This is a genomic window from Barnesiella propionica (assembly GCF_025567045.1).
Taxonomy (GTDB): Bacteria; Bacteroidota; Bacteroidia; order Bacteroidales; family Barnesiellaceae; genus Barnesiella_B; species Barnesiella_B propionica.
This window is the reverse complement of record NZ_JAOQJK010000006.1, coordinates 57,672-115,342: the sequence shown is the minus strand read 5'-3', so window position 1 is coordinate 115,342 and position 57,671 is coordinate 57,672. Positions and strand designations below refer to the sequence as shown.

At 40.6% G+C, this 57,671-nt stretch carries 46 protein-coding genes, 1 tRNA gene and 3 riboswitches (2 of these 50 cut by a window edge); of the genes, 24 read left to right on the top strand and 23 right to left on the bottom strand.

Features of this window, described 5'->3' with window-relative positions:
• Positions 1-1,877, top strand: the 3' portion of a protein-coding gene (locus OCV73_RS09630; protein WP_147551682.1) for a RecQ family ATP-dependent DNA helicase. It extends 3,001 nt beyond the left edge of the window; the window shows 1,877 of its 4,878 coding nt (coding positions 3,002-4,878); its start codon lies beyond the left edge, outside the window; its stop codon occupies positions 1,875-1,877.
• Positions 1,878-2,186: 309 nt separating this feature from the next.
• Here OCV73_RS09630 and dnaK read toward each other — a convergent pair whose 3' ends face one another.
• A complete protein-coding gene (gene dnaK, locus OCV73_RS09625; protein ID WP_147551680.1) occupies positions 2,187-4,097 on the bottom strand; it encodes a molecular chaperone DnaK in 1,911 nt (636 codons plus the stop codon).
• Positions 4,098-4,120: 23 nt separating this feature from the next.
• Entirely contained in the window at positions 4,121-4,276 is a 156-nt protein-coding gene (locus tag OCV73_RS09620; protein WP_167551245.1) for a hypothetical protein, read from the bottom strand.
• Positions 4,277-4,525: 249 nt separating this feature from the next.
• Between OCV73_RS09620 and mce the strand changes: the two genes are divergently transcribed.
• From mce to OCV73_RS09590, 6 genes are all read left to right on the top strand, one after another.
• On the top strand, positions 4,526-4,939 hold the full coding sequence (gene mce / locus OCV73_RS09615; protein ID WP_147551678.1) for a methylmalonyl-CoA epimerase: 414 nt from the start codon (positions 4,526-4,528) through the stop codon (positions 4,937-4,939).
• A 5-nt stretch (positions 4,940-4,944) separates the two neighbouring features.
• On the top strand, positions 4,945-6,498 hold the full coding sequence (locus tag OCV73_RS09610; protein ID WP_147551676.1) for an acyl-CoA carboxylase subunit beta: 1,554 nt from the start codon (positions 4,945-4,947) through the stop codon (positions 6,496-6,498).
• 19 nt (positions 6,499-6,517) lie between these two features.
• Positions 6,518-7,432 (top strand): OadG family transporter subunit, encoded by a 915-nt coding sequence (locus OCV73_RS09605; RefSeq protein ID WP_147551863.1) that lies wholly within the window; start codon positions 6,518-6,520, stop codon positions 7,430-7,432.
• 23 nt (positions 7,433-7,455) lie between these two features.
• The gene (locus tag OCV73_RS09600) at positions 7,456-7,893 is read left to right on the top strand and encodes a biotin/lipoyl-containing protein (RefSeq protein WP_147551674.1); all 438 of its coding nucleotides are present in this window, start codon (positions 7,456-7,458) and stop codon (positions 7,891-7,893) included.
• A 4-nt stretch (positions 7,894-7,897) separates the two neighbouring features.
• The gene (locus OCV73_RS09595) at positions 7,898-9,055 is read left to right on the top strand and encodes a sodium ion-translocating decarboxylase subunit beta (RefSeq protein ID WP_147551672.1); all 1,158 of its coding nucleotides are present in this window, start codon (positions 7,898-7,900) and stop codon (positions 9,053-9,055) included.
• 307 nt (positions 9,056-9,362) lie between these two features.
• The gene (locus tag OCV73_RS09590; RefSeq protein ID WP_147551670.1) at positions 9,363-9,728 is read left to right on the top strand and encodes a hypothetical protein; all 366 of its coding nucleotides are present in this window, start codon (positions 9,363-9,365) and stop codon (positions 9,726-9,728) included.
• A 54-nt stretch (positions 9,729-9,782) separates the two neighbouring features.
• On the opposite strand, the gene OCV73_RS09585 is transcribed toward OCV73_RS09590, so the two are convergent.
• The 3 genes from OCV73_RS09585 to OCV73_RS09575 all read right to left on the bottom strand — a co-directional run bounded on the left by OCV73_RS09585 (position 9,783) and on the right by OCV73_RS09575 (position 13,735).
• On the bottom strand, positions 9,783-11,456 hold the full coding sequence (locus OCV73_RS09585; protein ID WP_147551668.1) for a bifunctional aspartate transaminase/aspartate 4-decarboxylase: 1,674 nt from the start codon (positions 11,454-11,456) through the stop codon (positions 9,783-9,785).
• Between the two features lie 41 nt (positions 11,457-11,497).
• Positions 11,498-13,195, bottom strand: coding sequence for an aspartate-alanine antiporter (aspT, locus tag OCV73_RS09580; protein WP_147551666.1), 1,698 nt, complete (start codon positions 13,193-13,195; stop codon positions 11,498-11,500).
• Between the two features lie 267 nt (positions 13,196-13,462).
• Positions 13,463-13,735: a tetratricopeptide repeat protein gene (locus OCV73_RS09575; protein ID WP_147551664.1), complete on the bottom strand. Its 273-nt coding sequence runs from the start codon at positions 13,733-13,735 to the stop codon at positions 13,463-13,465.
• 980 nt (positions 13,736-14,715) lie between these two features.
• Between OCV73_RS09575 and corA the strand changes: the two genes are divergently transcribed.
• Positions 14,716-15,798, top strand: a complete 1,083-nt coding sequence (gene corA, locus OCV73_RS09570; protein WP_147551661.1) for a magnesium/cobalt transporter CorA — start codon at positions 14,716-14,718, stop codon at positions 15,796-15,798.
• Between the two features lie 78 nt (positions 15,799-15,876).
• Here corA and OCV73_RS09565 read toward each other — a convergent pair whose 3' ends face one another.
• Both OCV73_RS09565 and OCV73_RS09560 read right to left on the bottom strand, forming a co-directional pair.
• Positions 15,877-16,380 (bottom strand): YfbM family protein, encoded by a 504-nt coding sequence (locus OCV73_RS09565; RefSeq protein ID WP_147551659.1) that lies wholly within the window; start codon positions 16,378-16,380, stop codon positions 15,877-15,879.
• A gap of 54 nt (positions 16,381-16,434) precedes the next feature.
• Positions 16,435-16,507 (bottom strand) — tRNA-Gly (locus tag OCV73_RS09560).
• A 108-nt stretch (positions 16,508-16,615) separates the two neighbouring features.
• Between OCV73_RS09560 and OCV73_RS09555 the strand changes: the two genes are divergently transcribed.
• Positions 16,616-17,110 carry a metallophosphoesterase family protein gene (locus OCV73_RS09555; RefSeq protein ID WP_147551657.1) on the top strand — a complete coding sequence of 165 codons (495 nt, stop codon included), beginning with the start codon at positions 16,616-16,618 and terminating at the stop codon, positions 17,108-17,110.
• Between the two features lie 51 nt (positions 17,111-17,161).
• Here the strand turns inward: OCV73_RS09555 and OCV73_RS09550 are convergent, their stop codons facing one another.
• Positions 17,162-18,130 (bottom strand): diacylglycerol/lipid kinase family protein, encoded by a 969-nt coding sequence (locus OCV73_RS09550; protein WP_176896540.1) that lies wholly within the window; start codon positions 18,128-18,130, stop codon positions 17,162-17,164.
• 193 nt (positions 18,131-18,323) lie between these two features.
• Between OCV73_RS09550 and OCV73_RS09545 the strand changes: the two genes are divergently transcribed.
• A complete protein-coding gene (locus tag OCV73_RS09545; protein WP_167551244.1) occupies positions 18,324-18,854 on the top strand; it encodes an HdeD family acid-resistance protein in 531 nt (176 codons plus the stop codon).
• A gap of 6 nt (positions 18,855-18,860) precedes the next feature.
• Here OCV73_RS09545 and OCV73_RS09540 read toward each other — a convergent pair whose 3' ends face one another.
• Positions 18,861-21,269, bottom strand: coding sequence for a TonB-dependent receptor (locus tag OCV73_RS09540; protein ID WP_147551653.1), 2,409 nt, complete (start codon positions 21,267-21,269; stop codon positions 18,861-18,863).
• A gap of 165 nt (positions 21,270-21,434) precedes the next feature.
• On the opposite strand from OCV73_RS09540, the gene OCV73_RS09535 reads away from it, so the two are divergent.
• The 5 genes from OCV73_RS09535 to OCV73_RS09515 all read left to right on the top strand — a co-directional run bounded on the left by OCV73_RS09535 (position 21,435) and on the right by OCV73_RS09515 (position 24,713).
• Entirely contained in the window at positions 21,435-21,962 is a 528-nt protein-coding gene (locus OCV73_RS09535; RefSeq protein WP_147551651.1) for a nitroreductase family protein, read from the top strand.
• A gap of 14 nt (positions 21,963-21,976) precedes the next feature.
• Positions 21,977-22,747, top strand: a complete 771-nt coding sequence (locus tag OCV73_RS09530; protein WP_147551649.1) for a Rossmann-like and DUF2520 domain-containing protein — start codon at positions 21,977-21,979, stop codon at positions 22,745-22,747.
• Positions 22,748-22,752: 5 nt separating this feature from the next.
• Positions 22,753-23,277, top strand: coding sequence for a KdsC family phosphatase (locus OCV73_RS09525; RefSeq protein WP_147551647.1), 525 nt, complete (start codon positions 22,753-22,755; stop codon positions 23,275-23,277).
• A gap of 15 nt (positions 23,278-23,292) precedes the next feature.
• Positions 23,293-23,874, top strand: a complete 582-nt coding sequence (locus OCV73_RS09520) for a Maf-like protein (RefSeq protein ID WP_147551645.1) — start codon at positions 23,293-23,295, stop codon at positions 23,872-23,874.
• 299 nt (positions 23,875-24,173) lie between these two features.
• A complete protein-coding gene (locus OCV73_RS09515) occupies positions 24,174-24,713 on the top strand; it encodes a GDSL-type esterase/lipase family protein (RefSeq protein ID WP_147551643.1) in 540 nt (179 codons plus the stop codon).
• A gap of 195 nt (positions 24,714-24,908) precedes the next feature.
• Here the strand turns inward: OCV73_RS09515 and OCV73_RS09510 are convergent, their stop codons facing one another.
• The 6 genes from OCV73_RS09510 to OCV73_RS09480 form a co-directional block, all read right to left on the bottom strand.
• On the bottom strand, positions 24,909-26,108 hold the full coding sequence (locus tag OCV73_RS09510) for a hypothetical protein (protein WP_147551642.1): 1,200 nt from the start codon (positions 26,106-26,108) through the stop codon (positions 24,909-24,911).
• 298 nt (positions 26,109-26,406) lie between these two features.
• Positions 26,407-26,610, bottom strand: a riboswitch (cobalamin riboswitch).
• Positions 26,611-26,892: 282 nt separating this feature from the next.
• Entirely contained in the window at positions 26,893-29,088 is a 2,196-nt protein-coding gene (locus OCV73_RS09505; protein WP_147551640.1) for a DUF5074 domain-containing protein, read from the bottom strand.
• A gap of 95 nt (positions 29,089-29,183) precedes the next feature.
• On the bottom strand, positions 29,184-33,455 hold the full coding sequence (locus OCV73_RS09500; protein WP_147551638.1) for a leucine-rich repeat protein: 4,272 nt from the start codon (positions 33,453-33,455) through the stop codon (positions 29,184-29,186).
• 162 nt (positions 33,456-33,617) lie between these two features.
• Positions 33,618-33,803: riboswitch (cobalamin riboswitch) on the bottom strand.
• Positions 33,804-33,822: 19 nt separating this feature from the next.
• Positions 33,823-35,016 (bottom strand): T9SS type A sorting domain-containing protein, encoded by a 1,194-nt coding sequence (locus OCV73_RS09490; protein WP_394802956.1) that lies wholly within the window; start codon positions 35,014-35,016, stop codon positions 33,823-33,825.
• A gap of 7 nt (positions 35,017-35,023) precedes the next feature.
• A complete protein-coding gene (locus OCV73_RS09485) occupies positions 35,024-36,178 on the bottom strand; it encodes a YncE family protein (RefSeq protein WP_147551636.1) in 1,155 nt (384 codons plus the stop codon).
• The gene (locus OCV73_RS09480) at positions 36,175-38,205 is read right to left on the bottom strand and encodes a TonB-dependent receptor (RefSeq protein ID WP_147551634.1); all 2,031 of its coding nucleotides are present in this window, start codon (positions 38,203-38,205) and stop codon (positions 36,175-36,177) included. Before OCV73_RS09480 ends, OCV73_RS09485 begins: the two co-directional genes overlap by 4 nt.
• Positions 38,206-38,316: 111 nt before the next feature.
• A riboswitch (cobalamin riboswitch) is annotated at positions 38,317-38,516 on the bottom strand.
• 387 nt (positions 38,517-38,903) lie between these two features.
• Here OCV73_RS09480 and OCV73_RS09475 point away from each other — a divergent pair.
• Positions 38,904-39,008, top strand: a complete 105-nt coding sequence (locus OCV73_RS09475) for a DUF2023 family protein (protein ID WP_147551632.1) — start codon at positions 38,904-38,906, stop codon at positions 39,006-39,008.
• A gap of 82 nt (positions 39,009-39,090) precedes the next feature.
• On the opposite strand, the gene OCV73_RS09470 is transcribed toward OCV73_RS09475, so the two are convergent.
• Together OCV73_RS09470 and OCV73_RS09465 are read right to left on the bottom strand one after the other, a co-directional pair.
• The gene (locus OCV73_RS09470; protein ID WP_167551242.1) at positions 39,091-40,242 is read right to left on the bottom strand and encodes a T9SS type A sorting domain-containing protein; all 1,152 of its coding nucleotides are present in this window, start codon (positions 40,240-40,242) and stop codon (positions 39,091-39,093) included.
• A gap of 115 nt (positions 40,243-40,357) precedes the next feature.
• Positions 40,358-41,269 (bottom strand): hypothetical protein, encoded by a 912-nt coding sequence (locus tag OCV73_RS09465; RefSeq protein WP_147551628.1) that lies wholly within the window; start codon positions 41,267-41,269, stop codon positions 40,358-40,360.
• Positions 41,270-41,874: 605 nt separating this feature from the next.
• On the opposite strand from OCV73_RS09465, the gene OCV73_RS09460 reads away from it, so the two are divergent.
• From OCV73_RS09460 to OCV73_RS09440, 5 genes are all read left to right on the top strand, one after another.
• The gene (locus tag OCV73_RS09460) at positions 41,875-42,633 is read left to right on the top strand and encodes a sulfite exporter TauE/SafE family protein (protein WP_147551627.1); all 759 of its coding nucleotides are present in this window, start codon (positions 41,875-41,877) and stop codon (positions 42,631-42,633) included.
• Positions 42,634-42,699: 66 nt separating this feature from the next.
• Positions 42,700-42,966, top strand: coding sequence for a DUF4492 domain-containing protein (locus OCV73_RS09455; RefSeq protein WP_394802955.1), 267 nt, complete (start codon positions 42,700-42,702; stop codon positions 42,964-42,966).
• A gap of 23 nt (positions 42,967-42,989) precedes the next feature.
• A complete protein-coding gene (locus tag OCV73_RS09450) occupies positions 42,990-44,543 on the top strand; it encodes a cytochrome ubiquinol oxidase subunit I (protein WP_147551625.1) in 1,554 nt (517 codons plus the stop codon).
• A gap of 6 nt (positions 44,544-44,549) precedes the next feature.
• Positions 44,550-45,701 (top strand): cytochrome d ubiquinol oxidase subunit II, encoded by a 1,152-nt coding sequence (locus tag OCV73_RS09445; RefSeq protein WP_147551623.1) that lies wholly within the window; start codon positions 44,550-44,552, stop codon positions 45,699-45,701.
• Between the two features lie 74 nt (positions 45,702-45,775).
• A complete protein-coding gene (locus OCV73_RS09440) occupies positions 45,776-46,390 on the top strand; it encodes an IMPACT family protein (RefSeq protein ID WP_147551622.1) in 615 nt (204 codons plus the stop codon).
• Positions 46,391-46,476: 86 nt separating this feature from the next.
• On the opposite strand, the gene OCV73_RS09435 is transcribed toward OCV73_RS09440, so the two are convergent.
• Positions 46,477-47,037: a plasmid pRiA4b ORF-3 family protein gene (locus tag OCV73_RS09435; protein ID WP_147551620.1), complete on the bottom strand. Its 561-nt coding sequence runs from the start codon at positions 47,035-47,037 to the stop codon at positions 46,477-46,479.
• Between the two features lie 431 nt (positions 47,038-47,468).
• Here OCV73_RS09435 and OCV73_RS09430 point away from each other — a divergent pair, with 431 nt between their 5' ends.
• Positions 47,469-48,203 carry a class I SAM-dependent methyltransferase gene (locus OCV73_RS09430; RefSeq protein ID WP_147551618.1) on the top strand — a complete coding sequence of 245 codons (735 nt, stop codon included), beginning with the start codon at positions 47,469-47,471 and terminating at the stop codon, positions 48,201-48,203.
• Between the two features lie 79 nt (positions 48,204-48,282).
• Here OCV73_RS09430 and lpxA read toward each other — a convergent pair whose 3' ends face one another.
• From lpxA to lpxD, 3 genes are read right to left on the bottom strand one after another with little or no spacing between them, the layout of a single operon-like run.
• Positions 48,283-49,059, bottom strand: a complete 777-nt coding sequence (gene lpxA / locus OCV73_RS09425) for an acyl-ACP--UDP-N-acetylglucosamine O-acyltransferase (RefSeq protein WP_147551616.1) — start codon at positions 49,057-49,059, stop codon at positions 48,283-48,285.
• 51 nt (positions 49,060-49,110) lie between these two features.
• Entirely contained in the window at positions 49,111-50,496 is a 1,386-nt protein-coding gene (locus OCV73_RS09420) for a bifunctional UDP-3-O-[3-hydroxymyristoyl] N-acetylglucosamine deacetylase/3-hydroxyacyl-ACP dehydratase (RefSeq protein WP_147551614.1), read from the bottom strand.
• 37 nt (positions 50,497-50,533) lie between these two features.
• The gene (lpxD, locus tag OCV73_RS09415; RefSeq protein ID WP_147551612.1) at positions 50,534-51,577 is read right to left on the bottom strand and encodes a UDP-3-O-(3-hydroxymyristoyl)glucosamine N-acyltransferase; all 1,044 of its coding nucleotides are present in this window, start codon (positions 51,575-51,577) and stop codon (positions 50,534-50,536) included.
• Positions 51,578-52,029: 452 nt separating this feature from the next.
• On the opposite strand from lpxD, the gene spt reads away from it, so the two are divergent.
• The gene (gene spt / locus OCV73_RS09410; RefSeq protein ID WP_147551610.1) at positions 52,030-53,214 is read left to right on the top strand and encodes a serine palmitoyltransferase; all 1,185 of its coding nucleotides are present in this window, start codon (positions 52,030-52,032) and stop codon (positions 53,212-53,214) included.
• 99 nt (positions 53,215-53,313) lie between these two features.
• Positions 53,314-54,669 carry an MFS transporter gene (locus tag OCV73_RS09405; protein ID WP_147551609.1) on the top strand — a complete coding sequence of 452 codons (1,356 nt, stop codon included), beginning with the start codon at positions 53,314-53,316 and terminating at the stop codon, positions 54,667-54,669.
• Between the two features lie 163 nt (positions 54,670-54,832).
• Here the strand turns inward: OCV73_RS09405 and OCV73_RS09400 are convergent, their stop codons facing one another.
• Positions 54,833-56,722, bottom strand: coding sequence for a sensor histidine kinase (locus tag OCV73_RS09400; RefSeq protein WP_147551607.1), 1,890 nt, complete (start codon positions 56,720-56,722; stop codon positions 54,833-54,835).
• Positions 56,723-56,980: 258 nt separating this feature from the next.
• On the bottom strand, positions 56,981-57,671 hold the final stretch of the coding sequence (locus OCV73_RS09395; RefSeq protein WP_147551605.1) for a helix-turn-helix domain-containing protein. It continues 1,043 nt past the right edge of the window; only the last 691 of its 1,734 coding nucleotides appear in the window; the start codon falls outside the window, past its right edge; the stop codon is at positions 56,981-56,983.

Here is a 57,671-nt window from a genome sequence, read left to right as displayed (position 1 = left end):
TTAATGAATTTTACAAGCAGAAGATTCAGCAAGTTCATATTGTAGGCGAATATGCCAATTTGATGGTAAAGGATTATAACGCAGCATTACAATATGTCCAAGACTATTTCCAAATGGACTACAAGAAGTTTGTCACAAAATACTTCAAAGGGGAAAGAGTAAGCGAGATACAGCGCAACTTGACACCAAAGAAATATAAGCAATTGTTTGGTCAGTTGTCCAAATGTCAGATGGAGATTATTTCCGACAAGGATTCACGTTGCATCGTTGTCGCAGCAGGTCCTGGCAGTGGAAAAACACGTGTGCTGGTTCACAAACTCGCATCACTTTTATTACTCGAAGATGTAAAACATGAGCAACTTCTGATGTTAACTTTTTCAAGAGCTGCCGCTACAGAGTTCAAACAGAGACTTATGGAGTTGATCGGTAACGCTGCTCATTTTGTTGAAATAAAAACATTTCACTCTTATTGCTTTGATCTTATGGGGCGGATAGGTAATCTCGAAGATGCCAAGAATGTAGTTGCAAAGGCGGCCGAGATGATTAACCAGGGGGAAGTGGAACCAAACAAAATCGGTAAGGCGGTTCTGGTCATAGACGAAGCTCAGGACATGGGCGTTGAAGAACATGCGCTTGTAAAGGCTCTAATGACTGGCAACGAGGAAATGCGTGTGATAGCAGTAGGCGACGATGACCAAAACATCTATGAATTCCGGGGATCTGATTCCGGGTATATGTATCAGTTGGCACAGGAATCCGGAAGTAAATTTATCGAGATGACTGAAAATTATCGCAGTGCGCACCATGTGGTGAATTTCGCCAACGGATTTCTGAAGGGTATCGATAAAAGGATGAAAAGTACGCCAATTATTTCGATGAGAAAAGAGAATGGCTGGGTCGGAGTGGTACGCCATCGATCAAAGTATATGTATCAGCCACTCGTCGAGGATTTGATTCTTCATCATAAAGATGGAGGCTCCTCGTGTGTACTTACTCAAACGAACGAAGAGGCTGTTATCGTGATGGCTCTTTTGCGGAGATATGGCATAAACAGCAAGCTGGTACAGTCTATGGACGGTTTTCTTTTTTGGAACATGGCTGAAATGAGGTATTTCCTGAGGTACATAGACAAACGGGTGAAGACGCCTCTGATCTCGGAAGAATTATGGGAAGATGCAAAACATGCTACTATTTCCGCTTATGATAGAAGTCAAAGCTTGATATATGTGAAGCGTTGTGTGGAATTGTTTGAACAAACCAATAAAGTAAAATACTTTAGTGATTTCAAAGAGTTTGTATTTGAGTCATCGGTGGAAGATTTCTGTGATGTTTCGGGAGCCGATGTTGTGGTATCGACCATTCATAAATCCAAGGGCAGAGAGTTTGATAATGTGTACATGCTCATATCTGACAATTATTCGAAAGATGCCCATCTGATGCGTCGGTACTATGTAGGAATGACCCGTGCAAAAAATCGGCTGTTTGTGCATACGAATGGCGATTGCTTTAATCGTTTAAGTGCCGATCAGTATTTTATCGACCAAAGTGAGTATGCGATACCCGAAGAAATTGTTCTACAACTCTCCCATAAAGATGTTTATCTTGGATTCTTCAAAGAACTCAAGCGAGAGGTTTTGTCATTAAGGGGGGGAGATTCTTTGAATTACAATGATTCTATTTTATATGAAACCTTGACAAATAAACCGGTAGCAAAGTTGTCGTTAAGCATGCAGGAGACGTTGTCGGAGTGGAAGGAACGAGGCTATAAGGTGAAGTATGCATCCGTTCGGTTCGTTGTGGCGTGGAAGCCCAAAGACGCACCGAAAGATGCACCGGAAACAGCTGTCCTGCTGGCTGATTTAGTCCTTTCCTTATAATTCAAAATACATGAAAGTCTTTTTATTACAATAAATAGAGCGTTTTGCTGCAAATACCTTGCTGCATACTTTACACTTCCTTTTGATTTCAAATCCGATTGTTGATATATTATCTACTTTAAAATATGTATTGGTATGGATAAATAGAATTTTGTTCTACATTGCCTATCTTTTATTTGTCGCTGATAAGAGATAAAAAAGCCCATAGAAAACACATATCAACCATGAACCCCATAAACGCAAAAAGCTTGCAGTTCATTGAGCTGCAAGCTTTTTCTTATTGTTTATTATCTGTTTTCCTTATCGGAATCACTTGACTTCCTCAAAATCCACATCTGTTACATGTCCTTCCTGATTATCATTCGGAGCCTGTTCTTGTGCAGCATGAGGTTGTTCTTGTGCTCCACCTTGAGCATTAGCCTGAGCATTGTACAAGTCTTGTGCTGCAGCTTGCAATGCATTGTTCAGTTCCGTTGTTGCGGCATCGATACCAGCTATATCCTGGGCTTTATGAGTTTCTTTCAGTTTAGCCAGGGCCGTTTCGATAGTGCTCTTTTTGTCTGCAGGAAGTTTATCTCCCGTATCTTTCAGTTGTTTCTCGGTTTGGAAGATCAGAGCATCAGCATGGTTCAGTTTATCTATCCGCTCTTTTTCTTTAGCGTCGCTTTCAGCGTTAGCGGCAGCTTCTTCTTTCATTCGTTTGATTTCATCTTCTGTCAAACCGCTGGAAGCTTCGATACGGATGCTTTGTTCTTTACCCGTTCCTTTGTCTTTAGCAGATACATTCAATATACCGTTAGCGTCGATGTCAAAGGTTACTTCAATCTGGGGAACTCCACGCATAGCGGCAGGAATACCATCCAGGTGGAATTTACCGATAGTTTTGTTATCTTTAGCCATAGGACGTTCGCCCTGTAATACATGGATTTCTACCGACGGCTGGTTATCTACAGCTGTAGAGAAAGTTTCCGATTTACGGGTAGGGATAGTCGTGTTGGCATCGATCAATTTGGTCATCACACCTCCCAGTGTTTCTATACCCAGTGACAGTGGCGTAACGTCAAGTAACAATACGTCTTTTACATCTCCGCTCAGAACGGCGCCTTGTATAGCAGCACCTACTGCAACGACTTCATCCGGGTTAACACCTTTGGAAGGAGCTTTACCGAAGAATTTTTCAACGACCTGCTGGATAGCCGGAATACGTGTTGAACCTCCTACCAGAATTACTTCGCTGATATCCGAAGTGCTTAATCCTGCATCTTTCAATGCCTGGCGGCAGGGTTCTATCGTTGCCTGGATAAGACGGTCGGCTAATTGTTCGAATTTGGCACGAGTCAATGTTTTAACCAGGTGCTTGGGTATACCGTTTACAGGCATAATGTAAGGCAGGTTTATTTCGGTAGAAGTTGCACTGGACAATTCTATTTTTGCTTTTTCTGCTGCCTCTTTCAAACGTTGCAGAGCCATCGGGTCCTGACGAAGGTCTACGCCCTCTTCTTTTTTGAATTCGTCGGCCAGCCAGTCTATAATAACGTGGTCGAAATCATCACCACCCAGGTGAGTATCACCGTTGGTCGATTTAACTTCAAATACACCGTCGCCCAATTCCAGGATAGAAATATCGAATGTTCCTCCACCCAAGTCGAATACGGCGATTTTCATATCTTTATTGGTCTTGTCAAGACCGTAGGCCAACGCGGCAGCCGTAGGTTCGTTTACAATACGTCTTACATTAAGACCTGCGATTTCTCCGGCTTCTTTTGTTGCCTGACGTTGAGAGTCATTGAAGTATGCAGGTACTGTAATAACCGCATCGGTAACTTCCTGTCCCAGATAATCTTCTGCGGTTTTTTTCATTTTTTGCAGGATCATAGCGGAAATTTCCTGCGGAGAATACAGACGGCCGTCTATGTCCACACGCGGAGTATTGTTTTCGCTACGTACTACTTTATAAGGAACCCTGTCTATCTCTTTCGCAACTTGGTCGAAATTTTCGCCCATGAAACGTTTGATAGAAAAAATTGTGCGGGTAGGATTCGTGATGGCTTGACGTTTTGCAGGGTCGCCGACCTTACGTTCGCCACCGTCAACAAATGCTACGATCGAAGGAGTCGTTCGACGACCTTCGCTGTTTGCTATCACAACCGGTTCCGTGCCTTCCATAACAGCTACGCAAGAGTTGGTTGTTCCTAAGTCAATACCAATAATTTTTCCCATTGTCGTATATTTTTAATTTGTTATTAATTCGTTGTTTTATGCCGTAAAGGGGAGAGGTCGTAAGATCCTTTTCCTATTTCGGACACAAACAAAGTATCAAATCCTGTGCCAATTATTTTTACCTGATAAAACATGTTTTTTGTCAGTTTTGTTTTGCGGTTGCTATTCTCTTTTGTCATATTTTCTGTCGATTTGGCAGAATGAACGTTGCTCCTGCAGTCCGGTTTCTCCTTGCATTTTTCCCTTATAAAATGTATGGGTAAGACATTAGAAAGGAGTATTTCCGTAAACGCTTTTTTACGGAAAAATTTCTTTATTAGAACGAAAAGAACTATTTTTGCCGAGATACTTTTATCCGCTGTAAAAGGATATTTTGCGAACCAATTAATGAACTAATTAATTAACCATATAATTTAAATTATATTATTATGAACATTTCTCACATTGAACATCTGGGTATCGCAGTAAAGAGCCTGGAAGAAGCCATTCCCTATTATGAACAAGTATTGGGACTTAAGTGCTATTCTGTAGAAGAAGTCGCTGACCAAAAAGTAAAAACTGCTTTTTTTAAAGTAGGACAAACAAAGATAGAATTACTGGAACCTACCAGCGAAGACAGTACGATCGCTAAATATATCGAGAAACGCGGAGAAGGAATCCATCATCTTGCATTTGCAGTGGACGGTGTGGCTGACGCATTGGCCGAAGTGGAAGCTAAAGGAGTTAAGCTGATAGACAAAGAACCTCGTAAAGGTGCCGAAGGTCTTAATATCGCATTTTTGCATCCGAAGTCCACTTGCAGCGTATTAACCGAACTTTGTGAAGATCCAAATAAAAAATAATAAATATGAGCAATCAACTTGAAAAAGTAAAAGAACTGATCGCCTTGCGCGCCGAGGCTCGTTTAGGTGGTGGTGAAAAAGCTATCCAGAAACAACACGATAAAGGAAAATATACCGCACGTGAGCGTATATCGCAATTACTTGACGAAGGTAGTTTCGAAGAAATGGATATGTTTGTGAAACACAGATGTACCAATTTCGGGCAAGAGAAAAAATCATTTTTGGGAGACGGCGTTGTAACCGGTTACGGAACAATTGAAGGCCGTCTTGTTTATGTTTTCGCACAAGACTTTACGGTATTCGGAGGATCTTTGTCCGAGACTATGGCTATGAAGATATGTAAAGTCATGGATATGGCTATGAAAATGGGTGCTCCGGTTATCGGTTTGAACGACTCGGGAGGTGCCCGTATTCAGGAAGGAATCAATGCTTTGGCTGGTTATTCCGAAATTTTCCAGCGTAATATCATGGCCTCGGGTGTAATTCCCCAGATATCCGGTATCTTCGGTCCTTGTGCAGGTGGTGCTGTATATTCACCCGCCCTTACCGACTTTACCATTATGACGAAAGGAATTTCTTATATGTTCCTTACCGGGCCTAAAGTGGTAAAAACCGTTACTCATGAAGATGTGACGGAAGAAGCCCTGGGAGGCGCCGAAGTACATTCTACCCGTTCAGGTGTAGCACATTTTGCTGCCGAAGACGGAGAAGAAGGTTTGGCTATTATCCGTAAATTATTCAGTTATATTCCCCAGAATAATCTGGAAGAACCCCCATTGGTTCCATGCAGCGATCCTATCGACCGTCTGGAAGATTCGCTGAATGAAATTATTCCCGATAATCCTAATAAGGCGTACGATATGTACGAAGTCATAGGTGCAATCGTAGATAACGGGGAGTTCCTGGAAATACAACGTGATTATGCCAAAAACATCATTATCGGATTTGCACGTTTTAACGGTCAGTCTGTCGGTATTGTCGCCAATCAGCCTAAGAACCTTGCCGGAGTGTTAGACAGCAATGCTTCACGTAAAGCTGCCCGTTTCGTTCGTTTCTGCGATGCGTTCAATATACCATTGGTTACATTGGTTGATGTACCGGGATTCTTGCCGGGTACGGGACAGGAATACAATGGCGTTATCTTGCATGGTGCTAAGTTATTGTATGCTTATGGCGAAGCTACCGTTCCTAAAGTAACGATAACATTGCGTAAGTCTTACGGAGGTTCTCACATCGTAATGAGCTGTAAACAACTTCGCGGTGATATGAACTATGCATGGCCTACTGCCGAAATCGCTGTAATGGGTGCTGCCGGTGCGGTTGCCGTTCTTTATGCAAAAGAAGCAAAAAACGCAGAAGATCCTGTTGCTTTCATTGCCGAAAAAGAAGCAGAATACACCAAATTGTTTGCTAACCCTTATAATGCCGCTAAATATGGTTATATCGACGATGTTATCGAGCCGAGAAATACCCGTTTCCGCATTATCCGTGCATTACAGCAACTGCAGACTAAGAAATTAACGAATCCTGCTAAGAAGCATGGTAATATTCCTTTGTAATCATTAAATACATATTATGATGAATAAAAAAAGCTTAGGGATATTTCTTGTTTTTGTGGCTCTGGCCTGTGCCTCTTTTGCACAAGGACGCAAGGGTATTCGTATTAACGAAGTGCTGGTGAATAATGAAGCCAATTATCAGGATGACTATGGTATGCAAAGCGCTTGGATAGAATTGTTCAATACCAATTTTTCCAGTGTGGACGTTAGAAGCTGTTACCTGACAAATGACAAGAACAATCCTAAAAAATATCCTATACCCAAGGGAGATGTGCTTACTGAGATGCCTCCCCGGCAACATCTTTTGTTTTGGGCGGACGGACAACCGAACCGGGGAACGTTTCATGTGAACTTTACCCTCGATCCTACAAAAGAGAACTGGATTGGTCTGTATGATTCTAATGGAATCACATTGATCGATTCTGTCACCGTTCCGGCTAATATTGCAGCCGATCATTCCTGGGCACGCAGAGTAGACGGGGAAGACGGCTGGGTACTTAAAGGCGGGAACGATCCTCATAATTATGTTACTCCCAGTACGAATAACATCACTCTGGATAGTAATGAAAAGATCGAAATGTTTAAGAAACATGACGCTGCCGGTGTAGGTATGGCTGTCATAGCTATGGGAGTGGTCTTTAGTGCGTTACTTTTATTATTTATTTCGTTCCGTCTGATCGGACGTATATCTGTGCTGATAAGCAAGCGTCGAGCCATGGTCGCACATGGAATTACCGATAGGGCCGAGGCCAAGGAAAAACAACTGGGCCGTGAAGCCGGTGAAGTGTATGCAGCTATCGCTATGGCATTGGAACAACATTTAAATGCCCATGATATAGAGGATACGGTACTTACGATAAATAAAGTGCGCCGTGCATATTCTCCTTGGAATTCCAAGATATATACATTGCGTGAAACGCCGCATAAAAAATAAATACTCCTTAAAATTAAATTTAAATGAAAGAATATAAATATAAGATAAACGGTAATGTATATAAGGTTGCCGTTGGTGATATTGAGAACAATATTGCTCAGGTTGAAGTGAACGGAACAACATATAAAGTTGAACTTGAAAATGAAGCTCCTAAGGCCATCGTTCCTAAGGTATCTACCCGTCCGGCATCGGCTCCCCGTACCGAAACAGGTGCTCCTGTTGTAGCAAAAGTCGCTTCATCATCGGGTGTAGCTGCCGTGAAATCTCCTCTGCCGGGCGTTATCAATGACATTCTTGTAAAAGTAGGCGATGATGTTAAAGTAGGACAGACGATCCTCATTCTGGAAGCTATGAAGATGGAGAATAACATCAATGCTACGAAAGCAGGAAAAGTGACCGAAATAAAAATCAATAAAGGAGACTCGGTGCTCGAAGGTACTGATCTTATCGTAATAGAATAAAACTATGAGCTTTACACAATTTATTGGAGATAATTTAATGCGTTTCTGGGAGTATACGGGATTTGCCAATGCTACTCCCCAGCATTTTATCATGTTAGGTATAGGGCTTTTCTTTATCTATTTGGCGATTAAGAAGAATTTTGAGCCTATGTTGTTGGTACCCATTGGGTTCGGTATGCTTATCGGAAATATACCGTTCAATATGGGGGCAGGTCTTGAAGTGGGTATTTATGAAGAAGGTTCGGTCCTTAACATTCTTTATCAAGGCGTTAGTGCGGGATGGTATCCTCCGCTAATATTCTTGGGCATCGGAGCCATGACCGATTTCTCTTCACTTATAGCCAATCCTAAACTTATGTTGGTGGGAGCTGCTGCGCAGTTCGGTATTTTCGGGGCTTATATGGTAGCTTTGGCTCTCGGTTTTGAGCCCGACCAGGCAGGTGCTATTGCCATAATCGGCGGTGCCGATGGTCCTACTGCCATTTTCCTTTCTTCGAAACTGGCTCCTAACTTGATGGGAGCGATTGCCGTATCGGCCTATTCATATATGGCTCTCGTGCCTTTGATCCAGCCGCCTATTATGAGGCTGTTCACGACCAAGAAAGAACGTCTTATACGTATGAAACCGGCTCGTATAGTTTCCCAGAATGAGAAAATACTTTTCCCGATCGTAGGATTATTGCTTACCTGTTTTGTAGTTCCTACGGGACTTCCTTTGTTGGGAATGTTATTCTTCGGGAATTTGCTGCGTGAAAGCGGAGTAACTACCCGTTTGGCAAAAACCGCGAGCGGTTCCATGTGCGATATCGTTACCATTTTGCTGGGTATGACTGTAGGCGCGTCTACACAGGCATCGGAATTCCTTACAGGAAATACGATTTTGATTTTCGCACTGGGTTTTATGGCTTTTATCATCGCTACGACTTCGGGTGTACTGTTTGTGAAAATATTCAATCTGGTATTGCCCAAACATAAAAAAATCAATCCGCTTATCGGTAATGCCGGTGTTTCGGCGGTACCCATGTCAGCACGTATCTCTAATAATATAGGTCTTGAATATGACTCGACCAATTATCTGATGATGCATGCTATGGGGCCGAATGTTGCCGGTGTGATAGGTTCTGCCGTAGCGGCAGGTGTCTTGCTGGGATTCCTTGCATAGTATTTGTACATATATCAAGAAAGTGTTCCTGTACAGGAACACTTTCTTATTGGCTTTGATATCAGGTGATTAAGTTTGTGGGTGAAATTTTTTGGGAGATAGGTAGAATTATTTTATATACTTGTACGTTATAATATATATGATTCACTATTTTTATTTTCCTAAAATAATAATCAATGAAAGGTGGAGATTATTATAAGTGATAGTGAGTTAAAAACTATTTATTTATGCCGAAATGGAATAATATGCGTAAATTTGCATATTGGATATAAAACCATTGAGTGTTGATTTTTATAGCATCACTACTATGCAGCAACTAACGAAACGTTTAATCAATAGTTTATACAAGCGATATAGAAAGCCTCCCGGAAATTATCAAGAGCTGGGTGCTGAAATTATTTTTTTGCCATACGTTGATTTATATAAGATTTCTTTTTCCGGCGATATTATGACATTGGCATGCCTTAACTGCGAGAATCCGTTTTATAGGGTGCGTTTAAAAAATATTTGTGGAATTGAAATTCTGGAAAAACATATCGCACTGGTCATGTCTTCCAGTATATTATTCCTTAATCGTGAAAACAACGGTATAAGCGTACATATCAAAGAGGAATCATTTCCGTTTTATAAACGAATAATCTGGACGATTCAATCCTGGTTCCATAGAATGTAAAAAACGAGTGAAAAATTTTTTTCTTCACTCGTTTTCTTTATATATTACAAATCCTTAATGGACTTCTGCCTTTTCTTTTACTTTCCATGCTGCCGCATATTCTTCCAGCATTTTTCCTAAAATAGTACCAATTTGTTTATAAGCTTTCTCATCGAGGTTAGCTAAAGATGCGCGTACCGACCAGTTCGGTCCGTCGAATCCGTCGCCGTTTAATAGTACTACGCCGGTCTCTTTGGCCAGTCTGAGAACAAAGTCCAGAGGTTCGTAGTTCTTTTCCAGGAATTTAGCGAATTCTTCTCCGTATATCTTTTTAGCCCATACCATGATGTCTATTTCGGAATAATATCCTGCCCGCAGGGGGTCGGGCAATAATTTGAATCCGCTGTTTTCCCACATGGCTTCCAGTCTTCCTTTTATCACCTTTTGCAATTTGTTCTTATATCGGTCTTTCTTATCCATCAACGCATACAGGGCGAACAGGCTCATCTGTATCTGTTGCGGAGTAGATAGTCCCGCCGTATGGTTGAGTGCCACTAAACGGCTGTCGGCCACCAGACGGTCTATGAACTTCAGTTTGTCGGGGGTCATGGATATGCTTTCATACCGGCGGTGAAGTTCATGTTTTTTGCTTTCGGGCAGTTCGCTGATAAGCGTATCGAAAATATTGTTACGGGCTATTGCTATAACGGCCAGCCGCCAGCCGGTAGCTCCGAAGTATTTCGAGAATGAATAGACGCATGCCGTGTTGTAAGGCAGTTCATACATCAGGGAGCGGAAATGAGGTACGAATGTCCCGTAAACATCGTCAGTTATGATCATCAGCTTGGGATTGTCTTTTTTGACAATATCTATAAGTTGCTGATAGGCTTCTTTATCTAATGCATAAGAAGGCGGATTGCTCGGGTTTACCAGACATAAAACCTTAATAGAGGGATCTCTCAGTTTATCCAGCTCTTCTTTGGGGTATTGCCATGTATGATAACCTTCTTCTGTCCGTTTGGACGCATTGATATTTACGACATCGAAATGGAACTCGTCCAGGGCTGGGATCTCTATATAAGGAGTGAATATGGGAACCATCAGGGCGATGCGATCACCCCGGTTCACAATTTTATTTGCTTTCAGTGAATTAAAGAGGTAACACATCGCTGCAGTTCCTCCCTCGGTTGCGAATAGTTCGTAATAATCCGGTGGTGTTTGCCGGTCACACATTTCCTGAATAAGATACTCTTCGATGATTTGCTCGGTGTACTTCAGTATACGGTCGGGATCCGGATATTGGTCCCCTGCCGTGCCTTCGGCCCATTCATGTACAAGAGCGTCGGCATCTGCACCTTTTTCATGTACCAGGTAATGATAGCTTTCTTTCAGTAAAGCGGCTGCCTTATTATTAACGATATTCCGTTCCAGGAATTCTTCGAAACGTTTGGAAATTCCTTCTTTGTCGGGGATGCCGGCTATATCCTCTTCTTTCATGAAGAAAGTGCGTTTACATTCTTCAATGCCGAAAGCACTTACCAGCAGGAATGCTTCACGGGCTACAGTATTGATCCAGTTTGGATTCCCGCGTCCGGCGTTCAGGAACTGGCATACGGCACGCTGGTCGCATTCTTTAGCATATTTGATAAGTTCGTTCTTGATTTCGAAAGGGCTCATTTGTTCCAGCCCTTTTTCCATCTTCTTCCCGTAATCCTTCATCATGAAGGGCTTTTTCTCTTTGCTGTTCATACATTTATAATTTTGATAGTTAATAATGTCTTATATCCGGTTTACATTAGTAATACCAGGGCGACGCTGCCCAGGATCAATAAAGTGTTCCCTACGGCATAGGTTACAGTATATCCCATGGCCGGTAAAGTACTGTCTATAGACTCTTGTATGGCTCCCAGGGCGGCGGTTGTCGTACGGGCTCCTGCACAGCACCCCAGGTTAATGGCCGGATGAAATTTGAATATTTTGTCCCCCATCCATAAGCCGAGAAGCAAAGGTATGGTCGTTGCAGCGACACCGGCGAGGAACAGCATGAAACCTACTTCTTTGATCCCTGTCATGAAAGTGGGTCCCGAAGTAATACCGATAACTGCAATGAACATGTTCAATCCGAGATTGTTGAGCAGCCAGACTGCTGGTTCGGGAACGCGGCCGAAAGTCGGATGTTTGGTTCGTAACCATCCGAAGAACAAACCGGCCAGAAGCGCACCTCCGCTGGTGCTGAGGCTGATGGGCACTCCCCCCGCATGAATGGTCAGTGCGCCTACGATTCCTCCTATAAGAACACCGAGACCTACGAATATCAGGTCTGTTTTGTTGGTTGGACGGTCTATATAACCCAGGCTGGGGGCTGCTTCTTTTATTTCTCTTTCCAGGCCGACAAGCTCCATCGTATCGCCTTTATAGATTTTAGTCCCCGGATATATGGGTATAGGCGTTCCGCTTCGTTTTATTTCTTTAATAAGGATTCCATGCATACATTTCTGTTGACGCAGGTAGCCGATTGTTTTTCCGTGTATGCTTTTGTCTGTAAGCAGAACGAATATATCTTCTACCGGGAATGTCAGCAATTCGGGATCGTAAACTTCTTCGCCTATCCAGCTTTCGTCTTCGATAATAGTTTCCCTTCTTCCGCTTAATACCAGCTCATCTCCTTTCTTGAGAGATAGAGTAGGAGTTATTTCCGTTAACTTATTATCAATGCGGGCTCGTTCCACAAAAATCCGTTTACCATTTTGTTGCAGATAATTTTCAATTTCCTCTACCGTTTTAGGAGTATTGAACCAGTCAGTGTCTATTTTATAAGCGCGGAAAACGATGGGACGGTTGGCATCGATAAAGGCGGGGTCGTCGCTTTCGGTATTTTTGCGGAGTTCGGCTTCTAACTCTTTAGTTGCATTCTTTACTTTCTCTATACCACCTAACAGTCGGGGACCTAAAGTTCCCAATATATATGCCGAGCCGATGGTCCCGTAAATATAAGTTACGGCATAACATACCGGAATGATGTTGATCCAGGCTGTTTTGTCTGCCTGGGATGCATTCAGGGTAGAAATAGTGTCTCCTCCTACACCGATGACTGCCGAGATAGTTTGTGCTCCGGCAAAAAGGCCGATAGCTTCCCCCGGGGAATATCCCATTAACTTAGCGATAAGGAAGGTGGTTCCGATACATAGGAAACACAGAATACAGGCAAATATGACCTGATGTATCCCGTCGCTTCTTAATGACTGAAAAAACTGGGGACCTACACTGTAGCCAATTGCGAAAAGGAACAAGAGAAAGAAAACGGATTTGATAGGACCTGGGATGGAGATATCCATTTGTCCTACCAGGACTCCGACGAGAAGCACGGAAGTCACCGTACCCAGGCTGAATGTTTTATATTTGAGAGTTCCCACCCAAAAACCGACACCAATAGTCAGAAAAATAGCCATTTCGGGATACGTGCGAAAGAAATTCAGTATAATATCCATTGTATATAAATTTTGGTAATTAATAACCGGTCTTTGATCCTGCCGTATCTAAAACAGTTCTTTCTGTTTGTTTGTTTTTAGGAGAATGCTAAAACTACTATATAGGTGTTTATAATTTATTGCCGGAGAGTGAGGAAGGAAAAAGAAACGAGTAAGAGGAATCTAAAAAGCATAACGATATTTGCAGCGGAAAGTAAATAACACTTCCGTTACAGTATGAATCTAAGAATAATAAATAATAGTTATACGGCCGGCGTAATTGTAGAATTAAGGATTATAAAGGTCAGGGTTATTGAAACTAAGGATTTCCATAACCATTTCATGTGCCTGTCGGGCGGGACTGTTCGGATTTATATCGAGGGCTGTCAGATAACATTCGATAGCGGGTTTCCAGTTACTTTGTTTACGATATATATTACCCAGAAGAAAAAAAGCCTCGTCGTCCTTAGGATTAACTAAAACACGTTCTTTTAACAGGCCGGTCGCTTTTTCCAGCTCGTTATCATTTATATATTTTTTTATTTGTTGTATCGATTCCATATCCTGCTTGTTATTTTTGCAAATATATGGCTAAGATAAGAAATTAACTATCCTGATTATTAAAAAAAATAATTTCTTTGCATTTTGAATTCGCGTAGGAATTCATAAATCTTTGCTTTAATTTCGTTTTTCGGTAATCCGGTTTCATCTGAAATTTCATTGTATTTATAACCTTGTATGAACATCATAAATATTTTCTGATTTCTTTCTTCCAGAGTCAACAGGTAAATTATGATAGAACTGTTGTTATATATAGAAGGATGTGCCAATAGAGTACCGTAATTTCTATCGTGCAGGAAAATGTATATTAAGTGTAGATAAAATGACTTAAAAGTTTTATCTTTAACAAACTTTTGTGAATATTTATCCGTTCTATGAATATAAGAAATCAGATTTTTAATTCCTGATAATGAGATGATTTGTTGCTTTATAGCAGTAAAGAAATGGTATAGTAAATTTGGTTTTAATTTAGGACCCATAGCTTTTAAGGTTTATTCATGTATTATAAAAGCCTCCGCCCAAGAGATGGTTTTAACAAAATTATTTCCACGTAATTACTATACATGGCGATTTTCTCTTGAGACGGAGGCGTTATTATCCTCACGTACTTCTTAGCACATGTAATAGTAATTAAAAAGTATATGGAAATAATTTTGTTTGTCGTAAATGTAAAAAGAATTTTGCTATAAACAAGTCATTTTATAGAAAATAATTTAATATAGTTGATTTTTTAATTTATGGAAAAAATACTGTTCTGCATACCTGAGGAAGGGTATTGAGTACTTTTCATAAACAAAGAAAGAGAATGCTTAGGCGTTATAGGATTTAAAGTATATAATGTATATAAATAAATGATATTTTGTTTTAAATTTATTTTATAGTTCTATAATCTAAAAAGGATCTTTAATTGTTTATAAATAATTACAGAAATAGATAATTCGTCGAAGAATGAAAAGTGTATATTTGTAATATTATCGAATATGAGTATGCATAAACAAGCGTCACTTTTATATAAAAAGCGTAAACGGCGTAAAAATAATTTGTTGTTGAACGAGCTGGTCTATACCGGAGAACGAAAAGGGCGAACCACAGCTACGCTCGTTCAATATAATCCGGACAAAATGAATATCAAGAATATTGATTCTCCTGAGACGCTGCATTCCCTGTTAAATGAAAATCAGGTAAATTGGCTGAATATCGTAGGGATTTCCGATGCGGAATATATTGCCCGTTTGGGGGTATCGCTTCGAATACACCAGTTGGATATCCAGGATATTCTTTTGACACAACACATTGCCAAGATTGAAGTGTATGCAGACAGGGTAGTGTTCCTGGTGAATTCTTATTCGGTTTCGGGAAATAACGAATTACAACAAGAGCATATAGGCCTGGTATTAGGAAATAATTTCGTCGCTTCTTTTCAGGAATCCGAGAGCCCTTTGTTTGAGAATATTAAGCAGGCTGTCAAGTTGAATACGGCTATGATCCGTAATAAAGGTAATGATTACCTGTTTATAACACTCATCAATAGTATATTGAATGCAAACATAGAAACACTGGCTTATTTGGAAGACCGTGTAAGTGAACTGGAAGATGAGTTATCCGAAGGCAGCCCTGCTGATAATTTTGTAAAACGTCTGCAGGAAAATCGCCATTGGTGCATACTGTTAAAAAAATCATTATTCCCGTTGAAAGATGATTTTAAGACTCTTATTATAAATGAGAATCAATTAATCAGGCCGGAGAATATTATCTATCTGAATGATTTGCAGGATCGCCTCACATTTATTTTACAAACGGCCGACTCTTTTCATGAGTCATGTGCTGCTGTTATGGAATGGTACTTGTCCAATAACGATTTAAGGATGAATGAAATAATGAAACGACTGACCGTAGTTACCACTATTTTTATTCCATTGACATTTATGGTAGGAGTATGGGGAATGAATTTTAAAATAATGCCTGAGCTCGAATGGCAATACGGTTATCTTATGGCATGGGCTTCGTTCATAATAATTACATTAGCTGTCTGGTGGTATATACGCAAAAAAAAATGGAATTAATAAAGTGAGATACAGAAAAGCAATCTCTTTATTTAATTCCATGTTTCTTTATTACCGATGAATGCGAATCTGGAGTTTTTATTGATCTACCGTGAAAAGAACATATCTTTTTTCTAAAGCTGCATTTTTCCAGAATTCTTTTGTGGATTCGAACCAAGACCATGTATATTCAAAGTCTTCTTCATTGACGGAGAAACCGTAGTCATCTTCGTTAATTTTGAAATACATTTCTCTAAACTTTTCTTTGTCAATTGGTTGTATGGCTTCAGAAATTAATTTAACGTCTTTGGGAGCCTTTAATGACATGATATAGTCATCTTCAGAATATAATAACTCGCCGCCTAATATGACATGATTCAGGGGGTAACTGCCGTTATCCCATTCCAGTTTTCCATCGGTCAGGGCTCTGTGTAATGCATCCCATGACTTATCAAGTTCTGCTGCCTTATCCCGGAATTTGCCTAAATAAGTTTCTTCTATTTCTGTTTCCAGGTAATCAAGCCGGTCTTCGTCATCTTTAAATGATTTCAATTTTGCTATTTCTTTTTCCGATAAAGAAAATAATACGCCTAAACAACTCATAGAATTAAGGTTTTAAAATTAAAGCCTCTTGTAATTACAAGAGACCGGAATCAGAGCGGTAAGCGAGACTCGAACTCGTGACCCTCAGCTTGGGAAGCTGATGCTCTACCAACTGAGCTACTACCGCAAATGTTTTATAAAGCGAAACAAAGGTAGCTTTTTTTTCTGAAAGTCCAAATAATTATGCTAATTTTGCTTATACCTAAAAGAGCTTTATCTCATTTAAAATGACATTATGGTAAGAATAGGATTACTTTCCGATACTCATGCCTGGTGGGACGACCGTTATGAAAAATATTTTGCCGGTTGTGATGAAATATGGCATGCCGGAGATATAGGTTCTCTGGATATAGCTGAAAGATTGGACGTTATAAAACCGTTGCGTGCGGTATATGGGAATATAGACGGGCAAGAAATCCGGATCCGTTATCCCAAGCATTTGCGTTTTACGATAGAAGGAGCCGATGTATGGATGACGCATATAGGGGGATATCCAGGACGATATGCGCAGGAAGTTATACCTGAGATTTACCATCATCCGCCTACCTTATTTATAACAGGACATTCGCATATACTTAAGGTCTTGTATGACAAAACGCTCCGTTGTCTGCATATCAATCCGGGAGCTGCCGGGAAATATGGATTTCATAAGCAACGTACGTTGGTACGCTTTACAATAGACAAAGGTGAGTTCAAAGACCTGGAAGTAATAGAGTTGAATGATAAATAAAAAGTAAAAAGCCGGAATGATTATTCCGGCTTTTTACTTCGGTATCTGTTTTTAAATATTCAGTTCGTTCTTTACGGTATCTACCAATTCCCAGAAAACTGATTCAAAAGGTTCTATGAGCGATGGTTTACGTTCTTCGAGAGGAGCTATGGCGCGTAGTCCGGCATGAATGCAGTGGATGTCTACGCGTTCAGCCATTTCGATAGGTTCTCCGTCTATATGCATGACACCCGGTTTTTCCCGCACGATAGACAAATAATCGGTAGTAAAACTTCTGATATTGGTATTATGGTCTATTTGTTTCGTGAAAAGCTGTAATCCCAGTAACGCTGTGTCGAAAGGAGTGAACGGCCGTATGATGGTAACGTCTATTTTTCCGTCCTGCATACTGGCATGGGGGGCTATATATGCATTGTTTCCGTATTGGGAAGCATTTCCGCAAGCTATGAGAAACGCTTTTTCTTTTATAATTCCGTCGGGAGTTTCTATACAATAAGTTTCCGGACGGTATTTCAGATATTCCGTTAAAGCCTTTACCACATAAGTGGAGCCGCCCCTGCGCTTTCCCTCTGCAAATTTCAGGCTGATAAGTGCATCGAATCCCATGCCGCAAGTACAGAAGAAAGGTTTATCGTTCGCCGTACAATAATCCAGTTCTATCACCCGGTTATCGTTTACGATTTGCAGGGCTTTGCGCACGTTGAGAGGAATGCCCAGATGACGGGCCAGTCCGTTTCCCGAACCCACCGGAATGATTCCCAGTGCTGTCGAGGAGTTGATAAGACCTCTGGATACTTCGTTGCATGTTCCGTCGCCGCCTACGGCCAATACATAATCGATACCGTCATCCACGGCTTTGCGAGTGAGTTCTTCAGCATGTCCGGCATATTGGGTCATTATTATTTCTGTAGAGAATGCGTTGCTATCCAGTTCTTCCCGGATTACGGTTGGCAAATCTTCTTTATGACGAGTACCCGATATCGGATTGATGATAGCTATCAGACGTTTCCTTATATCCATAATAGTTCGTTTCCTTCAAACGGAAGGCAAAGTTAGAAAAAAAAAGCGACCTTCAAAGTTTCTTTTTAATTATAATGCTCTAAAATATCCCTGCAGATATTTGTGTATAGGAGGACTATTTATCGGGAAAAGTGATTAATTTTGTTGTACCATATTGTTTATGATTTGTTGTATACAAGAAATACGTAATGTTATGAATAAATTACAAAATCCCGTTTTCCGTAGTGTTTTAGCCATATTGACTGGTTGTCTGCTGGTATTCTGGCCTCATTTGGCATTGGATTATATCATACTTATTCTGGGAGTGGCTTTTGTTGTTCCCGCCGCATTCTCTTTGGTAATGTATCTGGCTCAGAATCCCGGAAAAAATTCCGGCCGTGGAAAATCTTCGGGACGGATGTTTCCGATCGAGAGCATCGGAGCCTTGCTGTTCGGTCTTTGTCTTATCCTTATCCCGCAAGTATTCAGTGCTTTTCTTATTTATTTGTTAGGTATTTTACTGGTAGTAGTGGGAGTGTTCCAATTACTTAACCTGCTTATGATACATCAAAGGCGTTCCGTTCCTTTTATTTTTTATATATTTCCGGTTCTGGTTTTGGTCACCGGATTACTTATTCTGTTCAATCCGTTCTCTGCCACCGAAAAAGTACTGATGCTTGTTTTCGGCAGTGCGACTATCTTTTACGGTCTGGTAGATTTGATTAATTATATCAAATTTAAATAGTTCCGGTCAGAACTCTATCGAAAGGCGTACATTAAACTGTCTTCGGGTCAGGTAGTTAGGTACTGCGTACTGGGCATTGTGAATGTCCGTAACCCAGTAATAAGAATTCACATTACTGATATCGAACAGGTTGAATACGTCGATTCCTATCCATACGCTTTTCAAGTAACGGAACACACCTCTTTGCATCAATTTGTCTTCTCCACCCACTAATATACGGGAAGCACCTATATCTACACGTTTGTAAGAAGGCGCACGAAAATAGCCCGATTCCCTGCCGTGACGGGGTGAACTGGTAGGCAAACCGTCTGCGAAAATCGCTTTCAGGCTGATTTTATATTTAGGAAATTTAGGTACGTAATCCTGGAAGAAAAGAGCAAAGCTGTATCGTTGGTCGGTAGGACGGGGCACTTTTATTCCGCTCAGGTTCTCCTGTGTTTTCATCAGGGAAAAACTTATCCATGAATCGGTACCGGGAACAAATTGCCCGAACAGTTTCATGTCGAGTCCCATCGCATAACCTTTACTGCTGTTGTGTCCGCTGTACCATACCCTTACGTTGTCTACTTCATAAGGAATAAGATTATCCAGTTTTTTATAATAAAGTTCGGCGGTAAACTTGAAAGGACGGTTAATCGCACGGAACGAGTAGTCCGAACCTAATACGAAATGAATAGAACGCTGTGATTTTATATTTTTATTGAGCTGTACAATATAATTATTGTTTTCGTCCGGTATCGTATCTCTGAATTCTTTATAGAACGGAGCCTGATAGTAAAGTCCCGTTGCAAAACGGAATGTTAGTTGTTCCGAGAATGTAGGGATCAATCCTACCGATACGCGGGGGCTCACTATAGTTTCTTTATTAAAATCCCAGAAAGAGGCACGCAGACCCGCGGTGAAGGTAAAACGTCCCAGCCGGGTACGTAACCGGTAAGAATCCTGCAGGTAGGCCGATATACGGTTGCTGCTGATATCGTGTTTGGAAAACAAGTTATAGATCATTTCCAGAGACTCTCCCGTATTTGGCAGAGAATAACCCGCAGAGTCCCGCATTTCCCATTCCCGTACCCGGTCGTGTATTTTTTCGAACTGGTAGGTAAATCCCCATTTCAGCTCGTGCTGTTTGATTTTTGTAGCTCCTTTGAGCGACGTGGATATGACTGAGGCTTTTAACCGGTTACGGGCATGCTCATGATATTTTCCTATACCCAAAGCTCCCGTATTACCGCTGTTCTCGGTTTCTTCGGACAATTCGTCCAGCCAATATTCTCCGGCGATGTCGTAAGTGACCAGTTCGTTCGTGACGAATGCCGAAGTCTGGAGGGCCCATTGTGTATATTTCGAAGGATGATAGTTTAAGGATAAAGCCCCGAAATAGGTCTCGAACTTATCTTTTTCCTGTCCGTCGAAATATACTTTAAACTGTTTGGCATCCGTAGCCGTGCCAAAAGACGTGTTACGTTCCTGAGGTATGAAATTATATGTATTGGCCGAGATGTTTCCCAGTAACGAAGCTTCCCATTTAGGATTGAATTTATAGGTCAGGTAAGTCTGGTAATCGAAAAATGACGGTTTATATTCCCCTTTCGTATCCAGTGAGCTTAACAAGGTAGAATTTGTTTTATATCTTATCCCGTGCAATTGTGAAAATTTCTTTGTACTTTGCCCGATAGAAGCTGTCGCTCCCAGGAAACTGGCCGATACCGACCCTTCGAAAGCTTCGGGTTGTTTATAGGCTATATCCAGTACAGATGACATTTTATCCCCGTATTCTGCAGAGAATCCTCCGGAAGAGAAACCTATACCGCTTACCATATCGGGGTTGATGATACTCAACCCTTCCTGCTGTCCGGAACGGACAAGAAGAGGACGGTAAACTTCGATGCCGTTGATATATACTATATTTTCGTCGAAATTACCTCCGCGGACCGAATATTGGGAGCTTAACTCGTTACTGGAATTTACACCGGCAAAAGTGGTAAGCATAGCTTCGATACTGCCTCCCGAAGCGTCAGGTAACAATTTCAGGTCTTTGGCATCTATCATTTGCAGGGTATTGGTCTGTTTGCGATATTCCGATACTACCACTTCCTGTAATTGACGGGTTTTCTTATTCAGGCGTATCAGGAGAGATACGTCTTTTTCCAGGTTGATCAAGGTTCGTTGTTCTTCTTTATAACCCAGACAAGAATAAATTACGGTTATGGAATCGGAGGCTGGCACCAGAAGTTCATATTCGCCTTTCAGGTCGGTCATGGTTCCCATGGTCGTACCCGCAACCCGCACCGTCGCCAGTTCGATAGGTTCGCTGTCTCCGTCTATGACCTTTCCCGTGAGCTTGACTCTTTTTTGAGCCTGTAACGATAAAGTAAGTGATGCCAGAAGAAATAAAATATATATTCTTAGTCTCATGTGTCGTGGTTTATATACCGGTGTTATTTTTATTGCTGGAAAAAAGACACCAAACATATAACGTAGAAAAATACGATAACGTATATTTGCTTTTCAAAACTATGCAAAGATACCTATTTTTCCTCCTATATTGTTATCTTTGCAGAAACACTAATCCCTTTTGTTATGGAAAATATGCATGAACTGTTGTTACATCGGCACAGTATCCGTAAATATACCGGCGAACCCATTCCTCCGGAAGATGTAAAACAGATACTTGAAGCGGCTCTTATGGCACCATCTTCGAAACGTTCCATGCCGTGGGAGTTTGTTCTGGTAGAAGATAAAGCAACCTTGGAAGAACTTTCCTTTTGTAAGGATATGGGGGCGAAGCCTATTGCAGGAGCTTCTCTGGCGGTAGTAGTCGCTGCCGATCCCGAAAAAAGCGATGCCTGGGTAGAAGACTCCTCATGTGCCGCTTTGCTTATGCAGTTGCAGGCGGAAGATCTGGGACTGGGCAGTTGCTGGATACAGATACGGGACCGTTTCGGCGCAGAACTGAAACCGGCGGAAGAATATGTAAGAGAGCTGTTGGACATACCGGAAACATTGAGAGTATTGTGTATTGTTACTTTCGGGTATAAAGCAGAGGAACGAAAACCGTTCGATCCGGAAAAGATGATGTGGGAAAAAGTACATGCCGACCGTTGGTAAGAAAAAGAAAGAACATGAAAGTTGTATTTATCGGAGCCGGGAATCTTGCCAGCCGTGCCGCCCTGGCGTTTCAGCAGGCGGGTGTGCAAATTTTGCAGGTATACAGTCGTACCGAAGAGTCGGCACATATGCTTGGCAGTAAACTGGGCGGTGTTCCGTATACATGCGATTTGTCGGCTATTGTTCCCGATGCCGATTTGTATATATTTTCGGTGAAGGACGAGGTGCTTGAGGAGGTTATCCGGAAAGTGAAGCCTAACGGAGCTTTGTGGGTACATACGGCAGGGAGTATGCCTGCGGCAGTTTTCGCAGGACATGTAGAACGGTATGGCGTATTTTACCCGATGCAGACTTTCAGCAAAGAACGGGAAGTCGATTTTTCCGGGATACCGGTATTTGTAGAAGCTCGTACTCCCGAAGATACCGCCGTATTGCGCGAATATGCCGGAAAGATATCGGGCCGTATATATGAAGCAGGTTCCGAACGGAGAAAGTATCTTCATCTTGCGGCCGTATTTGCCTGTAATTTTACAAATCACATGTATGACCTGTGTTATCGTTTGCTGGAAGAACAGGATATACCTTTCGATGTCATGTTGCCCCTTATAGATGAAACGGCGGCGAAGGTACATCTGCTGGCTCCTCATGATGCGCAAACGGGGCCTGCCGTACGGTATGACCGTAATGTTATGGAACGCCAGTCGGCTATGCTTCCTGATGAACAAATGAAACAGATATACGAGTTACTGAGCCGGAGTATTCACAATGCCCGGTTAAAAAAATAAGGATTATGAGCCGTATCAATTACGATCTGGAAAAAATTAAAGCATTCGCGTTTGACGTGGATGGTGTCTTATCCGCCGATTCCGTACCTTTGCATCCGTCGGGGGAACCTATGAGAGTGGTCAATATAAAAGACGGCTATGCTCTACAGTTGGCTGTGAAATTAGGTTATCAGGTGGCTATAATAACCGGAGGAAAAACTGAAGCTGTACGAAAACGTTTTGAAGGGTTGGGTATACAGAACGTCTATATGGGAGTTGCAGTTAAGATACGCACTTACGAAGAGTGGATCACGGCATGTAACCTGAAAGACGAAGAGGTCATGTATATGGGAGATGATATACCCGATTACGAAGTCATGCAAAAAGTCGGTTTGCCGGTTTGTCCTGCCGATGCTGCTCCGGAAATTAAGTCTTGTTCCTTGTATATATCTCCTTATTGCGGGGGAATGGGATGTGGCCGGGATATCATAGAACAAATATTGAGAGCACAAGGCCATTGGATGAAAAATGAAAAAGCGTTTGGCTGGTAATAAATACGGAATATTATGCTGGAACACTTGAAGAAATACGATATATTACTGGCCAGTAATTCACCCCGCAGGCGTGAGCTACTGGCAGGTTTGGATATAGAATATGCCGTTACCGCCCTGCCGGACGTAGATGAATCTTATCCCGATATTCTGGAAGGAGAAGAAATTCCATTGTATATATCCCGGGAAAAGGCAATGGCTTACCGGAACAGTATGAAAGACAATACGTTATTGATAACTGCCGATACGATCGTATGGTTCGGAGGAAAGGTATTTGGAAAACCCCGGGATAAGGAAGAGGCAAAAGAAATGCTGAGAGAATTGTCCGGCCGGTCTCATACGGTGATAACTGGGGTTACTCTATGTACCCGGAAAAGAAAAGTATCGTTCGCCGTTTCTACCCGCGTATCCTTTGCTGTATTGGAAGAAAAGGAAATAGATTATTATGTGGAAAAATATTTGCCTTTGGATAAAGCAGGTGCTTATGGAATTCAGGAATGGATCGGATATATCGGAGTGGAAAGTATCGAAGGTTCCTATTTTAATGTTATGGGATTGCCCGTACAACGGATTTATAAAGAACTGAAAAAATTTTAGTATAAGAAATATATAGAATTGTTTGAAACCCATTCATATTGTCGTATATAATTATCGGAAGTAATTTAATTATGTTATATTTGTAGTATAAACACAATTGAATATGTTAACAAATATTAAACGGGGGGGGGGGTAGAATACTCCTTATTATTTTTATTCTTTTTGAAACCTTTGCGGTTTGTTATATTGGTATAAGGACAAATTATTTCAGGCGTTATGCTGAAAAGTTCGGGTGGGTTGAAAAAACAAAAGTTAATCAGGTTTGGGCCGTAAAGTGTTGGACGAATACGATTAAACAATTGCATTTAAGAACTGATGTTGCTTTTTTTGGTGATAGTATGACCTATTTTGGCGATTTTGACGAATTATTTAGTGATTTGTCTGTATGTAATTTAGGTTTTTGCGAGGATACTCCAAACGGTATGCTTGGGCGTATGGACATGATACGATTTGCGAAACCTAAAAAGGTTTTTTTAATGGCCGGTATAAATGGCTTAAAAGATAGCAGCTTATCAGATTTCAGATCTTCTTATACTGAATTAGTTGACAGTATTTTATCTATAGGTGATTTAAAACTTTATGTTCAAAGTATTTTACCTGTTAATAAATCAGTGTATGATTTATGTGCTGATTTTGAAAAGGTGCAGATGGCAAATAAAATAATTAGAGATATAGCAAAACAGAGGAATCTTATATATATAGATTTATTTTCGCTATATGAGGAGAATGAAAATCTGCCGATGAAATATACATTTGATGGAATACATTTAAAAAAAGAATCATATCAGATTTGGCGTGATGCTATTACAGAATATGTATATGAACAAAAGACACGATAGAAAGGTGTTCAAAATACCGTATCATCGGACGGGTGGTATAACGGATTTATAAAAAACTGAAAAAAATTAGTCGAATATAGATAATCGTCCGAATTTCCCGGGAACCCTTTATATTGTCGTATTTGGCTGTCTGGTAACTTTTATTCCTTAAAAATATTATCCGGTTGTTCCGGTTTATTATTTTCACAATGACCATTATCCTACTTCTATGGTGGCCATATATTGGGTGTCGTATGTGACAGGTGTGAGGGAAAGATACCCATCTGTTATTTTTCCGTCTTTGATAATCAACGGTTTTTCTTTGGATTTTAAAAGATATTGTTCCTGCAATTTTCCTGGTGAAGGTATATAATGAACTGTAAAATTTCCTTTTACTCCGGGAGCCAGAAAGGTATCGGTGATATGCCGGGCCACCATCCCCATATTCATCCGCAGATTTATTTCTATACAAGGATGCAACGCAGTTTCTCCGCCAGCAGTACGGTATAGCATCATATCTATTCCCATATATCCGGTATAGTAAGGCGCAATGAGAAGGGTAAGGATTGTTTCCAGTCCTTCTTTTGTTTTATCGAGGTATTCTTTCGGGATTTTCCGGCAAAGCTCGTTTTCTATTTCAATATCGGGTTTCAGGAAATTTCCGGTGTAGCTGCCGTGTTCGTCAGTGCCGAACAGAGAATAACCGGCAAATTTTATATTGTTTCCGTCGCTGTAGAATTCCATAGCAAAGTCCTGTTCTTTATGAAAGAATATTTCTCCCAGCAGGCTTCCCTGTTTTTTGAGAATGCCCCGGCTCCACCTTTCTATAGGCGTGTCGTATATGCCTCTTCCGTTGTATATACCTTTTCCGCTTCCCGACCAGGGCGCTTTGAGCATGCATAAAGGATGAGTTTCTATGAATTCTTTTACTGCATCACCGCATTTCAATTCTGTGGGAAAAGCAGGAAGGACGAAGGGAACCTTTGATGCCAGTTCCTTTAATACCTTTATTGTCATGCGGCGGTGTGATATTTCTCTGATCTTTTCTATCTCTTCTTTTGTCGGTAATTGTTTGCTGGAAAATCCTGATTGAATAAATTTTTTTACGACTGCTGCACTCCATCCCCATGGCCGGATACGGGAAATATGTTCGGCTTCGTTCCCACATAAAAAAGAAGATAACTGAATAATACGCGAGGAGATGCCGAGTTTTTCAAGGACATTTTTCTGCCATTCAGAGGAATATCCGTCCGGAACCAGTATACAACTTCCTGTGCCGGCATACCATATGGGTAACATAGCGAGGTCGTAAGCGATTGCCCGCGCACGCGGCGGAGGCGTATAGTTCTCGACGTTGACGCCCATTGCCTGATCATTTTCAGGATTGAATAAATAAAGATCGTGTTTATCTTCCATTATTATGTATTCTCCTCCGCGAAGTTACGTTTTATTCCTGACACGCTTTGTTATTTTTGTAATAAAACCGCCCCTGATCCGTCATTCCGGTCAAGGGCGGTTTCCCCTATGGCAGTAGGGATACTTAAATTATATTATTATATGAAAACAGCCTGTTTATCACAAACAGGAAAATTGCATTCGTTCAAAGACAGTTTCGAATAATAGACCTTTGTCAGGTGAAAATAAAAACAAAGAATATGCAAGGATATTTTAACCTTCTTATTTTTGTTCTCAAGCTCTAACCCACGAAAGCTGTCGATTTGGTAATACATAGGCAGGTCTTCTGACTTGCTCCTGTCGGCGGCACCTTCCCGATTTCTCTCTTTAATCAGTGGCATAAGTATTTGTCGCAGACATTGGACGGAGCTTACAGCAGCGGGACTGTTCCCGATTCTCACGGGATTCCCTTTTAATTCTGTACCTGAAAAAGGTACTTGAAACCAATGTTTGACAAAGATATAAATTCTGTGATGGAATATCAAGTTTAAGTGAAAAAACATCTCTGCTTAAATTGTTATTTTCGGCAGAGATGTTTTATGAATAGCTAAGAATCCTTATAAAGCTACTTTGTAACGTTTTCTTTCTATATCGACCGTATTAAATAGCGGGTGATTTTAAAGAGGATATTTCGGTGTCTCCGTTGAAATCATATACGGTTACGTTTTATTATGTCCCGCGTCAGTAATGTAGATGATATCGTTTCGGACCGTTACTTTAATAAGTGAATTCATGATAGTCGCTTTTATAATTTTAAAACTTTGACTGTATCGCTCGGTTCTCCTTTCGATGAGATTTGCAAGATATATAGTCCGCCGGGTAGAGAGGCGATATTTATTTTTTCACTGTCACTGGTAATTCTGTGACGGAGTATTATTTGCCCGTACTTGTTCACCAGTGATACTTCATGGCCTTTCCTTTCTTTAATGGTGAGGATATCTTTTGCCGGGTTGGGTGAGACAGAAACAAGGGACAGGTTCGTCTTGTTTGAAGAACTGATTTTACCGATTTCGAGAGAAACAGTCTGTACCGCTGTTTTTCCGTTGGAATTTACTTTTAAAGTGAGGGTTGTTTTTCCTTTTTTATGCCCGGTAATTACCAGTGTATCCGCTTCTACTGAAACTGTGGCAACGGAAGTATCTTCTGTCGTTGCTGTCTTAAGAATGGCACATGCCATATTGTCGGCGTCGGATACTTTATCTCCTAAATATATTTTGTAAACATTCGTTACCATAGAGATATTTTCGAATCCTGAGATCAAAGGGGGATAATTATCCGGGAATACGGGTAATGCCGGAAACCAGTAGTAAGTTTCGGGGCGTATCGTATTGATGAGGGCTCCGCTTGTGCCGTCTACTACATGAATCCAGTTTTGCATGAAATGGGTCAGGTATCCCGATTCGGTAGCTGTAATTATCAGGTTGTCGGTAACCGGGTCTACCCGCAGGCACGAACCGTAGAATATTTGTTTATATTCGCTTTCTTGGCCGGGAAGCTCAAAGAATTCGGTATCGAATGTGTCATTATCTATATCATAACGGATTATATGTGACGAATGAGTAAAATATAGAATGTTATGTTGGGTACTGGCACATAAACTTCCGGCATTCCAGGCGCCCCATGATGAATTTATTTGCATGACGTCCGGAAGTCCGGTTCTGGAGGTTTCCAGGGTATAAGGATTTATTTTCAATAAATAATTTGTTTCGGCTCCCGCCCAGATATATCCGTCTTTACTCATTGTAATAGTAGATATCTGAGGCAAATTTATCGTTGTTTTGATTTCATTTTTATCCGGATCGATGACTAATACTCCTGTATTCTGTTTTGCTGCGAATACGTATTCTCCTGTACGAATCATTATTCCTATTTGTCCTTCATATGTACTACCTTTGCCAGTACCTTCAATGATATCGCCCAACTTGAAATTTTCCATATCGAAAACGAAAATCCCGTTGGTAGTCCCTATGTATCCGGTCTTTTCATTTACTCCGAGAAATGAACGTCCGTCTCCTCCGCCTATTTCATCAAAAGCAATTTTCTTTTTTAATGTCCTGGCATCGGCAATGACTAATTTTCCTCCGGATTTAGCTTCCGGAGATGTTTTTGCTTGCTTGGATATAAAATAGAAGTTATCTCCGTAAATACATCCGAACTGGGTGGTTACCCCCAGGGTTTCGGTATTATCGTTTTCACGCCGAAATGCCCGGTAAATCATTTTGCCGTTTTTATCCAGGAAATTTAAACTGCCGTTGTCCCAGCCGAACCAATCTTCATTTATGAAAAATATACCGTGAGTATAATCCACATCCTCGGTTATGTAAGGATCTACTGCAATAGCTTGTTCATATGGAGGAAGATCTTTTCCGGGTATTTCGTAATACCAGATGTAATTGTAACCGTTATGTACGGTTTGGGAGTTTACACTTTCTGCGTCTAAAATCGTTTTAGTTCCATCGTCTGTTATAACACAACAGTGCCATTCTCCCGCTTCTGTTTTTGAAGGGGAGTTCCAATGGTCTTCATCATCACTGCATCTCCATGTGTTATAGTTCCCCGGAGTCGCAGTAAATTGTCCTGTTTTGCTGTATTTGGGATAAGCCGTATTTCCTCCTACGGTCATAGAGATCGTATGCTCTCCGTTCAGGTCAAATCCCAGGCCATCTACTTTGTAAATACCTTGTTGGCGCATCAGGGAAAAGAGCCGGGGATCATTTTTTACTAAATCGTTCAGCATGTCGATAATGGTAGTTTCCCGGCCAGTGCGATATCCCCATGCCAGAGTTTCAGGCTTTTTCCCGTCATTCCAACTGATCGAGACTATCGACTCGTTTCCTCCTTCGCCTATCCAGTAGCCTATATCGGAGGGAGAGATTGCCGGCAAATAATTGTATAAACTGCCGGTAATAATAGTAAATAAAAAGAATATATGTCTTTTCATGTGAATAGTAATTTATTAAAGGAGAATTATTCCAAAAGGGTATTCCCCCTTTTGGAATTTCTCCTTAATTATTATTAGAGAGTCATATTGGCATATTATTTTATGTAAATTTTTTCAATTTCCACCGAACCGTCTTCATAGAGAGTTTTTACGATATTGATACCTTGTATAGGTTTCACTAAGCGTACCCCGCCGGTTGTAAAGTAAGATTGGAAAAGTATTGTTTTTTCTCCGTCGTTTTTTTCTGTACCCATTGTATCGGATACTTTGAAATTGACGTTAAATATCTTCTTGTTAGCGGTTATGACAAATGCATAAATTCCTTTTGAAAGATGATCTCCTTTCCTGTGAATAGTCAATACGTTATTATCATAAGATGTTTCGATAGTCTGACCTTCTACTGCTGTTTCTCCGGATATCAGCGATACGGAGATTGCATCTTCTTCTCTGATATTGCGATTGAAAGTCACAGTGAAAGTTGCTGTTTCTGATTTAATTTCAGGAATATCTCCGCTTCCGAAATCCATATCCGGCATAGTTGCCGTGATTTTAAGGTCTTCCAGAACGGTGAAAAGAATATTCATATTGCCTTTATCCGTAGATATAATGAGCGAGTACTCACCTGCTGCAAGATTCTCACCCTCTCTGTTCACAGTCAGTACATTATTTTCTACAGAAGTAGAAAGCGTTTGTCCTTCGGCTACGGCACCGTTAACTTTCAAAGCAACAATAACAGCATCTTCGGAAACGATGTTCCGGTTGAAAGTAACGGTAAATACTTTATTATCGGCATTTACATAGGAGGTTACCCCGCTTCCGAAATCCATATCCGGTGTTGTCGCTGTGATCTTGAGCTCTTCCAAAACAGTGAAAAGAATATTCATGTCGCCTTTATCCGTAGATATAATGATTGAGTACTTACCTGCTGCAAGATTTTCCCCTTCACGGTTCACGGTCAGTACATTATTTTCTACAGAAGTAGAAAGCGTTTGTCCTTCGGCTATGACACCATGGGCTTTCAATATAACGGAAACGGCATCTTCGGAAACGATGTTGCGGTTGAAAGTAACGGTAAATACTTTATTATCGGCATTTACGTAGCTGGTTACACCGCTTCCGAAGTCCATAACCGGAGTCGTAGATATGATTGCGAGATCGGGCAGAATGGCGGAAATACTGAAATCTTTCCAGTAAATTAGGGCTTTATAATTTTCTATCGCTTCTTCGGGTACATATATTTTACAGGTAGTAGGGACTTTTGTGAAAGTCGAGCTTTGACAAGTTGGCGGCGTAACATTATAACTGTATATCTTTTCAAGTCCGGTACATCCGTTAAAAACGTAAGTTCCTATAGAAGTTACCGATTTTCCTATTTTTACCGATTTCAATCCGGTACAGCCATATAACATATAGGTCCCGACGGATGTAACTTTATCGCCGATAACCAGTGACGTTAAGGCGGTACAATTGCGGAATGTATAGGTTCCCAGTGAAGATACGTTTTCAGGGATATTTATTTGGGCAAGGGCTTTACAATCCTGAAAAGAGTAATTCCCGATAGAGGTAAGGCTATCCGGTAATACTACAGATTTGAGTTTCGTACAGCCGTAGAAAGTATAGGTTCCCAGTGTTTCTATCTTCTCCGGTAATGATATCTTTTCTAAAGATGTACAATATTTGAATACGTTGCTTCCCATCGTGGTTATATTCTCGGGAATGGTAACATCGTCCAGTGCACTGCAGTTCTGGAACATATAGTCGGACAGTTTTGTCATGCCTTTTCCTATGCTTACCGATGTAAGACCTTTACAACTATTGAACAGGTAAGTTCCTGCGGTTTGTATATGATCGGGAATTATTACCGAAGTAAGGGCGTTACAGCCGGCAAATGCATAATTACCGATAGAAACAATGTTATCCGTTAGAGGCAACCTGGCTAATGATGTACAGTTTTGGAATACGTAAGTTCCTAACGCCGTTATAGTCGGGGACAGTTTTACTTCCGTCAGTTTCGCGCAATTATTGAATGTGTAGTTGGGCAGTGCAGATATTTCGGCGTTGATGGTTGCCGAGACCAGATTTTTGCAATTATCGAAAGCATAGGTTCCCAATTTAGAGACATTGCCGGATAAAATGATGGATTCCAAAGAATCGCATCTCTGGAATATGCGGTCACCGATAGAGATCACACTGTTGGGGATGTTGACGGATTTTAGCCCTTTACAGTATCCCAGGGCGCTTGATCCCAAAGATACAATATTCTGAGGAATAATGATCTCTTTTAAAGTAGTACAGGAGTTGAACAGATAATCTGCCAGTTCGGTTATTCCGGTGCCAATTTTTACTGTTAATAGCTTGGTGCAATTGGAGAACGTATAACTTCCCAGTGCGGTTACGCTATTCGGTATGGATATTGCGGTAAATGCGCAATTATAAAAAGCATACGGTTCTATGGTTGCAAGACCTTCGTTAAGCGGAGCATCTGCCAGGCTGGAGCAGTAAAAGAACGCGCGTTCGCCTATACTTCTGAGGCTGTTGGGAAAGTTGATTCCGGTCACCAGGCTGCAACGGTTGAACGCATAAGAACCTATAGAAGATACTTTATTTCCCAAGGTAACAGATGCGAGTTTATCACATTCGCTGAATGCGTAATTTCCTATATGCGTAACGCCGTTGCCTATAGCAGTTGTTTTCAATCCGGTACAGTTGTCAAACGCATAATTCCCGATGCTAAGAATATTATCGGGAATAGTCACCGCCGTTAATTCCCCGCAATCTTTAAAAGTGTATTCTTCTATGGCCGCCAGTTGAGTGCCTAAAGCAATGGTTTTCAGTTCAGAACATCCGTATAATGCGTATTTCCCTAATTTAGTTACTTGGTTGGGAATTTCGATAGCATTGAGTTTTACGCAACTGAAAAAGGCGGAATCCTCGATAATAGCAAGTTGTTCGTTTAAAGATATATTTTCCAGTAAGGAACAATTCATAAATGCTTTTTTACCGATAACTGATACATGGGCCGGCATGCTGACGTTAACCAGGCCTGTCGCCTGAAATGCAGATTCTCCGATGGAAGAAACACTCTGTCCCATCGTTACGGAACTTAAATTCGTACAATTCAGGAACGCACCGCTTCCTATACTGGATACCTGGCCGGGTATAATTATTTCGGTCAATCCGGTACATCCGTTAAAGGATTGTTTCCCGATAGAAGTCACGCTTTCGGGAATCGTAACGGATAATATTTTTGGGCAATTTTCGAAGGCGTTTGCTGCAATCGCCGTTACATTATATGTCTGACCATCGATAGTTACTGTCGAAGGTATATTCAATTTACCTGAATAGGTAAGATACTTTGTATTATAAATGACTTCCGCCTCATAAGGAGCAGATGAAGAAGTTTTGTTATAATAGAGTTCTTTATCTCCTACGGTTAAGGTAACGGTATCTGTCGACATATTTCCGAGCCTGTTCCCGAAAACACAGTAATATTCTCCGGCATCTCCGGCGGTGGCAGAAGAAATGACATATATCGATGTATCGGCATCTTGTATAGGAGTATAATCTTTATACCATTGGTAGGTAAGGCTGTCTCCTTTTGCCGTGAATGAAAATTCGGCAGTCTCGCCTGCTGAAACGACCAGATTTTCAGGCTGCTCTTTGATCGCCGGTTTCGTCAGTCCGTTTTTGGGAGCGGGAACGAAGGGTTTCCAGGGCTGTGACAACATGTTTATGGCAAAGTTCCATCCGTCCCAGCTATTGTTCTTTAAGACACGGTTGGTTGCTCCCAGCCCGCTGTATCCGAAACTTCCTCCCTCTTCTTTCACCCAGTAAGACCAATAACCGGCATACCATCCCGATTGCCAGTAATCTTCCGGGTCTACGCAAGTCCAGCCATCGTAACTATAACTGCCGGCTATCATCATACCTTCTTCATTAGGAGTTACGATTGTTCCGTCCTTTTGTATTGCAAAATACCCGTTCCTGTTGGTGTCGTATCCCATACCGGCTATAGTACTTCCGTAACTGGTTCCGCCTTCGGCCATGGCGAAGAAATATCTGTCCGATGCGGCGATAGCGCGTATCATGGATTCTCCCGTCGCTTTCTCGCTTGCCGGCCAGCGGTAACCCCATACCATGGCATAAGTTTCGTTGTCGGCATTCCATTGTACGACAAGTGCCGCCCGGTTCTCTCCTTCACCGCTCCAATTCTCGATCATGTCCATGGTGAATTCGTCCATGGGAATCGCTATCCCGGCGGTGTTCAATACTTTTGCCGCTTTATGCGGACGCCCTTGCACGGTTATTTGTGCGACTGAGGACAATGCAATGAACAGCAATAAAAACAATGAATAAATTTTTTTCATTTTCTGGGTTTTAAATGTGTAACATATATAGTTTACAAAAAAATTATGTATACCATTTAAAACTTACGGAGGGTAACGGCGCTTTTTTATCACCGCTTTGAAAAGGAGTCCGGTTATAATCGGAAGGATTAGTAACGGGGCCTAAGCTCATACCTCGTAAGCTTTTATGGCGAACGTACGGCAGGTCTTCTGACTTGTTCCGGATTATGACGCCTTCCCGGGATGACCAGTGACATGATGTCATAATTTTATGTAAGGAACTTACAGCAGCGGGACTGTCCGGGATTTTCACCCGGTTCCCTTTTAATCGGCTTTGTTACGGCCGAACCTGTACGCTATAGTTATGTGTTATTATATTCGGGACAAATTAATTTTTTATTATCTTTTGGATAGTATTTCCTGCTTTCAGGATATATATTCCTGCCGGATAAGTTTGCATATCGATAGAATAGTTGCCACTTTCGTATTCTTTTCCTATCAGGCGATGTCCGGTGATATCTGTGAGTTCTATCAGGCATGTTTTAGACACGGACAGATACAGATAGTCGGTACACGGATTAGGATATGATTTGATTTGCATGGCAATATTTTCTTCCATACTGCCCATTTCGGCATCCACATGTAAGTCCTCTACTCCCATTACTTCGGTAGAACATTCTCCTATCCATCCGTTAAACTGGTTGACTCCGGTGTAGATCTTAACGAAATCTATACCCGGGAGGGAGACTTTATTCCCGTTTTTATCCACCGCCCAGTCTATATCGAAATTCGATTTATCGCTGCTGTTGGGATGATTGTCGGCATATCCCCAGTCGTAAGCGTATAATACGTAATAAGAATCGTTTCCGCTTTCATCGACTCCGTTATCGGCCAGTCTGGTTCCTTTAAAAGTTAAAGTAGGCTCCTCTATCCATTGCGGATAATAGCTTTGCCTGTGAAATGCCAGTTTGGACAGATAACCGTCTTTACCCTGATTATCTTTCCAGTAAAGATAAGTCGTATCGGTTAAATTAGGGTTTGTCTGGCTTGGAGTCGGTATCTTGTTTTCATCGGGGCGGTAATATGTGATTTCGTAGTTTTTAGTTGTCTCCGGCTTGTAATATTCGCTGCCTGCCAGTTCGTACCACTCGTCATTGTCCGGCTTTCCATTTTTATTGGCATCGTAAGCGACCATTACGATACCCGGTTCGCTGCTACCTCCGGATGAGAAACCTGGATTAGGGTTTGCATCGGCATAAAAAGCATTACCCAATATTTTGAAATCCGTTTGTCCGGCTACGTTTACGATGGTATGATCGAATCCCACTACGATATATCCTCCGAAGCCTCCCAGGGAAACCATTCCACGTGCATCATAAGCCAGATAATCTTCTGCTTTTTGGCGCATGGTTTCTTCCGTATCTCCTTCTTCATATTCCGGAAGCTCGTTGATAAACTGTCCGGGAGCGGGCCGGAATTCAAGAACCTTGGTCATATAAGGAGAGCGTATTTCCGCTCTTGTTTCGCATGTATAGGCGGATATACCAGCTAATACGATGAATAGGGGTAAAATTTTTTTCATTATATATCTAATTTTCATTTTTTAATTTTCCTTTGAATGCGAAGTGGGCCGGTATGTCACCGGTCATTGTTTTCCATTTCAATATACCTTCTTTACTGAAACAATATAATGTTCCCGGAGAGACATAGTTTTTTGCATCCGTTACATAAATATCCTTTGTAATAGGGTGGATAGCGATTCCGTAAGGTATCTTGATTTTTTTATCAGTACCGTCCTTTATGAAATTACGGCTGACGACCTCTCTTTTTTTCAGGTCTATGATACCGTAAGTAACGGTATTATCTCCTGCCGTGTAATTCCATTCGGTACTGTACACATAGGCGGAATCGCCGTCTATGCACATGTTGCTTACCGCTATATCCAGCGAATCGACCAGTTGGTCTTTATAACAATCTATGATGTAGAGTTTGGATGATTTATGATAGTAGTCGCCTCTGGAACTGGTGTATAGCATACCGTATTTATCTCCTTTTATCCGGTGCAGATTAATGGCCACTTCTATTTTTTTGATCTCCGTGAAAGTTTCCAGGTCGATGACAGATATCGTGTTATCATAATTGGGAACCCTGTATCCTCCGGAATTTGCCACATATAATTTTCCGAATCTGATTTCCATTTCTTCCGGCTGGTAACCTACCGTGACCTCGTCCACAACTTCCAGTGTAGTCGTATCTACTTTAAAAACGGCGCCTAACGGTGCGTTCGGATCTATTTGTACGGGACTTACATAGGAACTGACATAGGCGTATTCCTTGTCGAAAACGATATAACGGCAGTTCGGTATTTCTATCTGTTTTATTCTTTTGGCCGTTGCGGCTTCCATTACTTCCACTTTGTGGGAACAGTTAATGACCGCATAGAGTTTGCTTCCGTAAATTTTCAGGTCGTTACCTACATCTCCCAGTTCTTTTACCACAGTAGGATTTGTTTCTGCATATATATTTTTGTGGTAGATTCCAGTCTTTTCATCGAAATAATCCAGTGTGGATTTGTTCGATCCCATATTGCCTTCATTCAATAAATAAAAACCGTCTATGTCTGTAAATTGCGGAATGCTTATTTTGTGTGATTCCGAATATACCAGTACGTCGTCCTCCCGGCACGATGTAAAGAGGACACTTAATATTCCTACGAAATATAATATGTAATAGTTTTTGCTCATATCGTTATACGCAAGATTAATTTATAATTAATACCCGGCATGGGAAAGTTGGCGACTACGTCATAATACTGGTTAAAGATATTGTTTACTTCCGCCGTTACATTCATATTTACCTTGTATACGGGAATATCCCGGGATAATGCGAGGTCGCTTGTGTACCAGGGCTGTTCGTAATTATCTACACTGTTCATCTGTTGACGGTAACGTTCTCCGGTATAGATAAAGCTATAGTTCAGATTCCATTTTCCATATTCGAGCGATACGATGGCAGAACCGCTGTGCCAGGGTATATAAGGAATCTGATGTTTGTAATAGTAGTCTGTCGGGTCGGTATAATCCTGAGCCTTTTGCCAGGTATAATTCAGTCTGGCATGGATACCCACGTTATTTAATTGGCACGACAACTGGGCGGCGACATCTACGCCTATAATCCTTACTTCGCCGAGGTTCAACATGGTCCAGCGGAATTGTTGTCCCGTAGGATAGGCGATGATCTTGTTGGTAACTTTGTTATAGTAACCGTCGGCTTGTATGTTGAAATATTTAAAGAAGTTATGGTTGAACATTTTATTATATACGGCCCCCACGTTGTATTGTTCAGTAAATTCGGGTTTCAGGTATTTATTTCCGATGTCGGTATAATACAAGTCATTGAAAGTCGGCATTCTGAATATCCTTTTGTAAAAGGCTCTTAAATAGAGGTTTTTCGATTTAAAAGGTTTATAAGAGGCAAAAACGGCGGGAGTGAATTCTTGCTTGTCGGGTGAGGCGGCAGATTCTTTTTTCTTTATGACATTCTCGTGAATGAAAGTTCCCAGAACGCTTGCCTGCGTCTTGAAATGTTCCCACTGGAAGGCAGTGGCGACAGCGACAAGCCCGGTATGTCTTTTGGGATAAGCAAAATCTTTCAGATTGGCATCCAGTTTATTCCACTGATAATCGGCCGAAACGGAAACATCCCACCAGGAAAACAGGTTGAACAGATTCGCAACGGACAGATAGTATTCTTGTTGCCAGTATTTGTTGTTGACATAAAGCTCTTTCTCGTCATCTCTGAGGTAATGAGTAAAGTCATCGGCAAATTTGGTGTTTATCTGCAATTTGTAAAAAGAACAAATGTCGTATTGGAAGGATCCCTGAGCAAAGAAATTCCGGTCCCATTGACGCTCGCCATGCCTGAATACATTGTTGACTATAGCCCCCGGAATACCTCGTTCGGAGTCATAGAAATAAGCTTTGACGTTCCAGTTCCCCCGGTTCATTATTCCGTTGAATCCTCCCTCGGCCCTGAATGCGCATACATCGCCGTTATGCCGGATAGCAGTCGTATCGTAAGCGATGTCTCCGTTCAGTTGTTTTCGTTTATAACGGAATTTATACCGTCCGTTCGCATTAATGAACTCTGCATTCAGGGACGAACTTACATTCCGGGATATTTTTTGTTCCCACAATACGGACGGATTGACCAAACCGAACGAACCGGTTTTGAATGCCGCCCTGATGTGATATTTTTCATCTTTATTAAAGCGGGGTTTTCGGGTTTTCAGATAAATGGAACCGGAGGAGCCATAGTCCTTGGCCGGCTGGAAAATTTCACTTTTCTGTCCGTTATAAAGGGAAATTTCTTCCATATTATCCAATGAGAATTTTCCCAGGTCTATTTGTCCGTTCTGTGCATTTCCCAACTGTATGCCGTCATAAAACACCCCCATATGGTTGGTTCCCATGCTACGGATATTGACTGTTTTCAGTCCGCCTATTCCACCGTAATCTTTGATCTGTATCCCTGAAAAATAACGGAGGGCATCTGCAACGGAAAAACTGTTCAGCTTTTCCAGTGCTTTCCCTTCGAGTTTTTGAGAGGGTATGATCTCGTTTACGGTCGGTTTTCCGGTTACGACAACTTCTTTGATGTGTTGTATAGAGTCGAGCCGGGAGGCGGGACGGGCAGCATATAACGAAAATAGTCCGGAACCCGAAAAGATTCCTGTCAGTAGCAATAGGATATGTGATCTTGTTCGTCGCATGAAAACCTTTTTACTTTCAGCATCCGGCAGCAATACATAAAAAAGGCTTTATGGAACAGACGCATTGCGTGGCAAGTATCTATCTTCAAGCTTTAACCCCCGAAAGCCGATGTTTTTATAATTCGCATGGCAGGTCTTCTGACTTACTCCTGTCAACGGCGCCTTCCCGATTGTCATATCAGTGGCATAAGAGTGATTGCCGTTTTCATTTGCAGAGCTTACAGCAGCGGGACTGTTCCCGATTTTCACGGGATTCCCTTTTAATTCCATACCTGTACAGGTATCTGAAACCAATGCGCTGCAAAGATATTTATTTCTCTTAAAGTAAACAAATTAAATACAGAAATATTTCGTTAATCGATTCATACAAGCTTATTTATACTTTATTTTAATGAGAGGGCGGTGTATAATTCCCTAATTTCAGGCATTTCGGAGCAAGGTTCCTTTTTTTATTTTTACTCTAAAAAAGATCGAATGTTGTGGAAAAGAAAAAAGGTGTGTTTTACAGGTGTTCTATGGGAACTACAGATGCGTTGCCAAGATTGATTGCAAAAGAAACGGACGTTCTTGCAGCCGATTAGATGATGCCGCCGGAATAAACGCGTTGCAGGTTGGCGGATTTGATGTTCTATTTTGGGTTCCTCTACTTGGTGAAGCGGGGAATTACAGGATGATTGGTATGATTAATTGACAGGCTTATGCATAAATTTACCCTTGAGGAAGATTTTATTTTAGGAGCTATGGTGGGGTATAATATTGAGATGCAGTGCGAGCGTTTGTGGAAAAAAATGAAGTTCGCCTGAGATTTAGTTCGTATTAGTTTTAAAAGAAGAAGCCGTATAAAAGTACGGCTTCTTCTTTATATTATAAGAAATGAAAATCCATTTATCGGTTTGTTACGATCATGCGTTTACTTCCTATCATCTGTCCGTCCGCCACGATATAATACAGATAAAAACCTGGTGACAGGCCGGAAATGTCAAGGTTCAGCGTTCCGCTATCCCGTTCATATAGAGATAAGTTCCTGACAGTTTCCCCCGTAGAAGATACGACATAAAGAACCGCATTGCGGATATTTTCGGGCAGATAATAATCGATTTTTGTACTTCCCCAGCAGGGATTCGGGTAATTCTGTGAAAATCCTGAAATATGCTCTTGTGCTGCTTCTGTGAAAATTTCTTTAGTGTTGGCTTTTATCAGGTTTTTTGTCTTATTACCTGTTGTAAAGTGCAGTTCACTTCCTTTGAACGCATAGAGAGTTGGTAATATTCGTATCCAATAATTCCCGTGAAAAGTAGTGCCACCTCCAGGGTATGCATATACTTCTTTTAAAATAAGGCTGTCTCCGCTAAATTTCCCACCTTTTTTATCCGGAATTTCTACATTTTGTATGACTCTAGGCCCTGAGGGTTCCGGATCAGGTTCCGGTTCAGGCTCTGGCTCCGGTTTTGGATATTCTCCCGTGCGTTTTATGGTAATACTGGTAGCTTTTCCGTATGTTCCGTTACATCCTTTAGGGGTAACTGTGATTTTTTCTCCATCCCCCGAAGTTTCGTTATAGTTTATAGATATTTGACCACCATATGTTTCAAATGTTTTACCTCCCCAGGAAGCCGGAGTACTCCAGCGGAATTCTTCAACACGTTTGCCACTATTTCCTTTACATGCCGGATATATTAAATAGGTAGCTACTTGTAGCGTCCCTTTTTCCCCTTTGGGAATAGTTATCGTTCCGGATTTTATTACAGTTCCATCTATCTTAATTTCATCGACAGCTGTATTTTTTACACTTAATATTTCAACATCAGCAAAACCATAACAGACATAGGGATTGCTTAGATTCTTAAAAGATACTTTTCCCATTTTAGCAATATCTTCCCAAACAATATCTGCATGTAGAGCAATCGCTCCATCTTTTACATATACAGTTCGTTTTGTTGGTCCTAAATAATAATCAAAATAACCGTTTGTAATTTCCCATTCTATTCGGTCATAACTGTTTACTGCTCCTAGGATCCCGGTATATGGATTAATCATCTGATGGTTTTGGTCAGGGCAAATTTGATACTCTCCTGTCATACTTATTGCGTTCCAGGAATATCCAATGAAAAAAAATGATTGTAAAATCAAAAATATTATATATTTTTTCATGCTATTTCTGATTTTCGAGTTTCGTAATCCTTTGTTCCTGTTCCCGCATTTTTTCCTCTTGCTGAATAATATATAGGGTAAGCTCTTCTACTTTTTGTAACAGTTTCACGTTCATTTTAGCCAGATCCACTCCGTTGGCATTCACTTCGCTTTCCGTCGGTATTTCGGGCAGGCAGGCATGTTTTTCAATATGGGATTTTACCTCGTCCAATGAACGCAACTTATAGTCTTTTTTGAACACGAAGTCCGCCCATTCAGTATCGGTAACCAGAATTTCCCGGGTTTTGATTTTGCCGTTAACTTCCAGTTCGTAAGTGGGGTTAGGACTGTTGATACCTACTTTTCCGTCCATCGTTACTACGAAGTAAGGATTGAACTCTGCCGGTTTATTCCAGTGTTTATTCCCTACTACAAATTTATCCACCTCGTCATCCCCAATGGAGATTCTTAGTTCCGTAACATCTTTGGCTACATTATATCGTGCCATATATACGTCATCAAGATTACAAGTGTTGCTTCCGAAGTATAATTTTTTTCCGTATTCTCCTATTCCGCTCTCATCTCCAATATGCAGATTTCCGCTTGCATCGAACATGGCAATTTTTTTCCAGGCTTCCCAGCCCGTATAACCGGGATTACTTTCTCTATAAAATATTCCTTTTTTACTAACATTAAGTTGGTTGACTTCGGCACTACCATCATGCCAGGGTGCTATTGTGATAGTTGTTGAGAATATATTTACCGGAGTATCTTTAAAAGGAGATTTAAAATCGAGGTGAAGCTGTTGGGAGAAGGTAGCAGGTGTATTTATCTCATCACGTGTGTCATATATATTGACATAAGAGGCACCGGATTGCCCATAAGAAAGACTGCTGCAAAGTAATAAGGCGAAAAATAAGGATTTACGTTTCATAATGATAGCATTTAAAGGTTTATAATGTTAGTTAATTGGTTATTTATCAGTTGTTTGTTTTATTTCTGGTATATTGAAAAGGCATTTGTAATAATAGAATAAGGTTATATTTGGAATTGTGTCTGCTGCTTGTAATTTGATAAAGTCTGTTTTTGCTTAATATAAATATTAAGCTTGTACTTTTTGGGGGGTATGCTTGAGTGTTTCTTGATTTTTGTTTAGTTTCTACATGTTTAAAGTAGTAAAGTAAAAGGTTAGCTTTTGTTTATCCGGCTACCTTTTGTATAAAATAAGTATCGTATCGGTTGATGTATTTCAATCTGCTAATATCACCTGAATTCTTAATTAGTGTCGATTGTTTGTTTTTATTTTGGTGGATACTTTTTAATAAAAAATAAAATAAGAAATAAGGATGAATTTGTTTTTATATCAGCACTATTTAAATAATAACAGCATATATAGATGCAAATATACTAAATAATATGTATATACAAAATATTTAAAAAATATTTTTTAAATAACCTTGTTTTGATGTTCTTTTATCCGATGTTATACGAACATTCTTTTTACAGTAGACGTTTTATTCCTAATAAATTTAAAGAAATATGGATATATTCTCTCTTATATTACTGGTTGCCGGAGGCGCTATATGCGGTATCGTGAATGTGGTAGGAGGGGGCGGTTCTCTGTTCGCTCTTCCTGTATTGCTGGCGATGGGCTTGCCGGCAGGTACGGCTAACGGTACGAACCGTCTTTCTATATTTTTGCAGGATGTGACGGCTATGGTATCTTTCAGGAAAAGGAAAGAAATGCCTGTAAGAGAGGGCAGCAAACTTATTGCTCCGGTGGTTCTGGGGGCGATAGTAGGTTCACTGGTTGCGGCGGTATGCCTTACCGAACTTTTGATGAACATTGTACTGCTTATCATTATACTGTTTATGATAGGAGTGATGTGGTGGAAACCTGATGCATGGTTACGTACGAAAAAGTTGAAAAACGATATGAGGTTAGGTACGGTGAACTGGATCCTTTTTTTACTGGCCGGTTTTTACGGAGGATTCATTCAGGCGGGCTTTACATGGCTTGTGATGGCTTTGCTCGTGTTGAGAGCAGGTAATGATATGATTTCGAGCGATGCTGTGAAAATGTTTTTAAATATGATTATTACACCTTTTACGATGGTCATCTTTTGGTATTATCATCAGATAGACTGGCTGTACGGTGGTGTAATGGGATTAGGAGGTATTCTGGGAGGATGGCTGGGAGTCAGGTTCGTATCTTCCTGGTCTCCTGCTTTGATTAGGAAAATATTGTTGGGCCTGTTAATTGTATCGGCTTTATATGTGATTTTATTCCGGTTCTGAAATCTTTACAAAAAATGAAATAAAAATGCACCGGATATTAAAAAAAAAGATACATTTGTAAAAACCATGAATAAAGAAGTTAAAATGATGACTGTTCCTTCTGAAAATATATTTGTACGTATATACCGTTTTTATGCCGAAGGCTTCAGGAATATGACGTTAGGAAAGACATTGTGGGCGATTATATTCATTAAATTGTTTATTATGTTTTTTATCCTCAGGTTGTTTTTTTTCCCGAATTTTCTGAATTCCCGATATGATTCGGATGAGGCTAAGGCATCTTATGTGATGGAACAATTAACAGCGCCTGTTTCGGAAACACAGAACGAATAAAATCTTAAAATAAAACTAAAATTATGAATGACTTAGTTTCTCTTGTGGATTGGTCGCGTGCGCAATTTGCGTTAACCGCTATTTATCACTGGCTGTTTGTGCCTCTGACTTTAGGGCTGGCAGTAATTGTAGGAGTAATGGAGACTATTTATTACCGGACAGGTGACGAACGGTGGAAAACGATTACCAAATTCTGGATGACACTTTTCGGTGTAAATTTTGCTATAGGTATTGCTACCGGTATTATTCTGGAATTCCAGTTTGGAACCAACTGGTCCAATTACAGTTGGTTTGTCGGGGACATATTCGGAGCACCGTTGGCTATCGAAGGTATTATGGCTTTTTTTATGGAGTCCACTTTTATTGCTGTCATGTTTTTCGGATGGAATAAAGTGAGTAAGGGTTTTCATCTGGCAGCTACGTGGCTTACAGCAGCAGGCGCTTCTATTTCTGCTTTGTGGATATTGGTGGCTAATGCCTGGATGCAATATCCGGTAGGGATGAAATTCGATCCTGGCAGGGTAAGTAACGTGATGGATAATTTCTGGGCGCTCGTTGCTTCGCCTGTCGCTCTGAATAAGTTTTTTCATGCCGTATCTGCCGGATGGGTGTTAGGCGGTGTTTTTGTAGTAGGTATCAGTGCCTGGTACCTGATAAAAAAACGGGAGAACTGGCTGGCTTTACAAAGTATAAAGGTAGGTGCCTGGGTGGGTCTTGCCGGAATTCTTATTACAGCTTATACTGGTGACGGTTCGGCTTATCAGGTCGCAGAAAAACAACCTATGAAACTGGCGGCGATGGAAGGGGTATATCATGGCAAAGACGGGCAGGAGCTTATTGCGTTCGGTATTCTTAACCCGGATAAGAAATATGATAATGATGAGAAAGAATTCCTTTTCGCTATTCCTATCCCGAAGCTGTTGTCTTTTCTGGCTACACGTGAGTTGAATGGTTTTGTTCCCGGTATCAATAATATTATTGAGGGAGGATTCAAGGACAAGAATCTGGCTGGTGAAGAAATTACAGCGCTTTCTTTTGCCGAAAGACAGGCCAGTGGAAAAGAGGCTATTAAAGCCTTGGATGCCTATAAAAAAGCACAGCAGAAGAATGATAAAGCTGCCATGGATTCTGCTCATCAGGTGATTAATGCCAATTATGAGAATTTCGGGTATGGATATCTCGACTCGGTAGAGCAGTTTATTCCTTCCGTACCGTTCGTATTTTACTCCTTCCATATCATGATTATTCTCGGTGTATATTTTATCTTGTTCTTCATATTGGTATTAGTACTCGAACATAAGAAAAAAATATCACAAATGCCGTGGTTCCTGTGGATATGCGTTCTCACGATCCCGTTGGGATATATCTGTCTCGAATCGGGTTGGATCGTGGCCGAGATGGGACGCCAGCCGTGGGTGATACAGGATATTATGCCTACCTATGCGGCTATTTCCAAACTGGAGGTAAGTTCGGTACAGACTACTTTCTGGATGTTCGCCGCGCTTTTTACCATACTTTTGATTGCCGAAGTGGGTATTATGTTGAAACAAATAAAAAAAGGAACTGAACAAAAATAAATGATTATGGAACTGAATGAATTATTTTACCAGAATTACTGGTGGTTTCTGATTTCCCTTTTGGGCGCTTTATTGGTATTCCTGCTTTTTGTTCAGGGAGGACAGACTATGTTGGCCGGAATGGCAAAGACTCCGCTGGAAAAGACGATGCTTGTCAATTCGTTGGGACGCAAATGGGAATTTACATTTACTACCCTTGTGGTTTTCGGCGGTGCGTTTTTCGCTTCGTTCCCGTTATTCTATTCTACCAGTTTCGGCGGTGCATATTGGTTATGGATGGCAATTCTTTTTAGCTTTATTATCCAGGCCGTGTCTTATGAATACCGGTCGAAAAAAGGGAATTTTTTAGGAACTAAAACCTACGATACATTTCTGTTTATTAATGGGCTGGTTGGTTCTTTTTTATTGGGCGTGGCAGTAGGGACTTTTTTTACCGGGTCCGATTTTAATGTGAATAAGACAAACATATTGGATCCGGCAATGCCCGTTATTTCTACTTGGGAAAATCCCTGGCACGGTCTCGAAGCTATTGCTAACTGGCGTAATATCTTACTGGGAGTTACTATATTGTTTCTCGCGCGCGTACAAGGAGCCTTGTATTTTATGAATAATATAGATGATGAGAGTATATATGCCAAAGCCCGGAAAGAGGTCTTGTATAACGGAATTATATTTGTAGTTTGCTTCCTTGCTTTTGTCGGCGTTACGCTTACAGCGACAGGTTATGAACTGAATCCTGCTAACGGAGAAATATTTCTGAGGAAGTACAAGTATTTTTTCAATCTTATAGAGATGCCTTGGGTAGCGGTCCTTTTTGTAACAGGCGTTGTACTTGTATTGTATGCGCTCATACGTTCGGTACTGGCCCATAAATTTACCAAAGGGATATGGTTTTCGGGAACAGGTACGGTTTTGGTGGTATTAAGCGTGTTTTTTCTGGCCGGATATAATAATACACCATATTATCCGTCTGCATCCGATATACAAAGCTCCCTGACTATTTATAACAGCTCTTCCACTTTCTTTACTTTACAGACGATGAGCGTCGTATCGCTTTTGGTTCCTTTTGTTTTAGCTTATATATTCTATGTGTGGAGGGCAATGGATGCAAAGTCCATAACTCCGGCGGAAATGGAAGGTTCCGACCATAAGTATTGATATGAAAAACATATAGTTGCTTCTTTAAAAAAAAGGGCTTATTTTTGTAAATAATACAAGAGTAAGCCTTTTTTATGGACGATGCATATCTTACCCTATCCGATATATCCGAAGGTCTTTATAAAGAGAAGATGAGTAAATTTCTTTCTTTCGCGATACCTGTTTCGACGGTGAAAGAAGCTATGGAATATATTGAGAAATACCAGAAAGAATATTATGACGCCCGTCATGTTTGTTGGGCTTATATGATAGGGTCTGACCGGAGTTGTTTCCGTTCCAATGATAACGGAGAACCTTCCGGTACGGCAGGAAAGCCTATATTGGGACAAATTAATTCTTTTGGTCTCACGAATGTCCTTATTGTCGTTATTCGTTATTTCGGGGGCATTAAGTTAGGTACCAGTGGGCTGATTGTTGCATACAGGGAAGCGGCGGCAGAAGCTATTAAAGCAGGTGAGATTATCGAATGTCTGGTGGAAGCAGAAGTGAGCTTTCGGTTCGAATATCCTTTCATGAATGATGTAATGCGTATTGTGAAAGAAGATCACGCTCAGATAATATCGCAATCTTTCGATATGGACTGTAATATGACATTGCGTATCAGACAGAGTGAGATGGATAGACTTCGCAGCAGGCTGGAAAAGATAGATGGACTTGTTATCAAGGGCAAAGAATGGGAGGAGAATTAAATGCTTGTTTTAGTTCTGTTGGTTGACAAATATAAAAAAAGCTCCGGATGAATTTTCCGGAGCTTTTCAGTATACGATATAAAAGATCAGTATCTGTCGTCGTAGCCTCCTCCTTCACTCATATCCAGATCATTGAAGCCTTCGCCATCCAGTTCGGACGGATCGAATGTTTCGTCACCGTAGAAATCTGCGTCCAGATCTGCGGAAGAGGTTTGAGCCTTTTTATCGAATTCTTCGAAATCCATTATTTGTTTAGGAGGATTACCCCCTTTCTTGGTACATACAGGAGCCGTAAGGTTCTTTCCGGGGATAGCTTCTTTCAGTTCCATGAAAAACATACGTTCTGTGATGTAATCAAATATATATATTAAACGCTGGCCTTCGTCTTCTATTAGTTCACTTAAGGTAGTTTCGGCCATTGTCCAGGTATCCTCTTCCGATGAAGTATCCATTTCCATGAGAGTAATCTCCGTTTTCTTTTCCCAGTCTTCGTCACAGATGAAAAAAGAAGTCATCTGGTCTTTGGTAAAATTAACCGATTCCAGAATGGCGTCGTTCAGGTCTAGAAAAGTTGCGTCCGAATCAATACTGATTTCTCTTTTGAAGTCATCAACTTCGTCCGATACGAGCAAAAATTTATATATCATAATATTACTTTTTTGATATGATTGTTCCCTGTATATTTGTTGCGTAAAAATAATAAAAATATCACTATTGAGAAAAGAAAGCCTTATTTTTTCTTTTCTCAATGGGGTAAACAATATAATTAGGATTATTCTTTTTCCGGTTAAATTTTTTTAGGGAAAACATTTAATCGAAAGAACAATCTATACCTTTGCTCGAACGATTACCAGTAAGAAGTCATTATATATTTATATATGATGTATTACAAATTCTACGGAAATATTTTATCCTTTAATCGGTGATATTGTAAATCCGGTAATTGTTTATGAGACTGCGGTAATTTTTGTTTCATGTAAAGATTTTCCGCTTATTGACTTATTAACCGGTTGAGACGTTTTCCATAGTAATTAGGCGGTTCGGCGGAACCGAAAATGATTTTATAGTAAATAAAAATATGAAAGAAAACAAGTATGATGACGAGATTTTTTTTGATCGTTACAGTCAGATGTCTCGTTCTGTAAATGGACTGAAAGGAGCCGGAGAATGGCATGCTTTACGTAGCATGTTTCCTGCTTTCAAAGGCAAAAGAGTGTTGGATTTAGGTTGCGGTTTCGGTTGGCATTGCCTGTATGCCGTTGAACACGGGGCGGTTGAAGTCATGGGAATCGATATATCGGAGAAGATGATAAAAGGTGCGAAACAAAGGAATTCATCCCCTTTAATACAGTATAAATGTGTTGCTATAGAAGATTTCGAGTTTAAACCTTCATGCTACGATGTGGTGATAAGTTTGCTGGTATTCCATTATCTCGAATCTTTTAAAAATATCTGCGAGAAAGTTTATACATGTCTTAGCGAAGGAGGAGCATTCGTGTTCTCGGTAGAACATCCGGTCTTTACAGCCTACGGTAATCAAGACTGGTATTATGATGAAAAAGGAAATTCGTTGCACTGGCCTGTAGATAATTATTTTACTGAAGGGCATAGGAAAGCCGTGTTTCTGGGAGAAGAAGTGACGAAATATCATAAGACGCTTACCACATATATGAATGACCTGATAAAATCCGGATTTGAAGTAACCGGGCTTGTAGAGCCGGAACCGGATGATGTACTTCTTACATCCGTTCCCGGAATGAAAGATGAATTAAGACGGCCTATGATGCTCCTGATTTCTGCAGTGAAAAAATAAAGTGGAAAAATAATGAATAAAATAAGAAACGTCATTCGGTACCGAATGACGTTTCTTATTATTGGGATTAATGTTGTTTCTAAATATATCCTTTTATGATACCTCGCTTAGAGTTGCGCACGAATAGAATGATTTCGTCGCGTTCTTTTGTAGCCGGCAGTTCCGCCTCTATACGTTCAACAGCATCGGTATTATTCAGCCCCGATAAGTAGAGATACCGGTAAATCTCCTGTATGTCCCGGATTGTCTCGTTAGAGAAATTCCTTCGGCGTAATCCTATCGAATTGATCCCGGCATAAGCGATAGGAGATCGGGCCGCTTTAACATAAGGAGGAATATCTTTATTTACCAGAGATCCGCCTTGAATCATGACATGAGCCCCTATACGGGTAAATTGGTGTATGAGAGAACCTCCGCCGATAATCGCATAATCATCTACGATAACTTCTCCGGCTATCTGGCTTGCATTTGCAATAATAATATTGTTTCCTATGACACAATCGTGAGCGATATGAGAGTAAGCCATGATGAGACAATTGTCTCCTATGACGGTTTTCCCTTTTGCTGAGGTTCCTCGGTTTACCGTGACACATTCACGTATGGTCGTATTATCTCCGATCTCAACGGTCGTTTCTTCACCCTGAAATTTCAGGTCCTGAGGTATACCTGAAATAACAGCCCCCGGAAAGATATTGCAGTTTTTTCCTATCCGGGCTCCTTCCAGTATCGTTACATTCGAACCTATATGCGTACCTTCTTCTATAACCACATTCTTATCGATGGTTACAAATGGTTCTATTACAACATTATTGGCAATCTTTGCATCGGGATGTACGTATGCTAACGGTTGTTTCATATTGTCCTTTTACTTGTTAATAAACTTCCCTGTCATCCTGGAAAGTTCCGGTTATTTATTTTTTACGATTTGAGCCATGAACTCAGCTTCCGTCACGATCTTTTCTCCTACAAATGCGTATCCTTTCATATAGGCGCAGCCACGTCGTATTTCGGTGAGAAGTGACAAGTGGAAAATTACAGTGTCGCCCGGTACTACTTTCTGGCGGAATTTTACATTGTCGATCTTCATGAAATAAGTGGAATATTTTTCGGGATTTTCCACCGTATTTAGCACCAGTAAACCTCCTGTTTGTGCCATTGCTTCTACCAACAATACTCCCGGAGTGACGGGCTCTCCGGGAAAATGTCCCTGGAAGAACGGTTCGTTAACGGTAATGTTTTTTACGCCTACGATATGTTTAGTTCCCAGTTCGATGATTTTATCTACCATCAGGAACGGAAAGCGGTGTGGAAGTAACTCTCTTACCCGGTTTATATCCATGATAGGTTCTTTATTGGGATTATAAATCGGACATTGTATTTCCTGTCTTTTAATGTCTTTACGGATGATACGGGCGAATTGATTGTTGATTTTATGTCCGGGACGCGTTGCGATGATACGTCCTTTAATAGGTTTCCCTACCAGGGCAATATCGCCCAGTATATCCAATAACTTATGACGTGCCGGCTCATTATCGAAAACCAATGGTTTATTGTTGATATATCCCAGTTCATCTACATGTTTGTGCGGGACATGCATCAGGTCGGCCAGGCGGTCCAGTTCTTCTTGAGGGATTTTTTTATCATAAATAACGATGGCGTTGTCGAGGTCTCCTCCTTTGATAAGATTATGTTTTACCAAAGGTTCTATTTCCCTTACGAAAACGAATGTACGGCTGGCTGCAATTTCTTCTTCAAAATTGGCCAGACTGTCCAGACTGGCAAACTGATTGTTCAATACGGGAGAGTCGAAAGAGATAAGCGTGTTGATGCTGAAATCGTTGTCGGGCAGTACCAGAATGGAAGATCCGGTAGCTTCGTCCTTTACTTCTATTTTGGACTTGATAATAAAATATTCTCTTTGCGCGTTCTGCTCTTCTATTCCGCTTTTTTCGATGGCTTCGGAATAATAGCGGGCACTACCGTCCAGTATGGGAAGTTCCGGTGCGTTCACCTGTATCAGGCAGTTATCTATTTCTGCACCGTAAAGGGCTGCTAAAGCATGTTCTACGGTACTTACGACGACATCTCCTTTTCCCAGTACGGTACCTCGCTGTGTTTCTACTACATTTTCAGCGAGAGCTTCAATAATGGGTTGGTCTTCAAGATCGATGCGTTGTATTTTATAACCGTGGTTTTCGGGGGCGGGAAGAAAGGTTGCGGTAATATCCAGTCCGGTGTGTAATCCTTTTCCGGTAAGAGAAAAACTATTTTTTAAAGTCCTTTGTTTGATCATAACTCATTCTATGTTGTCGGGCTCGATGTCCCTGTGTTCAGTCTTTGTTTAATAATTTCTTTAGTTCTTCCAGTTCTTTCCTGAGTGAGCGTACTTCATCGTTCAATTTTGGCAATTGTTTAATATATACGGTAGTACGTGCAAAATCTTTTGCCGGTACAGCCGGATATCCCATGACAGTTACTCCGTCGGGCAGATGATTGGGTATTCCCGATTGAGCGCCTATTGTTACACGGTCGCCCAGTTGAATATGTCCCGCGATACCTACCTGTCCGCCTATCATAGAATGGCTGCCGACTTTAGAAGAACCCGCAATACCCGCTTGTGCAGCCATAACGGTATGTTCCCCTATTTCTACATTATGGGCTACCTGTATCAGGTTATCCAGTTTCACACCTTTACGAATAATTGTGGATCCCATAGTGGAACGGTCTATAGTCGTGTTAGCTCCTATTTCTACGTTTTCTTCCAGTATGACATTGCCTATCTGCGGAATTTTTGCATATTCTCCGTTTTGAGGGGCAAAACCGAAACCATCGGAACCGATTACAGCACCTGCATGCAGGATGCAATTATTTCCTATACGGCAACCCTGGTATATTTTTACACCCGGATAGAGAATCACGTTGTCTCCTATGAGAACATCATCACCGATAAATACCTGCGGATAGATCTTTACATTTTCCCCTATTCTGGTGTTTTCGCCGATGTAAGCAAAAGCTCCTATATATATAGATTCAGAAATCTGGGCAGACGCTGCAACGTATATCGGAGATTCTTTGCCTTTTTTTTGCGGCATGGCCTGGCTTACCAAGTTCAACAGCAGGGCGAGGCAGCTATAAGGGTCGTCTACTTTGATGAGAGTGGCCGATATTTTTTCCTCTGCAACGAAATCCCGGCGCACGAGTACGATGCTGGCCTGTGTATTATATATATGGTGTGTGTATTTTGGATTAGCCAGAAAGCTGAGAGTTCCGGGTGTTCCTTCTTCTATCTTTGACAAATTGTCAACCGTAACCTGCGGATCTCCTATAATTTCTCCCTGCAGGAAATCGGCAATTTGCTGAGCTGAAAACTTCATATTCTTAATATATTTCGTCTGTGTTAACGATATGTTACAAGCAGCAAATTTCGTACTTTTTTTTTATAATCAGGCGTATGGTTCTAACTTTTTGTATATTATTACGTTCCGTGTCCGCTATTCTTGTAATTATATGGCTTGTAATCAGTGTGTTAATAATAGGGCTTTATTTGTCTTAAATGAAAAGATTAAAAAATAAAGGGATATATTATCTAATTGTCATGTATTGTGAAAATTAGATGGATAAAAAAGTGGTTTTGTAATTTATTTTATTAACAAAAGAATGGGTAAGTTACATTTTTATTGAAAAAGTGTATGCTAATCCAAATATAAGCGTTATTTTTGCAGCCTGCTTTTTTCAGAACAAAGGAACGCGGGAGAACTCGCGCAAAATAAGATTGATTAAGCAGATAGTTTATGATTAAAAACAATGTGAAACTCTTAAATAAACTATGAAGCTATTACAGGCAAAACTTGTGAAGTATGATGCTCCACAAAAAGCAAAAGCATTAGGCGTTTATCCTTATTTTCGTAAAATCGAAAGCGATCAGGATACCGAGGTACTTATTAACGGGAAAAAAGTCCTGATGTTCGGTTCGAACAGTTATCTCGGGTTGACGAATCACCCTAAAATTAAAGAAGCAGCTATTGCGGCTACCAAAAAATATGGTACCGGATGTGCGGGCTCACGTTTCCTTAACGGAACATTAGATATTCATGAAGAGTTGGAACACCGTCTTGCCCGTTTTGTCGGCAAAGAAGAGGCCATTATTTATTCTACCGGTTTTCAGGTAAATCTGGGTGTGGTATCATGCCTTACCGGTCGTGAAGATTATATCTTGTGGGATGAATTGGACCATGCTTCTATTATAGAAGGCCGTCGTCTGTCTTTTTCCACTCCTATAAAGTATAAGCATAACGATATGGCATCGTTGGAAAATGCTTTGAAACGTTGTGGAGAAGATAAAGTGAAGCTTATTGTAACGGACGGTGTTTTCAGTATGGAGGGCGATGTTGCCGATTTGCCCGGGATCGTAGCGTTGGCTAAAAAATATAATGCTGCTGTCATGGTAGACGAAGCTCACGGTATAGGAGTGTTCGGTCGTCAGGGGCGCGGTACCTGTGACCATTTTGGTGTAACCGATGATGTAGATCTCATTATGGGTACATTCAGCAAATCGTTTGCATCATTGGGCGGTTTTATCGCTACCGATGCAATTACGGCTAATTACCTGCGTCATAATTCCCGTTCCTATATATTCAGTGCCAGTATAACTCCGGCTTCAACAGCAGCGGTAGGTGCGGCCTTGGATATTATGGAAAGCGAGCCGGAACGTATCGCTCATTTATGGGATGTCACTAATTATGCATTGGAAGGATTTCGTGCGATGGGTTGCGAGATAGGAAATACATCTACTCCTATCATTCCTTTATTTATTCGTGATAATGAGAAAACTTTCCGGGTGACCCGTGATCTGCTTGACGAAGGAATTTTTGTCAATCCGGTAGTTGCTCCTGCGGTATCGCCAGACAGTACGTTAATACGTTTCTCCCTGATGGCGACACACACCAAAGAACAGGTGGATGTTGCATTTGATAAAATCCGTAAATGTTTTAAACGTCTCGAGATTATTTAAATTTCGGGAAAAAGAAAGATATAGAGCTGCACCGAAACCTTATGACTTCGATGTGGCTCTTTTTTTAATTTAATATTTTGACTGTTAACCCTATTACGTATGTCCGTATTTAAAAAATATTCAACCGCGTTCTGGGTGAGTAACTCGGTAGAGCTTCTGGAACGTATGGCCTATTATGCTGTTTTTATCGTACTGACTCTTTATCTCTCCAACGTTTATGGCTTTTCCGATATTGAAGCGGGTCTCATTTCCGGGATATTTTCTGCCGGGTTATATCTGCTACCCACTTTTTCGGGAGCTATGGCCGACCGTATGGGATTCCGTATATCCATGCTTCTGGCTTTCTTTTTGCTTACGATAGGATATTTCGGATTAGGAATTATGCCTGCCTTGTTTGAGAATGCCGGGCTGGTAACCTATCAGGAAACGACCGTATTTTACGGATTGAATCAGAGTATGCTGCGGTGGACAATAGTTCCTGTATTATTGATTATCGTCGTGGGCGGTTCATTTATTAAAGCTGTTATTTCCGGTACGGTTGCAAAGGAGACTACAGCAGAGAATAGGGCAAAAGGTTTTTCTATCTTTTATATGATGGTCAATATCGGTAGCTTTACCGGAAAAACAGTGGTCGAACCTTTACGTAGAGGAATGGGAAGTGAAGGACTGGTCGTTCTTAATTATTTTTCCGCTTCTATGACATTGCTGGCTTTGGTCCTTGTTTTTTTCTTTTATAAAAGTAATCATCGGGAAGGGACCGGAAAAAGTATGAGGGAAATAGGCAGAGCGTTATATAAAGTAATAACAAACGGCCGTATGGTAGCCGTGACGCTTATTACCAGCGGATTCTGGATGATCTATATGCAGTTGTATGCAACGATGCCCAAATATGTACTTCGTATGGCGGGAGATTCGGCTACCCCCGCCTGGTATGCCAATCTTAATCCTCTCGTTGTGATCTTGTGTGTAAATTTTGTTACCCATTTAATGAGAAAAAGAAAAGCTATCACATCGATGAACATAGGTATGTTATTAATGCCGTTTTCTGCGTTGCTCATGGCCGGGGGAAATCTGTTGAATGCCTCTTCCGTACTTGGGCTTCATCCCGTTGCGTTCATGATGTTGTGTGGAATAGGAGTGCAAGCTTTGGCCGAAACATTTATTTCTCCCCGTTATCTGGAATATTTTTCTTTACAGGCTCCCAAAGGTGATGAGGGGCTGTATCTGGGTTTCAGTCATATAAATTCGTGTATTGCTTCATTTGTAGGATTCGGTCTGTCCGGATATTTGCTACAGCGGTATTGTCCCGATCCTGCATTGTTTCCCACACGGGCAGCCTGGGAAGCTGCGGCTGGACATGCTCATTATATCTGGTATTGTTTTGCTGCTATAGGTGTCGTAGCGGCTCTTGCTCTCTATGTTTTTGGATATTTGACCCGAGATAAAAAACAATAGCCGTATGATTTAAAAAAAGAATGATCTTTTAAACTAAAGACCATTCTTTGAGGATATATGATATAAAAGGTTAAAGATTGGCTTTGATAGTGTTGTAACAGAAATATATATGATTCATTCATATATATTCTGTTTCGGAAATGTTATTTTGAATCTTTTAGTATCATGGAATACATACTTCAAATTTTACAGGTAAAGAGAACCAAAAGGTACAGCCACCCGCTTTATTTGTGTATACTCCGATTTCTCCGTTTAATTTTTGTACGATATTTTGACAAATCGATAGTCCCAGCCCTGTACCAGGAATAAATGTGTCTAGTTTTACAAAACGTTTGAATACTTCACTTTGTTGTTCTTCGGGGATTCCTCGGCCTGTATCCGAAACAAAGAAATACAGGCTGTTTTCTTCTTGTTTATAACCGAAATGGACATATCCTTCGTCCGTGAATTTTATGGCATTGTTTAAGAGATTAGTGATAACTTGCAGCAGACGGTTGGAATCTGTTTCTATTACACATTCTTCCAGTGACGGCAGAAAGGATATATCAATATTGGGATTGGTTGATTTGCGCCTGAAATTTGTTTCCAAAGATAACAACATTCCGTTTACATCTACCGTACTATACGTATACTTCACTGTATTTGTTTCTATTTTTGAAATTTCAAGAATATCATTGATTAATTGTAATAACAACTCATTGTTGCGGTTTATTATGGATATATATTCTTCTTTTTCTTTTATGTCTTCCGTTTCGATGAGTAATCCGCTGAATCCTACGATTGCGTTCAGCGGTGTGCGTATTTCATGGCTCATATTCGCCAGGAAAGCCGATTTCAGCCGGTTCGATTCTTCTGCTTTTTCTTTAGCCGACCGTAACTCTGTTTCCAGTTTTTTTCGTTGTTCTATTATATGAGTTCCTCCTATTAACATTAAAGGTGCACCCTGGTTGTCGTATTCATATATGGTTCCGAACAATTCTCTCCAAACGATATTACCGTCATCTTCCACACATTGATACTCTTCACAGATGAAATCTGTTTCTTTCTGTTTTAATTTTAGGAATGCAGACAATATCTTTTCCTGATGTTCAGGAAGTATTCTGGAAAAATAGTTTTTATCTTTTTCTATTTGGTTTTCCCGTTCATTCTCCGTTTTTTCATTCCAGATAATTTCTTCCCGTTTCAGATCCCATTTCCACAGGCTCAGGCCAATAGCTTTTAATAATAATTTGTGTTGCCGGTTCTGCTGTTCAAGTTGCTGTTCTTTTCTTTCCAGTTCCGTAATATCGACAGCCGAGCTAATGAGCCAACGAAGTTCGTTTTTATAGGACAACAGATGTTTATGCATACTCAAAGTATGGGTTTTGCCATCGGATAATTTGAGATGCAGGATATTATCGGAATATCCGTTATGAATAGCTTCTTTATCCGTTTTCCAAAATATTTCGGATATATGAGGAGACAATACGTTCGCATTATTTCCTATTAGTTTACTTCGGGATACATTGTAAAGTTCTTCCGCCTTTTTGTTCCAGATAATGTATGTATTATCGTTTGTGATATCTTTTACCGTGGTAGGGATTGGCAGGTTGTTCAATATAGCCTGCATCAGGAAATTCTGCTCCTGTATTTCTTCCCATTCATGGTTTATGACAGATGTCGTATGGAATAATAACAAAACCTGTTTCTTATTGAAGTATATGATACTGATTTTATTTTTGATGATATTGCCATTTTTAAATTTTACATCTGCAATGATGCTGGTTTTCTTTTTGGTTTTAAGAACAATATGTAGTGATTGTATTAATTCGGTACAACTTTTTTCGGTAAAATGATCATGAATATTTTGGTTAGGTCCTTCCGTACAATTATTATAGAATATATTCGTGTTGCATTTTTTATTGAGAAATTCAACTATATGGCCGTATTTATCGATCCGGAGTACCGGATCGGAGATTGCATGAATAATATTTTTATATAGGATATATTTTTTATTATAAACTATGTATATTAATGCAGATAATAGGACGGACAAATAAATAATATGTACCATTTTATTATATGATTTAATTATTGATTAATAGAAAAATACTCTCTAAAATGTACACAGGGACGTGCCATATTAGATAAACAAATAAATCTGATATATAATGAAAGATGGATTTATAACACAAGCCTTGTGATGTATATCCAAAAACACCGGTTTATTTTCTACAAATAAACATAATCATTTGTATAGCAAGAATAAAAATTTGGTTCTTGTTGTAAAGAATTGTACCTGAGTAGTAAAGAATTGTATCAAATATTTGATTTACAGTTTTTTGCGCGTGTTTTTGAATTCGGCAGGTGTCATGCCTGTTTTTTGTTTGAAAAGATTATGAAATGTAGGCATACTGTTAATCCCCGATTCTTCTGCAATAGCTTTGAGCGTATATTCGGGATGGTCTATTAATAACTGGATTGCATGGTTTAGACGTAGATTGTTGAGGTATCCGTTCAGATTTGTTCCGGTGTTTTCTTTTATCATTCTGGCAAAGCGTGTATGGTTCAAACGTACTTTCCGTGCTAACTCTTCCCTTGACAGGTCGGAAGACAGGTACAACTTCTCACGCGTTATGATGCGGTCCAATTCTTGAAATATCTGTTTGTTGACGGTTTGTTCTTGTTCTTCTGTATCGTTTATGTTGTCTGAGTTGATTTGAGTATAGGAAGGGGATAACAGGCTCAGACGTTCATGTGCGGTACGTATCGTCTTTTGGTTGATGAGTTGTTCGTCAATATATTGAGACAGAGCTTTATTCTTATATTTTATAGTGCGGGCATATTTTTGGGCTTTCCATAGTAAAAAGATTAATAAAAAAGATATACAAAGAATGGATATAAGAGAGATATTCCGTATTTTCAATTGAGAAGATTGCTCTGCAATGAGAGCCTCTTTTTTATTAGTTTCATAAATCGTATTCAATTCCAGTGCCGCATTTTTCTTTTCCCGTTCATTTATG

What these genes read in the sequence shown, in the direction of transcription:
- OCV73_RS09445 (WP_147551623.1), top strand. Translation starts at nt 44,550, where the DNA reads ATGGAACTGAATGAATTATTTTACCAGAATTACTGGTGGTTTCTGATT.
- OCV73_RS09605 (WP_147551863.1), top strand. Translation starts at nt 6,518, where the DNA reads ATGAATAAAAAAAGCTTAGGGATATTTCTTGTTTTTGTGGCTCTGGCC.
- aspT (WP_147551666.1), bottom strand. Translation starts at nt 13,195, where the DNA reads ATGGATATTATACTGAATTTCTTTCGCACGTATCCCGAAATGGCTATT.
- OCV73_RS09550 (WP_176896540.1), bottom strand. Translation starts at nt 18,130, where the DNA reads ATGGATATAAGGAAACGTCTGATAGCTATCATCAATCCGATATCGGGT.
- OCV73_RS09530 (WP_147551649.1), top strand. Translation starts at nt 21,977, where the DNA reads ATGAAAGTTGTATTTATCGGAGCCGGGAATCTTGCCAGCCGTGCCGCC.
- OCV73_RS09535 (WP_147551651.1), top strand. Translation starts at nt 21,435, where the DNA reads ATGGAAAATATGCATGAACTGTTGTTACATCGGCACAGTATCCGTAAA.
- OCV73_RS09575 (WP_147551664.1), bottom strand. Translation starts at nt 13,735, where the DNA reads ATGGAATCGATACAACAAATAAAAAAATATATAAATGATAACGAGCTG.
- OCV73_RS09475 (WP_147551632.1), top strand. Translation starts at nt 38,904, where the DNA reads ATGCATAAATTTACCCTTGAGGAAGATTTTATTTTAGGAGCTATGGTG.
- OCV73_RS09565 (WP_147551659.1), bottom strand. Translation starts at nt 16,380, where the DNA reads ATGAGTTGTTTAGGCGTATTATTTTCTTTATCGGAAAAAGAAATAGCA.
- lpxA (WP_147551616.1), bottom strand. Translation starts at nt 49,059, where the DNA reads ATGAAACAACCGTTAGCATACGTACATCCCGATGCAAAGATTGCCAAT.
- OCV73_RS09430 (WP_147551618.1), top strand. Translation starts at nt 47,469, where the DNA reads ATGAAAGAAAACAAGTATGATGACGAGATTTTTTTTGATCGTTACAGT.
- OCV73_RS09600 (WP_147551674.1), top strand. Translation starts at nt 7,456, where the DNA reads ATGAAAGAATATAAATATAAGATAAACGGTAATGTATATAAGGTTGCC.
- OCV73_RS09590 (WP_147551670.1), top strand. Translation starts at nt 9,363, where the DNA reads ATGCAGCAACTAACGAAACGTTTAATCAATAGTTTATACAAGCGATAT.
- OCV73_RS09555 (WP_147551657.1), top strand. Translation starts at nt 16,616, where the DNA reads ATGGTAAGAATAGGATTACTTTCCGATACTCATGCCTGGTGGGACGAC.
- OCV73_RS09485 (WP_147551636.1), bottom strand. Translation starts at nt 36,178, where the DNA reads ATGAGCAAAAACTATTACATATTATATTTCGTAGGAATATTAAGTGTC.
- OCV73_RS09400 (WP_147551607.1), bottom strand. Translation starts at nt 56,722, where the DNA reads ATGGTACATATTATTTATTTGTCCGTCCTATTATCTGCATTAATATAC.
- corA (WP_147551661.1), top strand. Translation starts at nt 14,716, where the DNA reads ATGAGTATGCATAAACAAGCGTCACTTTTATATAAAAAGCGTAAACGG.
- OCV73_RS09595 (WP_147551672.1), top strand. Translation starts at nt 7,898, where the DNA reads ATGAGCTTTACACAATTTATTGGAGATAATTTAATGCGTTTCTGGGAG.
- OCV73_RS09440 (WP_147551622.1), top strand. Translation starts at nt 45,776, where the DNA reads ATGGACGATGCATATCTTACCCTATCCGATATATCCGAAGGTCTTTAT.
- OCV73_RS09480 (WP_147551634.1), bottom strand. Translation starts at nt 38,205, where the DNA reads ATGCGACGAACAAGATCACATATCCTATTGCTACTGACAGGAATCTTT.
- OCV73_RS09610 (WP_147551676.1), top strand. Translation starts at nt 4,945, where the DNA reads ATGAGCAATCAACTTGAAAAAGTAAAAGAACTGATCGCCTTGCGCGCC.
- OCV73_RS09520 (WP_147551645.1), top strand. Translation starts at nt 23,293, where the DNA reads ATGCTGGAACACTTGAAGAAATACGATATATTACTGGCCAGTAATTCA.
- lpxD (WP_147551612.1), bottom strand. Translation starts at nt 51,577, where the DNA reads ATGAAGTTTTCAGCTCAGCAAATTGCCGATTTCCTGCAGGGAGAAATT.
- OCV73_RS09505 (WP_147551640.1), bottom strand. Translation starts at nt 29,088, where the DNA reads ATGAAAAGACATATATTCTTTTTATTTACTATTATTACCGGCAGTTTA.
- OCV73_RS09450 (WP_147551625.1), top strand. Translation starts at nt 42,990, where the DNA reads ATGAATGACTTAGTTTCTCTTGTGGATTGGTCGCGTGCGCAATTTGCG.
- OCV73_RS09510 (WP_147551642.1), bottom strand. Translation starts at nt 26,108, where the DNA reads ATGGAAGATAAACACGATCTTTATTTATTCAATCCTGAAAATGATCAG.
- OCV73_RS09620 (WP_167551245.1), bottom strand. Translation starts at nt 4,276, where the DNA reads ATGACAAAAGAGAATAGCAACCGCAAAACAAAACTGACAAAAAACATG.
- OCV73_RS09405 (WP_147551609.1), top strand. Translation starts at nt 53,314, where the DNA reads ATGTCCGTATTTAAAAAATATTCAACCGCGTTCTGGGTGAGTAACTCG.
- OCV73_RS09490 (WP_394802956.1), bottom strand. Translation starts at nt 35,016, where the DNA reads ATGAAAAAAATTTTACCCCTATTCATCGTATTAGCTGGTATATCCGCC.
- spt (WP_147551610.1), top strand. Translation starts at nt 52,030, where the DNA reads ATGAAGCTATTACAGGCAAAACTTGTGAAGTATGATGCTCCACAAAAA.
- OCV73_RS09545 (WP_167551244.1), top strand. Translation starts at nt 18,324, where the DNA reads ATGAATAAATTACAAAATCCCGTTTTCCGTAGTGTTTTAGCCATATTG.
- OCV73_RS09470 (WP_167551242.1), bottom strand. Translation starts at nt 40,242, where the DNA reads ATGATTAATCCATATACCGGGATCCTAGGAGCAGTAAACAGTTATGAC.
- OCV73_RS09540 (WP_147551653.1), bottom strand. Translation starts at nt 21,269, where the DNA reads ATGAGACTAAGAATATATATTTTATTTCTTCTGGCATCACTTACTTTA.
- OCV73_RS09585 (WP_147551668.1), bottom strand. Translation starts at nt 11,456, where the DNA reads ATGAACAGCAAAGAGAAAAAGCCCTTCATGATGAAGGATTACGGGAAG.
- OCV73_RS09465 (WP_147551628.1), bottom strand. Translation starts at nt 41,269, where the DNA reads ATGAAACGTAAATCCTTATTTTTCGCCTTATTACTTTGCAGCAGTCTT.
- OCV73_RS09500 (WP_147551638.1), bottom strand. Translation starts at nt 33,455, where the DNA reads ATGAAAAAAATTTATTCATTGTTTTTATTGCTGTTCATTGCATTGTCC.
- OCV73_RS09435 (WP_147551620.1), bottom strand. Translation starts at nt 47,037, where the DNA reads ATGATATATAAATTTTTGCTCGTATCGGACGAAGTTGATGACTTCAAA.
- dnaK (WP_147551680.1), bottom strand. Translation starts at nt 4,097, where the DNA reads ATGGGAAAAATTATTGGTATTGACTTAGGAACAACCAACTCTTGCGTA.
- OCV73_RS09455 (WP_394802955.1), top strand. Translation starts at nt 42,700, where the DNA reads ATGAATAAAGAAGTTAAAATGATGACTGTTCCTTCTGAAAATATATTT.
- OCV73_RS09525 (WP_147551647.1), top strand. Translation starts at nt 22,753, where the DNA reads ATGAGCCGTATCAATTACGATCTGGAAAAAATTAAAGCATTCGCGTTT.
- OCV73_RS09460 (WP_147551627.1), top strand. Translation starts at nt 41,875, where the DNA reads ATGGATATATTCTCTCTTATATTACTGGTTGCCGGAGGCGCTATATGC.
- mce (WP_147551678.1), top strand. Translation starts at nt 4,526, where the DNA reads ATGAACATTTCTCACATTGAACATCTGGGTATCGCAGTAAAGAGCCTG.
- OCV73_RS09420 (WP_147551614.1), bottom strand. Translation starts at nt 50,496, where the DNA reads ATGATCAAACAAAGGACTTTAAAAAATAGTTTTTCTCTTACCGGAAAA.